The organism is Caulobacter ginsengisoli (genome assembly GCF_030814835.1).
In the GTDB taxonomy this organism is placed as follows: Bacteria; Pseudomonadota; Alphaproteobacteria; order Caulobacterales; family Caulobacteraceae; genus Caulobacter; species Caulobacter ginsengisoli.
This window is the reverse complement of record NZ_JAUSVS010000011.1, coordinates 1-54,538: the sequence shown is the minus strand read 5'-3', so window position 1 is coordinate 54,538 and position 54,538 is coordinate 1. Positions and strand designations below refer to the sequence as shown.

General features: G+C 68.4%; 56 protein-coding genes (1 of these 56 cut by a window edge). 28 read left to right on the top strand and 28 right to left on the bottom strand.

Annotation, left to right across the window (positions count from 1 at the left end):
- The 3 genes in view from QO010_RS20790 to QO010_RS20780 are tightly spaced (each overlapping or abutting the next) and all read right to left on the bottom strand, a layout consistent with a single transcriptional unit that may run on beyond the window.
- On the bottom strand, positions 1–494 hold the 5' end (the start) of the coding sequence (locus QO010_RS20790) for a DSD1 family PLP-dependent enzyme (protein ID WP_307352431.1). Its footprint begins 676 nt before the window's first position; 494 of the gene's 1,170 nt are visible here — the first part of the coding sequence; the start codon lies at positions 492–494; the stop codon falls past the left edge of the window.
- On the bottom strand, positions 494–1,465 hold the full coding sequence (locus QO010_RS20785; RefSeq protein ID WP_307352429.1) for a threonine ammonia-lyase: 972 nt from the start codon (positions 1,463–1,465) through the stop codon (positions 494–496). Before QO010_RS20785 ends, QO010_RS20790 begins: the two co-directional genes overlap by 1 nt.
- Positions 1,462–1,878 (bottom strand): VOC family protein, encoded by a 417-nt coding sequence (locus QO010_RS20780; RefSeq protein ID WP_307352428.1) that lies wholly within the window; start codon positions 1,876–1,878, stop codon positions 1,462–1,464. The genes QO010_RS20785 and QO010_RS20780 overlap by 4 nt, the downstream gene beginning before the upstream one ends.
- A 294-nt stretch (positions 1,879–2,172) precedes the next feature.
- Here QO010_RS20780 and QO010_RS20775 point away from each other — a divergent pair, with 294 nt between their 5' ends.
- From QO010_RS20775 to QO010_RS20755, 5 genes are all read left to right on the top strand, one after another.
- Positions 2,173–3,390 (top strand): M20 metallopeptidase family protein, encoded by a 1,218-nt coding sequence (locus QO010_RS20775; RefSeq protein WP_307352427.1) that lies wholly within the window; start codon positions 2,173–2,175, stop codon positions 3,388–3,390.
- 74 nt (positions 3,391–3,464) lie between these two features.
- Positions 3,465–5,036 (top strand): gamma-glutamyltransferase family protein, encoded by a 1,572-nt coding sequence (locus tag QO010_RS20770; RefSeq protein WP_307352426.1) that lies wholly within the window; start codon positions 3,465–3,467, stop codon positions 5,034–5,036.
- Between the two features lie 308 nt (positions 5,037–5,344).
- Entirely contained in the window at positions 5,345–6,631 is a 1,287-nt protein-coding gene (locus tag QO010_RS20765) for an adenylosuccinate synthase (protein ID WP_307352425.1), read from the top strand.
- A gap of 376 nt (positions 6,632–7,007) precedes the next feature.
- Complete coding sequence (locus QO010_RS20760; protein ID WP_307352423.1) at positions 7,008–8,144, top strand: hypothetical protein; 1,137 nt, start codon at positions 7,008–7,010, stop codon at positions 8,142–8,144.
- 108 nt (positions 8,145–8,252) lie between these two features.
- A complete protein-coding gene (locus tag QO010_RS20755) occupies positions 8,253–9,026 on the top strand; it encodes a response regulator (RefSeq protein WP_307352421.1) in 774 nt (257 codons plus the stop codon).
- A gap of 63 nt (positions 9,027–9,089) precedes the next feature.
- Here the strand turns inward: QO010_RS20755 and rpoH are convergent, their stop codons facing one another.
- From rpoH to QO010_RS20735, 4 genes are all read right to left on the bottom strand, one after another.
- The gene (gene rpoH, locus QO010_RS20750; RefSeq protein WP_307352419.1) at positions 9,090–9,977 is read right to left on the bottom strand and encodes an RNA polymerase sigma factor RpoH; all 888 of its coding nucleotides are present in this window, start codon (positions 9,975–9,977) and stop codon (positions 9,090–9,092) included.
- 158 nt (positions 9,978–10,135) lie between these two features.
- Positions 10,136–10,813 (bottom strand): M74 family metallopeptidase, encoded by a 678-nt coding sequence (locus QO010_RS20745; protein ID WP_307352417.1) that lies wholly within the window; start codon positions 10,811–10,813, stop codon positions 10,136–10,138.
- Positions 10,810–11,778, bottom strand: coding sequence for an RluA family pseudouridine synthase (locus QO010_RS20740; protein ID WP_307352415.1), 969 nt, complete (start codon positions 11,776–11,778; stop codon positions 10,810–10,812). The genes QO010_RS20745 and QO010_RS20740 overlap by 4 nt, the downstream gene beginning before the upstream one ends.
- Positions 11,775–12,677 carry a helix-turn-helix domain-containing protein gene (locus QO010_RS20735; protein WP_307352413.1) on the bottom strand — a complete coding sequence of 301 codons (903 nt, stop codon included), beginning with the start codon at positions 12,675–12,677 and terminating at the stop codon, positions 11,775–11,777. Before QO010_RS20735 ends, QO010_RS20740 begins: the two co-directional genes overlap by 4 nt.
- A 161-nt stretch (positions 12,678–12,838) precedes the next feature.
- On the opposite strand from QO010_RS20735, the gene QO010_RS20730 reads away from it, so the two are divergent.
- The 4 genes from QO010_RS20730 (at position 12,839) to QO010_RS20715 (ending at position 15,892) form a co-directional block, all read left to right on the top strand.
- Positions 12,839–13,141: a hypothetical protein gene (locus QO010_RS20730; protein ID WP_307352411.1), complete on the top strand. Its 303-nt coding sequence runs from the start codon at positions 12,839–12,841 to the stop codon at positions 13,139–13,141.
- Positions 13,142–13,212: 71 nt separating this feature from the next.
- Positions 13,213–14,004: an ADYC domain-containing protein gene (locus tag QO010_RS20725; protein ID WP_307352409.1), complete on the top strand. Its 792-nt coding sequence runs from the start codon at positions 13,213–13,215 to the stop codon at positions 14,002–14,004.
- Between the two features lie 12 nt (positions 14,005–14,016).
- Complete coding sequence (locus tag QO010_RS20720; RefSeq protein WP_307352407.1) at positions 14,017–14,742, top strand: DoxX-related protein; 726 nt, start codon at positions 14,017–14,019, stop codon at positions 14,740–14,742.
- A gap of 316 nt (positions 14,743–15,058) precedes the next feature.
- Positions 15,059–15,892, top strand: coding sequence for a DUF4274 domain-containing protein (locus QO010_RS20715; RefSeq protein ID WP_307352404.1), 834 nt, complete (start codon positions 15,059–15,061; stop codon positions 15,890–15,892).
- Between the two features lie 179 nt (positions 15,893–16,071).
- Here QO010_RS20715 and QO010_RS20710 read toward each other — a convergent pair whose 3' ends face one another.
- Positions 16,072–17,016, bottom strand: coding sequence for a helix-turn-helix domain-containing protein (locus QO010_RS20710; RefSeq protein WP_307352402.1), 945 nt, complete (start codon positions 17,014–17,016; stop codon positions 16,072–16,074).
- Positions 17,017–17,594: 578 nt separating this feature from the next.
- Here QO010_RS20710 and QO010_RS20705 point away from each other — a divergent pair.
- Positions 17,595–18,065, top strand: a complete 471-nt coding sequence (locus QO010_RS20705) for a globin domain-containing protein (RefSeq protein ID WP_307352400.1) — start codon at positions 17,595–17,597, stop codon at positions 18,063–18,065.
- Between the two features lie 42 nt (positions 18,066–18,107).
- Here the strand turns inward: QO010_RS20705 and QO010_RS20700 are convergent, their stop codons facing one another.
- Complete coding sequence (locus QO010_RS20700) at positions 18,108–18,605, bottom strand: DUF805 domain-containing protein (protein ID WP_307352398.1); 498 nt, start codon at positions 18,603–18,605, stop codon at positions 18,108–18,110.
- A 179-nt stretch (positions 18,606–18,784) separates the two neighbouring features.
- On the opposite strand from QO010_RS20700, the gene QO010_RS20695 reads away from it, so the two are divergent.
- A complete protein-coding gene (locus tag QO010_RS20695; RefSeq protein WP_307352395.1) occupies positions 18,785–19,078 on the top strand; it encodes an autorepressor SdpR family transcription factor in 294 nt (97 codons plus the stop codon).
- Complete coding sequence (locus tag QO010_RS20690) at positions 19,075–19,494, top strand: hypothetical protein (protein ID WP_307352393.1); 420 nt, start codon at positions 19,075–19,077, stop codon at positions 19,492–19,494. The genes QO010_RS20695 and QO010_RS20690 overlap by 4 nt, the downstream gene beginning before the upstream one ends.
- Positions 19,495–19,676: 182 nt before the next feature.
- Here the strand turns inward: QO010_RS20690 and QO010_RS20685 are convergent, their stop codons facing one another.
- From QO010_RS20685 to QO010_RS20675, 3 genes are read right to left on the bottom strand one after another with little or no spacing between them, the layout of a single operon-like run.
- On the bottom strand, positions 19,677–19,955 hold the full coding sequence (locus QO010_RS20685; protein WP_307352391.1) for a DUF5985 family protein: 279 nt from the start codon (positions 19,953–19,955) through the stop codon (positions 19,677–19,679).
- Positions 19,952–20,215, bottom strand: coding sequence for a DUF5985 family protein (locus QO010_RS20680; RefSeq protein WP_307352389.1), 264 nt, complete (start codon positions 20,213–20,215; stop codon positions 19,952–19,954). The genes QO010_RS20685 and QO010_RS20680 overlap by 4 nt, the downstream gene beginning before the upstream one ends.
- Positions 20,212–20,586 (bottom strand): hypothetical protein, encoded by a 375-nt coding sequence (locus QO010_RS20675; RefSeq protein ID WP_307352387.1) that lies wholly within the window; start codon positions 20,584–20,586, stop codon positions 20,212–20,214. The genes QO010_RS20680 and QO010_RS20675 overlap by 4 nt, the downstream gene beginning before the upstream one ends.
- Before the next feature lie 197 nt (positions 20,587–20,783).
- On the opposite strand from QO010_RS20675, the gene QO010_RS20670 reads away from it, so the two are divergent.
- Positions 20,784–21,272, top strand: a complete 489-nt coding sequence (locus tag QO010_RS20670; protein WP_307352385.1) for a Rossmann-fold NAD(P)-binding domain-containing protein — start codon at positions 20,784–20,786, stop codon at positions 21,270–21,272.
- A 3-nt stretch (positions 21,273–21,275) separates the two neighbouring features.
- Here QO010_RS20670 and QO010_RS20665 read toward each other — a convergent pair whose 3' ends face one another.
- A complete protein-coding gene (locus QO010_RS20665) occupies positions 21,276–21,662 on the bottom strand; it encodes a VOC family protein (RefSeq protein WP_307352384.1) in 387 nt (128 codons plus the stop codon).
- A gap of 34 nt (positions 21,663–21,696) precedes the next feature.
- Entirely contained in the window at positions 21,697–22,062 is a 366-nt protein-coding gene (locus tag QO010_RS20660; RefSeq protein WP_307352383.1) for an ArsR/SmtB family transcription factor, read from the bottom strand.
- A 140-nt stretch (positions 22,063–22,202) separates the two neighbouring features.
- Here QO010_RS20660 and QO010_RS20655 point away from each other — a divergent pair, with 140 nt between their 5' ends.
- The 3 genes from QO010_RS20655 to QO010_RS20645 all read left to right on the top strand — a co-directional run bounded on the left by QO010_RS20655 (position 22,203) and on the right by QO010_RS20645 (position 26,461).
- Positions 22,203–22,985 carry a glucose 1-dehydrogenase gene (locus QO010_RS20655; protein ID WP_307352381.1) on the top strand — a complete coding sequence of 261 codons (783 nt, stop codon included), beginning with the start codon at positions 22,203–22,205 and terminating at the stop codon, positions 22,983–22,985.
- A gap of 111 nt (positions 22,986–23,096) precedes the next feature.
- The gene (locus tag QO010_RS20650) at positions 23,097–24,749 is read left to right on the top strand and encodes an alkaline phosphatase D family protein (protein WP_307352379.1); all 1,653 of its coding nucleotides are present in this window, start codon (positions 23,097–23,099) and stop codon (positions 24,747–24,749) included.
- 56 nt (positions 24,750–24,805) lie between these two features.
- Positions 24,806–26,461, top strand: a complete 1,656-nt coding sequence (locus QO010_RS20645) for an alkaline phosphatase D family protein (protein WP_307352377.1) — start codon at positions 24,806–24,808, stop codon at positions 26,459–26,461.
- 9 nt (positions 26,462–26,470) lie between these two features.
- Here QO010_RS20645 and QO010_RS20640 read toward each other — a convergent pair whose 3' ends face one another.
- Both QO010_RS20640 and hisI read right to left on the bottom strand, forming a co-directional pair.
- The gene (locus tag QO010_RS20640; protein WP_307352375.1) at positions 26,471–27,121 is read right to left on the bottom strand and encodes a LysE family translocator; all 651 of its coding nucleotides are present in this window, start codon (positions 27,119–27,121) and stop codon (positions 26,471–26,473) included.
- A complete protein-coding gene (gene hisI / locus QO010_RS20635; RefSeq protein WP_307352373.1) occupies positions 27,118–27,513 on the bottom strand; it encodes a phosphoribosyl-AMP cyclohydrolase in 396 nt (131 codons plus the stop codon). The genes QO010_RS20640 and hisI overlap by 4 nt, the downstream gene beginning before the upstream one ends.
- A 52-nt stretch (positions 27,514–27,565) precedes the next feature.
- Between hisI and QO010_RS20630 the strand changes: the two genes are divergently transcribed.
- From QO010_RS20630 to QO010_RS20615, 4 genes are all read left to right on the top strand, one after another.
- Positions 27,566–28,447: a DUF817 domain-containing protein gene (locus QO010_RS20630; RefSeq protein WP_307352573.1), complete on the top strand. Its 882-nt coding sequence runs from the start codon at positions 27,566–27,568 to the stop codon at positions 28,445–28,447.
- A gap of 274 nt (positions 28,448–28,721) precedes the next feature.
- Complete coding sequence (locus QO010_RS20625) at positions 28,722–30,512, top strand: ABC transporter ATP-binding protein (RefSeq protein WP_307352371.1); 1,791 nt, start codon at positions 28,722–28,724, stop codon at positions 30,510–30,512.
- A 70-nt stretch (positions 30,513–30,582) separates the two neighbouring features.
- On the top strand, positions 30,583–31,641 hold the full coding sequence (rsgA, locus tag QO010_RS20620) for a ribosome small subunit-dependent GTPase A (protein WP_307352370.1): 1,059 nt from the start codon (positions 30,583–30,585) through the stop codon (positions 31,639–31,641).
- 80 nt (positions 31,642–31,721) lie between these two features.
- Positions 31,722–32,042 carry a hypothetical protein gene (locus tag QO010_RS20615; protein ID WP_307352369.1) on the top strand — a complete coding sequence of 107 codons (321 nt, stop codon included), beginning with the start codon at positions 31,722–31,724 and terminating at the stop codon, positions 32,040–32,042.
- Positions 32,043–32,305: 263 nt separating this feature from the next.
- Here QO010_RS20615 and QO010_RS20610 read toward each other — a convergent pair whose 3' ends face one another.
- Positions 32,306–32,791, bottom strand: coding sequence for a DinB family protein (locus tag QO010_RS20610; protein WP_307352367.1), 486 nt, complete (start codon positions 32,789–32,791; stop codon positions 32,306–32,308).
- Between the two features lie 84 nt (positions 32,792–32,875).
- Here QO010_RS20610 and QO010_RS20605 point away from each other — a divergent pair, with 84 nt between their 5' ends.
- The gene (locus QO010_RS20605) at positions 32,876–33,499 is read left to right on the top strand and encodes a TetR family transcriptional regulator (RefSeq protein ID WP_307352365.1); all 624 of its coding nucleotides are present in this window, start codon (positions 32,876–32,878) and stop codon (positions 33,497–33,499) included.
- 31 nt (positions 33,500–33,530) lie between these two features.
- On the opposite strand, the gene QO010_RS20600 is transcribed toward QO010_RS20605, so the two are convergent.
- Genes QO010_RS20600 through QO010_RS20590 form a run of 3 tightly spaced genes read right to left on the bottom strand, consistent with a single transcriptional unit; the run spans position 33,531 to position 36,438 of the window.
- Positions 33,531–35,303, bottom strand: a complete 1,773-nt coding sequence (locus tag QO010_RS20600) for an ABC-three component system protein (RefSeq protein ID WP_307352363.1) — start codon at positions 35,301–35,303, stop codon at positions 33,531–33,533.
- Entirely contained in the window at positions 35,300–35,548 is a 249-nt protein-coding gene (locus QO010_RS20595; protein WP_307352361.1) for an ABC-three component system middle component 6, read from the bottom strand. The genes QO010_RS20600 and QO010_RS20595 overlap by 4 nt, the downstream gene beginning before the upstream one ends.
- The gene (locus QO010_RS20590; RefSeq protein WP_307352359.1) at positions 35,545–36,438 is read right to left on the bottom strand and encodes an ABC-three component system protein; all 894 of its coding nucleotides are present in this window, start codon (positions 36,436–36,438) and stop codon (positions 35,545–35,547) included. The genes QO010_RS20595 and QO010_RS20590 overlap by 4 nt, the downstream gene beginning before the upstream one ends.
- Before the next feature lie 422 nt (positions 36,439–36,860).
- Here QO010_RS20590 and QO010_RS20585 point away from each other — a divergent pair, with 422 nt between their 5' ends.
- Together QO010_RS20585 and QO010_RS20580 are read left to right on the top strand one after the other, a co-directional pair.
- Complete coding sequence (locus QO010_RS20585) at positions 36,861–37,958, top strand: alkene reductase (RefSeq protein ID WP_307352357.1); 1,098 nt, start codon at positions 36,861–36,863, stop codon at positions 37,956–37,958.
- Positions 37,959–38,023: 65 nt separating this feature from the next.
- Positions 38,024–38,668 (top strand): glutathione S-transferase family protein, encoded by a 645-nt coding sequence (locus tag QO010_RS20580; RefSeq protein ID WP_307352356.1) that lies wholly within the window; start codon positions 38,024–38,026, stop codon positions 38,666–38,668.
- Between the two features lie 199 nt (positions 38,669–38,867).
- Here the strand turns inward: QO010_RS20580 and folE are convergent, their stop codons facing one another.
- A complete protein-coding gene (gene folE / locus QO010_RS20575; protein ID WP_307352354.1) occupies positions 38,868–39,500 on the bottom strand; it encodes a GTP cyclohydrolase I FolE in 633 nt (210 codons plus the stop codon).
- 168 nt (positions 39,501–39,668) lie between these two features.
- Between folE and cysS the strand changes: the two genes are divergently transcribed.
- A complete protein-coding gene (gene cysS / locus QO010_RS20570) occupies positions 39,669–41,045 on the top strand; it encodes a cysteine--tRNA ligase (RefSeq protein ID WP_307352352.1) in 1,377 nt (458 codons plus the stop codon).
- On the opposite strand, the gene QO010_RS20565 is transcribed toward cysS, so the two are convergent.
- Complete coding sequence (locus QO010_RS20565) at positions 41,042–42,694, bottom strand: amidohydrolase (RefSeq protein WP_307352350.1); 1,653 nt, start codon at positions 42,692–42,694, stop codon at positions 41,042–41,044. The two genes, cysS and QO010_RS20565, sit on opposite strands and share 4 nt — an antisense overlap.
- Before the next feature lie 489 nt (positions 42,695–43,183).
- On the opposite strand from QO010_RS20565, the gene rpmB reads away from it, so the two are divergent.
- The gene (gene rpmB, locus QO010_RS20560) at positions 43,184–43,480 is read left to right on the top strand and encodes a 50S ribosomal protein L28 (protein WP_307352348.1); all 297 of its coding nucleotides are present in this window, start codon (positions 43,184–43,186) and stop codon (positions 43,478–43,480) included.
- Between the two features lie 222 nt (positions 43,481–43,702).
- Here the strand turns inward: rpmB and QO010_RS20555 are convergent, their stop codons facing one another.
- From QO010_RS20555 to cobT, 3 genes are read right to left on the bottom strand one after another with little or no spacing between them, the layout of a single operon-like run.
- Positions 43,703–44,842: an L-lactate dehydrogenase gene (locus QO010_RS20555; protein WP_307352345.1), complete on the bottom strand. Its 1,140-nt coding sequence runs from the start codon at positions 44,840–44,842 to the stop codon at positions 43,703–43,705.
- Complete coding sequence (locus tag QO010_RS20550) at positions 44,839–45,810, bottom strand: esterase-like activity of phytase family protein (protein ID WP_307352343.1); 972 nt, start codon at positions 45,808–45,810, stop codon at positions 44,839–44,841. Before QO010_RS20550 ends, QO010_RS20555 begins: the two co-directional genes overlap by 4 nt.
- 11 nt (positions 45,811–45,821) lie before the next feature.
- On the bottom strand, positions 45,822–47,762 hold the full coding sequence (cobT, locus tag QO010_RS20545) for a cobaltochelatase subunit CobT (RefSeq protein ID WP_307352341.1): 1,941 nt from the start codon (positions 47,760–47,762) through the stop codon (positions 45,822–45,824).
- Positions 47,763–47,866: 104 nt separating this feature from the next.
- Here cobT and QO010_RS20540 point away from each other — a divergent pair, with 104 nt between their 5' ends.
- Positions 47,867–48,046, top strand: a complete 180-nt coding sequence (locus QO010_RS20540) for a DUF1328 domain-containing protein (protein ID WP_307352340.1) — start codon at positions 47,867–47,869, stop codon at positions 48,044–48,046.
- Between the two features lie 50 nt (positions 48,047–48,096).
- Here QO010_RS20540 and QO010_RS20535 read toward each other — a convergent pair whose 3' ends face one another.
- Together QO010_RS20535 and QO010_RS20530 are read right to left on the bottom strand one after the other, a co-directional pair.
- Positions 48,097–49,572, bottom strand: a complete 1,476-nt coding sequence (locus QO010_RS20535; protein WP_307352338.1) for a hypothetical protein — start codon at positions 49,570–49,572, stop codon at positions 48,097–48,099.
- Between the two features lie 84 nt (positions 49,573–49,656).
- The gene (locus QO010_RS20530) at positions 49,657–50,823 is read right to left on the bottom strand and encodes a DUF3089 domain-containing protein (protein WP_307352336.1); all 1,167 of its coding nucleotides are present in this window, start codon (positions 50,821–50,823) and stop codon (positions 49,657–49,659) included.
- 195 nt (positions 50,824–51,018) lie between these two features.
- On the opposite strand from QO010_RS20530, the gene QO010_RS20525 reads away from it, so the two are divergent.
- Positions 51,019–51,972, top strand: coding sequence for an alpha/beta fold hydrolase (locus tag QO010_RS20525; protein ID WP_307352335.1), 954 nt, complete (start codon positions 51,019–51,021; stop codon positions 51,970–51,972).
- Here the strand turns inward: QO010_RS20525 and QO010_RS20520 are convergent.
- Positions 51,969–53,651 carry a sensor histidine kinase gene (locus QO010_RS20520; protein ID WP_307352333.1) on the bottom strand — a complete coding sequence of 561 codons (1,683 nt, stop codon included), beginning with the start codon at positions 53,649–53,651 and terminating at the stop codon, positions 51,969–51,971. The genes QO010_RS20525 and QO010_RS20520 overlap by 4 nt on opposite strands.
- 108 nt (positions 53,652–53,759) lie before the next feature.
- On the opposite strand from QO010_RS20520, the gene QO010_RS20515 reads away from it, so the two are divergent.
- Complete coding sequence (locus tag QO010_RS20515) at positions 53,760–54,440, top strand: TorF family putative porin (protein ID WP_307352332.1); 681 nt, start codon at positions 53,760–53,762, stop codon at positions 54,438–54,440.
- The last annotated feature ends 98 nt before the right edge of the window (positions 54,441–54,538 follow it).

Here is a 54,538-nt window from a genome sequence, read left to right as displayed (position 1 = left end):
CCCATGTAGTTCAGGCCCTCGGTGGAGGCGGCCAGCCGCGCCAGAGCGACGGCGTCGTCGGGATGGCAGCCGGTGCGGTGGGTGCCGGGATCGATGTCGACCACCAGATCCAGCGTGACACCGGCCGCCCGGGCCGCCGCGCCCAGCCGCTCGATCTGCTCGGCGCTGTCGGCCACCGAGCCGACCCGCGCCGTCCTGGCCAGGGCGGCCAGCCGGACCGCGCCCCACGGCGGCGGCGGGGCGGTGACCAGCACGTCGGTGACGCCGCCCTTCACGAAGGCCTCGGCCTCGCCCACCGTCTGGGCGCAGAGCCCGACCGCCCCCCCGGCCTGCTGCAGCCGGCCGAGCGTCGAGCATTTGTGGGTCTTGCCGTGGGACCGCAGGCGGACCCCGTGGCTGTCGCAGAGGTCCTGCATGGTCTTGAGATTGCGCGTCAGGGCGGCGCGGTCGACCGCCAGCAGCGGCGTCTGGGGCGGGGTGAAGCCTTCGAACATCAGAACTCTCCCGCCAACACCCGGGCATAGAGGCCCGGATCGACATTGCCGCCCGAGCAGACGATGCCCGTTGTCTTGCCCTTCAGATCCAGCTTGCCCGCCAGCGCCGCCGCCAGGGCCACGCAGCCGCCCGGCTCGATGACCAGCTTCAGGGTGGTGAAGGCATAGCGCATGGCCTCGGCGACCTCGGCGTCGGTGACGGTCAGGCCGCCGGCCAGGTTGGCCTGGTTGATCGGGAAGGTCAGGGCGCCGGGGCTGGGCGACAGCAGGGCGTCGCAGAAGGACCGGGAATTGGGATCGATCGATTCGCGTTTTCCGGAGGCCAGCGAGCGCTTGGTGTCGTCGAAATCGGCCGGCTCGACGCCATAGACCAGGGTGTCGGGCGACCGCGCCTTCACCGCCGTCGAGGTCCCGGCGATCAGCCCGCCGCCGCCGACCGGGCAAAGCACCACGTCCAGGTCTGGCGCCTGCTCGGCCAGCTCCAGGCCCAAAGTGCCCTGGCCGGCGATGATGTAGGGGTCGTCGTAGCTGGGCACGACCACGCAGCCGCGCTCGGCGGCGATCTCGGCGGCGATGGCCTCGCGGTCCTCGGTGAAGCGGTCGTAGAAGCGGATCTCGGCCCCGAAGCCGCGTGTGCCGGCCACCTTCACCGCCGGGGCGTCGGCGGGCATGACGATCAGGGCCGGGGTCCCGACCAGGGCGGCGGCCAGGGCCACGCCCTGAGCGTGGTTGCCGCTGCTGAAGGCGACGACGCCGCGCTTCTTCTCCTCGTCGCTGAGGCGGCTGATGCGGTTGTAGGCGCCCCGGAACTTGAACGAGCCGCTGCGTTGCAGGGTCTCGGGCTTGATCAACACCCGCCCGCCCAGTCGCTCGTTGAGCTGGGGATTTTCGGTCAGCGGCGTGCGGATGGCCTGGCCTTCCAGCCGGCGGGCGGCGTCCTCGATATCGGCGAAAGAGATGGCGAAGCTCACCGCGCGAACACCAGGGCGTCGTCGGCGAAGGCCTTGAACTCCAGGGCGTTGCCGCTGGGGTCGAGGAAGAACATCGTCGACTGCTCGCCCACCTCGCCCTTGAAGCGGGTGTGGGGGGCGATGATGAACTCGGTCCCGGCGGCGGTCAGTCTGTCGGCCAGGGCCTGCCAGTCGGCGGGTTCGAGCAGCACGCCGAAATGGCGGACCGGCACCTGCTTGCCGTCGACCGGATTGGTCGGGGTGTCGGCCTCCATCTGGGCCAGATGCGCCACGATCTGGTGGCCCATCAGGTTGAAGTCCACCCAATGGTCCGAACACCGCCCCTCCGGACAACCCAGCAGGCCGCCATAGAAGGCCCGGGCCTCATCGAGGTCGCGGACGGGAAAGGCGAGGTGAAAGCGCGGATGTCCCATGGCTGGGTATTAGCGCCATTGTTGAGCTTCGGGCAGAGGCGATTCCATCTTGTTTCTCCCTTCCTCCTCGATGGAGGAAGGGCGGGGATGGTGGTGGTGGCAGTGCGTTTCCGGAAGCGCTCAGGGAGGCGTGGGCGCCCCCCCGAGCCCGTCGCCCATATCCCGAGCACACACCACCAACCCTGCCCTTCCTCCATCGAGGAGGAAGGGTTCTAAGTTTTCGCGCTTCGAGTTCTGGACTCCGCTCCGGTCCCGCGCCCAAACTGCCCGGAACCTGTCGGAGACCTTCCCCTCATGGACCTAGCCATCGACCGCGACGCCTGGACCAGCGCCGGCGACGCCCTGCTGGACGACGCCATCGCCCTGCGCCGCGCCATCCATATGGAGCCGGAGCTGGGCCTGGACCTGCCCAAGACCACGGCCAAGGTGCTGAAGGCCCTGGAAGGCCTGCCGCTGGAGATTCGCCAGGGGCCGTCGACGACCGGGGTGCTGGCCATCCTGCGGGGCGGCGGCAATGGCCGCACGGTGCTGCTGCGCGGCGACATGGACGCCCTGCCGCTGACCGAGGACACCGGGCTGGACTTCTCGTCCCGGACCCAGGGGGCGATGCACGCCTGCGGTCACGACACCCATGTGGCCATGCTGGCCGGGGCGGCCAGGGCGCTGTGCGCGCGGCGCGATACGCTGGCCGGGACGGTGATGTTCATGTTCCAGCCGGGCGAGGAGGGCCATCACGGGGCCCGCCACATGCTCAATGACGGGCTGATCGACCCGATTCCCGACGCCGCCTTCGCCCTGCATATCTCGCCCAACATGCCGACCGGCGTGTTCGCCAGCCGCACCGGCCCGCTGCTGGCCAGCTCCGACAAGCTGCGCATCCGGGTCGTCGGGTCCGGCGGCCACGCCTCCATGCCGCATGACGCCCTGGACCCCATCCCGGTGGCCTGCGAGATCGTCACCGCCCTGCAGGCCTTCGTCACCCGCGGCATCTCGGTGTTCGACCCGGCGGTGATCACCATCGCCCGCATCGAGGGCGGCACCACCGACAACATCATCCCCGAGGACGCCCGGCTGTGGGGCACCCTGCGGACCCTCTCCGAACGCACCCGCGCCACGGCGCATGAGGGCATCCGGCGCATCGCCGAGCACATCGCCCTGGCCCATGGCGCCACCGCCGAGGTGACCATCGAGGGCGGCTTCCCGGTCACCGTCTGCGATGGCCGCGCCGTGGACCTGGCCGAGCGCACCGCCAAGACCCTCTATGGCGAGGGCGCCTGGATCACCATGCAGAACCCGATGATGGGGGCCGAGGACTTCAGCTACATCCTGCAGAAGGCCCCCGGCGCCATGGCCTTCCTGGGCGCGGCGCCGACCGGGGTGGGCGGCGATTTCCGCTCCTGCTGCGCCCTGCACTCCAACCGCATGACCCTGGACGAGACGGTGATGGCGCGCGGTATCGCCATGCACTGCGCTTTCGCCGAGGCGGTGCTGGCCGGCGAGATGGCGCTCTGAGCTTAGGGTTTCCCACCGGCGCGAAAGCCGCCTGGCCGCGCCATCGGCTCAGCCCGGTCCTGGCGCGAAACGGCATGGTCGCGGCGGCGCATCCGCTGATCGTCCATGCCGGGCTGGAGGTGCTGGGCCAGGGCGGCAACGCCGTGGACGCCGCCATCGCCAGCGCCCTGGTCGCCGCGGTGGTCATGCCCGAGATGTGCGGCCTGGGCGGCGACCTCTTCGCCATCGTCCATCAGCCCGGCCAGGCCCCGGCCGCCTTCCTGGGCAGCGGCGCCGCGCCGTTGGCCGCGACCCTCGAGCAGATGCGCCGGCACGGCGACCAGACCCCGAACGGCCTGCGCATGCCCCTGCGCGGCCCGCTATCGGTCGGCGTCCCCGGCCTGCCGGACGCCATCGACGCCCTGATGAGCCGCTACGCCACGCGGCCGTTGGATCGCCTCGCCAAGCACGCCCTGGGCTATGCCCGGGACGGCTTTGCCCTGACCCCGTTCGGGGCGGCGGCCATCGCCATGTGCGAGCCCTTCCTGAAGAAGGACCCGGCCGCCGCCGCCGTCTATCTGCCGGACGGCGGGCCGCCCGCCGCCGGGACCGTGCTGCGCCAGCCCGATCTGGCCGACACCCTGAACCGGCTGGCGGTGGCCGGGCCCCGCTGCTTCTACGAGGGCGCCCTGGCCCGGCGCCTGGCCGAAGGGCTGGGCGGGGCGATGACCCCCGACGATCTGGCCCCCCACACCACGCCCGTCGAGGCCCCGATCCGCATCCGCTATCGCGATGTCGATGTCTGGCAGACCGGCCTGCCGACCAACGGCCTGATCCAGCTCGAGGCCATGAACATCGTCCAGCAGGGCGGCAGGCTTGATCCCGGCGGCCCGGAGGGCGTTCACCGTCAGGCCGAGGCCTTGAAGCTGGCTATCGCCGACCGCCTGGCCCAGGCCAGGGACCCGGCCTTCGGGCCGACACCGGTCGCGACCCTGTTGTCCGATGACTGGGCCGCCCGCCGCTTCGCCGCCATCGGTCCGGATAGCGCCGCCGACGAGGTCGCCGGCGAGCTGGCCGACGGGGACACCACCTATCTCTGCACCGCAGACGGCGAGGGGATGATGGTCTCGCTGATCCTGTCGGTTTCCAGCGCCTTCGGCAGCGGGGTTATGGCGCCCGGGACCGGGGTGCTGTTCAACAATCGGGTCGGGCGGGGTTTTTCTCTGGAGGATGGCCACCCCAACCTCTTCGCGCCCGGCAAGAAGACCATGCACACGCTGAACTGCTATCTGGTCACGGCCCCGGATGGGACGGGTCTGATCGCCGGCGGCAGTCCCGGGGGCGACGGCCAGCCGCAGTGGAACCTACAGGTCCTCAGTCATCTGATCGACGGCGGCCTTGACGTGCAGGCGGCCATCGAGGCGCCGCGCTGGACGGTGTGGCCCGGCACGGATCCCCACGACCTGCCCAATCCCTACGAACTGCGCGTCGAGACCCGGCTGGGCGAGGCCGCCATCGAAGGCCTGCGGGCTCGCGGCCACCGCGTTGTCACCACCGGCGGCTGGGGCGGCAGCGGCGCGGCCCAGGCCATCGCCCGCGATCCGGCCACCGGCGTCCTGGCCGGCGGCTCCGATCCGCGTGTCGAGGGGCTGGCGCTCGGCTTTTAGTGCTCAAATTCCTCGCCCGTTGGGCGAGGGGGACCACGAAGTGGTGGAGTGGGCTCTTGGGCGCACACGGCGTTTCAAGCACGCCCACTCCGGTGGTGCTCGATCCGGAAACCCCGTGTGTTCCACGGCCCACTCCGTCGGCTTCGCCGCCACCTCGCCCAAGGGGCGAGGAATTGGGCGAGGAATATCTCCTAGCCCCTCGCCCCTAACCCCTGCTATAGCGCCGCCGCGGCTTAGACCCGCATCGCGGCGCCGAGTCCTGTCGAAGGGCGCCCGCGATCTCCCCGGCAGGGGAAGGACCGCATCCAATGGCCAATGTGACCGTGGTCGGCGCCCAGTGGGGCGACGAGGGCAAGGGCAAGATCGTCGACTGGCTGTCGAACCGCGCCGATGTGGTGGTGCGCTTCCAGGGCGGCCATAACGCGGGGCACACCCTGGTCGTGGGCGACAACGTCTACAAGCTCTCGCTGCTGCCCTCGGGCGTGGTGCAGGGCAAGCTCTCGGTCATCGGCAACGGGGTGGTGGTCGATCCCTGGCACCTGCTGGAGGAGATCGAGAAGCTGGGCGGCCAGGGTGTGAAGATCACCCCCGACCTGCTGGTCCTGGCCGATAACGCCTGCCTGATCCTGCCGCTGCACAAGGACCTGGACCAGGCCCGCGAGAGCGCCTCGACCCAGAAGATCGGCACCACCGGCCGCGGCATCGGTCCGGCCTATGAGGACAAGGTCGGCCGCCGGGCCATCCGGGTCGCCGACCTGGCCGACCCCGAGGCCCTGGCCCCCAAGATCGAGCGGCTGCTGGCCCACCACGGCGCCCTGCGGCGGGGCTTGGGCCTGCCCGACGCCGACGGCGCGGCGCTGTTCGACCAGCTGATGGAAATGGCCCCCAAGATCCTGCCCTACGCCCAGCCGGCCTGGCGGCTGCTGGACCAGGCCTGGAAGGCCGGCCGGCGCATCCTGTTCGAGGGGGCGCAGGGGGCGCTGCTCGACGTCGACCACGGCACCTATCCCTTCGTCACCTCGTCCAACACCGTGGCCGGCCAGGCGTCGGCGGGGTCGGGCATGGGGCCGCGCGGGCCGGGCTATGTGCTGGGCATCGTCAAGGCCTACACTACCCGGGTGGGCGAGGGGCCCTTCGCCGCCGAACTGAACGACGAGGTCGGCAAGCACCTGTCGACGGTCGGCCGCGAGGTCGGGGTCAATACCGGCCGGCCGCGCCGCTGCGGCTGGTTCGACGCGGTGCTGGTACGCCAGTCGGTGGCCATCAACGGTATCGACGGCATCGCGCTCACCAAGCTCGACGTGCTGGATGGCCTTCAGACCCTGAAGATCTGCGTCGGCTACCAGGTCGGCGACAAGGTCCTCGACTACCTGCCGGCCGGCATGCGCGACCAGGCCGCCGCCGTCCCGGTCTACGAGGAGATGGAGGGCTGGAGCGAGAGCACCCAGGGCGTGCGCAGCTTCCGCGACCTCAACGCCAACGCCATCAAATACGTCCGCCGCATCGAGGAACTGATCGGCGCCCCCGTGGCCCTGCTGTCGACCAGCCCGCAGCGGGACGACACCATCCTGATGCGGGATCCGTTCCAGGGCTAGCTGGGTTCTGGAACCCTTCCTCCTCGATGGAGGAAGGGCAGGGTTGGTGGTGTGCGCTCGGAGCCTGGGCGACTGGCTCAGGGTGGCGACCACGCCTCCCCGCGCTCTTCCGGAAACGCGCTGCCACCACCACCATCCCCGCCCTTCCTCCATCGAGGAGGAAGGGAGAAGAAGGCCCGCGACCCCACCCATAATGGGTGGCCTCGCCCGCAATTTGTGATCGCGGTTAGCGCCGTCTTTACGTCCAGCGGGCAAACGCTGTTCGGGGGAGCGTGTTAGGCGAAAGTGTTGGCGGTTTCGCCGCCCGAACACGCTCCCAACGTTTTGAACCAAGCTCCGGCGAAGCCGGAGCTTGGGGGGACTAAAGGGGACCGGCGTGGCTCTGGCGGCGCGAAGACAACTGACCAGCCGCGCGGACCGCAGTCTGCGCAGCCTGGGCGCCCTTCAGAAGTCGGGCTCGACCAGCCGCGTCCTCAACCTGCTGGCCATCGCCAACCGGGCGGGCAATGGCGACGAGGATTTTGTCACCAAGCCCTTCTTCCTCAACCCGGTCCTCAACGCCTGCGTCATCGTCAAGCATCGCCTGCGGGCCGACGAGGCCTATCTGTTCGACGGCTGGCAGGGCGTGGCCACCAAGGTCATCATCCCCTTCGAGCGCAGCGACCTGCGCATGGGCGGCCGCTCGGTGTTCGTCGGCCAGCGCGGCTGGCGGGCCAGCCTGAGCGAGGCCTGCAGCGAAGGTCCCGATTTCGAGCGCGACGTGCATGTGCTGGAACTGGTCGACGGCCTGCCCTCGCTCGACCCCTTCCTGCTGCGCGAGCACCTGCGCCGCAACGGCTACGATGTCGGACGCTGCTATTTCGCCCTCAGCGAAGGCGACCTGGCGCGCATGCGGGCCTTCGTCAGTCAGCAGATTTCCCGCCTGGTGGCCATCGCCTTCCAGGCCGCGGGCGCGGACGGGATCAATACCGGCCGGCTGGTCGGGGCCCTGCTCTCCACCGAGATCGACGAGCGGCTCGAACCCCTGCGCCTGACCCTGATGCTGGAGGGCGACACCTTCCGCGACGGCGTGTTCAGCTGGAAGGGCTTCCTCTACTACAAATGGTCGCTGTCGGGCCTGTGGGGCGACCTCGACCAGGTCATCCCGGCCATCCAGCGCCTGCGGGCCATCGGTCCGTCCGACATGGAGACCAAGGCCTATATCTCCGGCGCCAAGGGCCGCCTGGCCGACGCCATCGTCGCCTGCCGCGTCGACGTGGCCAAGACGCTCAAGGTCTATGACGACGCCTTCCGCGACCTGACCCAGAACGGCAAGCCGGCCGCCTTCCGCGACTTCCTGCTCAAGGCGCCCGACATGTTCGTCTCGCTGGGCGAGAGGCTGGGGGCCATCGCCCATATCGCCAGCTTCTGGCGCTACCGCTTCCCGGATGGCCAGGCGCCGGCCGCGGGGGTGGACGAAGTGGTCGACCTGCTGCAGGAATTCGAGGCCAGCCTGAACATCAAGGTTGCCTGACAAGAACCCATTCTCGTCAAGGCGATCTTTACCGGCGTCGTGATTAATAGGGGGTCAGAGTAGGTCCCTTAGGTTGAAGCGCGCGTGTTCAACGCTGAACCCCGACTGTTGCAGAGGATCGCCCCGCACATCCAGCGGGTGCTGATTCTCGATCCCAATCCGCAGGCCGTCCGCCTGCTGAGCGACGTGCTGCGCGCCATCACCCTGTGCCAGGTGCAGTCGGCGGCCACCAACAGCCGGGGCCTGCAGATCGCCCGCAGCTTCGATCCGCAGATCATCTTCACCGAATTCAGCGGCCCCGGCCTGGACGGCCTGGCCTTTACCATGGCCCTGCGCCGCAGCGACGCCTCCTGCCGCACCGCCCCGGTGGTCATGGCCACGGCCGAGGCCACGGCCCAGGCCATCCTGGCCGCCCGCGACGCCGGGGTGCACGAGTTCATCCGCAAGCCCTTCACCACCAAGGACATCGTCCGCCGGCTCGAGGCGGTGACCCTCAGGCATCGCGACTGGGTCGAGGCGGTGCAGTATGTCGGCCCCGACCGGCGGCGGTTCAATTCCGGCGACTATGCCGGCCCGCGCAAGCGGCGCAGCGACAACGGCGCCCCGCCGACCGACCAGGATCGGCTGCTGCAGTGCCTGAAGATCATCCGCGCCGCCGGCAACGCGCTGGACAGCGACTGGTCCCAGGCCCGTCGGGCGCTGATGGCCCAGGCGCTGGGCCTGCAGAAGCTGGGCATGAATTCCGAAGAGCACCGCCTGCTGGACGCCGGCGCGGCGCTGCAGCGCGCCGTCCTGCCCGAGGGGCCGCCTGACAAGCCGCTGATCACCGCCGCCATCCGCAGCGCGATGAGCTTCATGCCCAAGGAAGAGAAGGCGGCGTAAGAAAAAGGGGACTGGCTTTGCGCCAATCCCCCTTCAGTTCGCATTGGATCGAGATCGTAGAGTTTAGGCGTCGACCAGGTTCCGCTCGCGGGCGGCGGCCTTCATGGTCTTTTGCAGCTTTTCGAAAGCCCGCACCTCGATCTGGCGGACCCGCTCGCGGCTGACGCCGTACTGGGCGGCCAGGTCTTCCAGGGTGGTGGGGTTATCCTGCAGCCGGCGCTCGGTCAGGATGTGACGCTCGCGGTCGGTCAGCTCGGTCATGGCTTCCTCAAGCAGGCCCATGCGCAGGGACTTCTCCTCCGCCTCGGCAACCTGGGTCTCTTGCGAAACCTGGTTGTCGTCGGCCAGCCAGTCCTGCCATTCGCCGTCGCCGTCCACCCGCAGCGGGGCGTTCAGCGAGGCGTCCGGCCCGGAGAGCCGGCGGTTCATCGAGATGACTTCCTCGTTCAGCACGCCCAACTTGGTGGCGATCTGGCTGACATGGTCGGGGTGCAGGTCGCCTTCCTCCAGGGCCGAGATCTCGCTCTTGGCCTTGCGGAGGTTGAAGAACAGCTTCTTCTGGGCGGCGGTGGTGCCCATCTTCACCAGGCTCCAGGACCGCAGGATGTATTCCTGGATCGAGGCGCGGATCCACCACATGGCGTAGGTGGCCAGGCGGAAACCCTTGTCCGGTTCGAACTTCTTGACCGCCTGCATCAGGCCGACATTGCCCTCGGAGATCACTTCCCCGATCGGCAGGCCATAGCCGCGATAACCCATGGCGATCTTGGCGACCAGGCGCAGGTGGCTGGTGACCATCCGATGCGCGGCCTCGGGGTCTTCGTGTTCCTTCCAGCGCTTGGCCAGCATGAACTCTTCGTCCTTGGCCAGCATTGGAAACTTGCGGATCTCGGTGAGATACCGTGAAAGGCCGCCTTCCGGCGACATGGCGATGAGAGCGCCCGCGGCCATGTTGTTATCCCCTGCGTACTGTTCTGGAGCGCGCGCAACCGCGCATCGCCCCCCTGTTAATGGCCTAGATAGGAAGCCGTTGCGGCCACTGTAAGGCCATGACGCATTTGTAATCCCCCACCCGCCAGCTTGGGTATCCAGAAGCTATGGGTGGGTTGTCAGAAAAAATCCACATGGATGTGGTCGTCATGCCGCGCGGCCTGACAGCCGGCGAAGCGGACCTTGCCATAGGTGGTCAAACCCAGCCGGGTCTTCAAGTGCGGCTCGATGAAGATCCGCCGCACGCGGGGGTCGGCCGCCAGGACTTTGACCAGGGCGGCGGTGCGCGCCTCGTCCAGCCGCCAGGCGCGGTCCCTGGGCGGATCGGGCCGGTCGTTCTTGCCCCGCCTGCCGCCGGCGCAGGCCCGTTCGGCCTCGCGGCGAGGCGGTTCGAACGCCTCATAACCCCAGGACCTGGGCGGCTTCGCCAGCGGTTTGCCGGCCCGGTCGACATAGTAGAAGGCCAAGTCCACTTCCCGACCGTCGCCATGCGACAGGTGCGGCGGCATCGGGCGTTTGCCCAGCGGCCAGGAGGCTTCGAGATAGAGAACCCGGGCGCCTGGGAACTTCGCCTGCATGGCAGTGGTCGCGTCCTGCAGCACGGCGAGCCCCTTGGCCGCCACATAGTTGCGCTGCAGCCGGCAGTATCCGGTGTTGGCCGGCGCCAGCGCGCCGCTGCCCGCGCAGGGGAGGGCGACGAGGCCCTTGGCGGGCCTGTCGGCGGCCGGCGGCCTGGCGCCTGGCGCATGACAGCCCGCCAGCGCCAGCAGCGCCAGGGTCACCGCCAGGCGTTTCACAACGCCTCCAGCAGCGCCTCGAGCACCCGCATGTCGGCCGGCGGCGGGGTCTCGAAGCGCAAGGCCTCACCGGTAATCGGATGGACGAAGCCCAGCAGCGCCGCATGCAGCGCCTGCCGCGCCAGCCCCGCCTCAGCCATCGCCGCCTTGACCGGGGCGGCGGGCGAGCCGGAGCCGTAGGCGGGGTCGCCCAGGCAGGGCGCGCCGCGGCTGGCCAGGTGGACGCGGATCTGGTGGGTGCGGCCGGTCTCCAGGCGGCAGGCGACGCGGGCGGCGAGGGGCCGGGCGGCGGGGCCGTAGGTCTTCTCGACGACGTAGTGAGTCACCGCATGGCGCCCGCCGCTCTTCAGCACCGCCATCTTCTTACGGTCGGCGGAGGAGCGGCCGATATTGCCCTCGATGCTTCCCCGGGCCGGCGAGGGCGCGCCCCGGGTCAGGGCCAGATACATGCGGTCGATGTCGTGGCGCTCGAACAGGGCGGCCAGGCCCTGGTGGGCGGCGTCGGTCTTGGCGGCAACCATCACCCCGCTGGTCTCCTTGTCCAGCCGGTGGACGATCCCCGGCCGCGCCACCCCGCCGATCCCCGACAGTGTGTCGCCGCAATGGGCCAGCAGGGCGTTGACCAGGGTGCCGTCGGGCGTGCCGGGGGCCGGGTGCACGGCCATGCCGGCCGGCTTGTCGACCACGATGAGGTAGGCATCCTCGTAGAGCACGCTCAGGGGAATGGCCTGGGGCGCCGGCTCGGCCGCGACGGGCGGTGGGACGGCGATCTCGTAGGGTCCGGCCTTGGCCTTGGCCGAGCCGTCGCGCACCGCCACTCCGTCGAAACTGACCCGCCCTTCGCCGATCAGGGCCTGCAGCCTGGCCCGCGACAGGGCAGGCAAGGCCAGAGCCAGGGCCTTGTCCAGCCGCCCGCTTCCCGCTTCGAGCGTGACTTCGAGGATGTCGTCTTCCTCGTCGCTCAAGACCAGCCGCCGCCCGGGGCGCCCTTCGACATCGACCGCAGCAGGGGCGCGCGCAACAGCATGTCGCCGCCGCCCCGGGCGACTTCCGGGCCGATATCGCGAAACAGGTGGGCGCGGATGTCGTCCGGCACGTCCTCGGCCACGCCGGCCGCCGCGCGCAGGCTCTCGTACCGCGCCTCGTCGGCGGCCGGATCGCCGGTGAGATCGCCGATCCGCTGCAGCAGGCAGGCGCCGGCCGTGGGCGTATTGGTGACGTCCTTGGCGTTGACCAGGATGAGGCCGTCCATGGCCTCGACCCGGGGCATCGACACCCCGTTGAGGATGCAGAACAGGATGGAGTCGTCGGCGTCGTCGGCCATCATGCCGTAGAGCTGGCCCATCACCGGCATCAGCCAGCCGCTGCACCGCCAGCCCGCGCCACCCCAGCAGATACGCAGCAGGCCGTCCTGCCGGCGGATGAAGGCCTGGCTGGCCAACAGTGTTCCCTGCTGGGTCACCGCCGGCTGCAGGGCCCGCCAGAAACCTTCATAGGCCTCGCCCCGTCGCTCGGTTTCGCGGCGCGCCGTGGCGGCGCTGGCGAAACGGATGGTCGCGGGGTCGTCCGCGCCCCGGGCGGCGGTAGGCCGGGTCACGATCGGATCGACACCGAACACAGCCGCCAGGTCGGCGAGCGATCGATCCCAGTCGGCCAGGGTGAAGCCCGTCCGCCGCCCGGCGATCAACGCCGTCAGCCGCGCCAGGTTGTGGCCTGAGGGGATGTAGGCCCCCGACACCCAGCGCCCGACCAGCGACTTGTCGACCCCCAGGTCGGCCGCCAGCCGGCCGCGGCTCATGTTCAAAGCTTTTAGGACCAGTTCCAGCTTGGCGGAAAGGGGGGCGTCGTGGGCGGCGTCCGGCATGGGGAGAGCATCCCACGCCGCCGGCAAAACGCAACGGTTGTGCGCAACGTTGTGCGCCTCGATGCGCGCGCCGTCGCAACTGAACGCACACCGTTCGGCCAATCATAAGACCGCCAACGCAACTCGGGGCGCCGACACGCCCCACTTTTTAGGAAACGACCATGACCAAGACGATCGCCCGCATCGCCCTCGCCGCCGCCCTGCTCGCCGCCCCGGCCCTGATCGCCACCCCGGCGGCGGCTGGCGTCACGCTGAACGGCCTCCCCTTCAACGGCGTCAGCCTGAACGGCATCCCGTTCAACGGCGTCAGCCTGAACGGCATCCCGTTCAACGGCGTCCAGCCCAACGGCCTGCAGCTCAACGGCTCCAAGGTGAACGGCGCGGCCCGCACCGGCGCGCCGGTCGTGGCGCCCAAGGTCACCGCCGTGCGGCTGGCCGACGGCAAGGCCCTCGCCGTCCGCTAGACAACACCGGTTTTTCAGGCTCCTGTCCCGGGCGGGCAACCGTCCGGGACTTTCTGTTTGGGGGATCATCCATGGCCCGACTCTTCCTGGCCCTGACGCTCGCGGGCCTGGCCCTGATCGTGGGCGGCCCCGCCCGGGCCGCGGATGCCGTCCTCAGCGTCGAGGGCACGACCTTCGTCCTGGTCACCCCCGACGCCCGCCTGACCTCCAGGGACCTGGTCGGGGCCGAGTTCGACATGGAGATCGACGGCCTTCCCTCCACCGTCCGCATCGATTCGGTCACCCCCTCCAAGGAACAGCCGGACGTCCTGCTGCACGCCTTCTCGATCAAGGACCCCGAGACCGGCCAGTACAGCCCGCTCTGCGACAGCGACGCCTATGGCCGCGAGGCGGGCTTCCCGGTCGCGGGCGCCTGGGACGACAAGGGGCAGTTCGTCAAGAATCCCAAGGCCTGGTTTTTGACCTGCACCTCCGGTTCGCAGGGCAAATGCATCCTCTGGGGCTACAATCCCTGGAAGGAAGGCCCCAAGGGCGAGGACCTGCTGCCTTATTACGAGGCCTGCCAGCACACGGTCCGCGCCGACTATGACGGCCGCGGCCAGGCCTTCACCAAGAACGGCACCACCATCGACGTCTTCGACGATATCGGCATCCAGAGATCGGAGACGGGCGAGGACGTCAAATTCGCCTTCGAGGCCGGCTGGGGCCCGACCGGCGCGGTCTGCGCCGACCGCACCCGCTGGCCCGACCTGCTGAGCCTGGAGGACCTGCGCAAGCGGGGCTCGCGATTCCAGGGCGGCTGCGACCTCGAACGGGCCAGGAAGCGCGGGGCCCTGATCTACACGCGCGTGGAGAAGCGCTGAACGGGGAGTTCCATGAGCAACGGCGGACGGTTTTTTGGTCTTAGCGCCATCGCCCTGGGGGTGATGGGGTTGCTGTATCCGCAACTGGCGGTCGGGCAGCGTCTCCCGGCCGGCTTTCCGCTCCACGACATCGTCCTCTACGCGACGGCCGCCCTCCTGATCCTGGGCGGGGCGGCGATGAACCTGCCGCGGGCGGCGAGCCTGGGCGCCATGGCCCTGACCGGCCTGCTGGCCTTCTGGGTGGCGGCCGTGAACGCCCCGCAACTGCTGGCCAGGCCCGCCGTATTCGTCAGTTGGGAGAGCTTTTGCGAGCTGGTCGGCATGATGGCCGGCGCGGCGGCGGCCTGGGCGATGGCCGGCGGCCCGGGCGGCCTGGCCCGGGTCTCCCGACTGGCGTTTGGCCTCTGCCTGCTGGTCTTCGGCGCCGCCCATTTCGTCTACGCCAAGTTCAGCGCGCCCTTCGTCCCGGCCTGGCTGCCGCCAAGCCAGCTGTTCTGGGTCTATGCGACGGGCGTGGCGCAGGCCGCGGCCGGCCTGGCCCTGCTGTCCGGCGTTCGCGCGCGGCTGGCGATGGTCCTGCTGGGGGCGATGTACGCTCTGTTCGCCCTGTTGGCCCACGGGCCGCACATCCTGGCCGATCCCCGGGCGGGCGAGAACTGGTCGGAGCTGTGCGTGACCCTGGTGCTGCTGGGGACGGCCTGGATCATGGCCGACTCGCTCGGAAGAGCGGACGCCTAGGATCGATCGACATTCAGGTGTGATAGCTCCAAACCACCCTTCAACCGTCATCGCCGGGCTTGTCCCGGCGACCCATAAACACCGGCAATGACGGTTAGCGGCGGCGCTGTCCGAGAGCGGCTTGACGCACCGAGTCTATGGGTGGCCGGCCCTTCGGCCGGCCATGACGGAATTTAGGTGGGAGTGTGAATCTCAGAGATCGATGAATGTCGATCGGCCCTAGTGTCCCGATTTCGAAGTTCGCCACATCTCGTGGCAGGCTCCGACGAACTTCGGAAGCGAAGAGCACGCCAGCTTGGCCGCAAAGGAGGCAAGGATGGACCGCAGACAGCTCACTCTGGACCGGACCATTGCCTGGCTGGCGGCGCGGGGCCCACGCGACTGGCATGGTGTCGCCGTCTCCTGGAACTGGGACCAGGGCGACGACGTCCCTCTCTGGATTGTTCGCCAGGACGCCTGCGACGCCGGCACCGCCGCCACCCTCTTCTGGCGCTCGGCGCCCGAGGATCTCCTGGATCGCAACGATGACGACCCGCCCCCGCATCCCTATCTGGCCAACCGGGCGGCCCTGATAGCCGAGGTGCTGGGCCGCTGGCCGGGGGGCTACCCTACACGCCACTTTGCCTCCGAGGGCGCCGATCACGTCTACCCCGCCGTCCCTCCCGACCTTGCCGCCCCCTTTCCAGGCGATCGTGACGATGAGGTGGTCGCCCATGCCGAGGGCGTTCCGTTGGAGGTCGAACTGGAGATCTTCGGCCTGCTTGGGGAGACTCCCTCGGACGGCTTCCTCAAGAGCCACCACCTGCGCCGCGAGGGCGGCGGCTATGTCCGGGTCGAGCCTGTCCGCTCACCCCTGGATCATTTTCGAGCCGGCGACCTGACCGCCGAGGAGCTTGAGCGCCTGCTGCGCGATCCGACCGCCTTCGCCGACGCCAAGGACCACCAGTTCTTCGTCTGGAATGTCGTCTTCACCCGCCTGCTCGCGGAGGAGCAGCGCCGCCGCAAGGCCGGGGAGCCGTTCGACGCACCGATGACCCTGCAGGCCCGCATGGCGAGCGGCCAGGAAGCCGACTGGCTGGCGGAATGGGATCGGCTGATCGCGCCGCCCCGGCCTCGCGGCGTCCTCGGCCGGTTGTTCGGCCGCCCCTAGGGCGTTCGACATTCGGCGGCGACCCGTTCTTTTGACCGCTCATCCCGGCGAATGCCGGGATCCAGATGCATCCGCCGCATTGGGGATAGACCGCCAGACCGAGCCTTATGATCTGGGCCCCGGCATTCGCCGGGGTGAGCGGGTTTTAGGAGGTTTCAAAGCCTGAATGTCGATTGGTTCTAGCCGTGCAGGTGCCCGCCGGCGCTGACCCCGCGGGTCAGGGATCCGGTCGCGGGGGCCAGCAGCAGCAGCGGCCCGCCCTTGGCGGCCGCCTCGGGGCCGATGTCGCGCAGCAGGTGGCGCCTGATGTTGTCCGGCAGGCCGTCGACCGGGGCGCGGGTGTCCTGGTTCAGCAGTTCCTGGCAGCGGGCGTCGTCCGCCGCCTTGTCGCCGGTCAGGTCGCCGATTCGCTCCAGGATGATCGGATAGCTGGACGGGGTGCGGGCGGCGTCCAGGGCGGCGGCGGTGACGATGCCGTCCAGCAGTTCGGCCTTGGGCAGGGGCACGCCATTGAAGATCAGGAACACCGGGGTCAGGCCCACGGTGTCGTAGAGGATGACGAACAGTTGGCCCTCGGCCGGCAGCATCCAGCCTTCCCACAGCAAGCCCGAGCCGCCCATCTGGAAGTCCAGCATGCCGCTGGAGCCGCGGCGGATCATGCCGAAGTCGTGGAAGAACAGGCCCGGCATCATCACCGACGGCCGGGTGGTGCGCCAGAAGCCCTCATAGGCCTTGCCGCGCCGCTCGGTGGCCATCCGCGCCTGGTCCAGCAGCGGGGCCAGCAGGGTCAGGTCCTCGGTGCGGGGCTGGGGCGCATGGCCGTTCAGGGCTGGGGCGTGGCCGTTGACCGCCGGGGGACTGACCCCGAACTGCGCCGCCAGGCTTTCCAGGTCGCGGTCCCAGTCGTGCATCGTGAAGCCCGGCCGCTTGGACGCCAGCAGCTGGGTCAGGTTCGAGAGATTGTGCTGCGAGGGCGTCACCGTCCCTGAGGCCCAGCGCCCGACCAGGGACTTGTCGACCCCCAGGTCCGCCGCCAGCCGGCCACGACTCATCGACAACGCCTTGAGCACCAGCTCCAGCTTTGCCGAAAACGCCCCGTTTTCCGTCGTCGCCGCCATCGTCATGCCCGGAAGAATTCCATCAACCTGCACGGAAATGCAACCCGTTGCATGCAACAAATGCAACGGTTGCATGTCCGGTGCGCGATCCATCTGCAACCGTTGCGCATGTCGCCGACCGCCGATGCATCTGACCTCATCCGGCCTGCCCCCCTAGAACGGGGACAACGAGAGCGGCTCAGCCGCCTTCAGGAAACGAAGCCGGAAGTCAAGACCATGAAGCTCATTCCCCTAGCTATCGCCGCCGCCTCGCTGGTTGTGGTCGTGGTCATGGCCCTCTCCGTACCGGCCCAATCGTCCCTGATGGCTGTCGCAGGCTAAGCCGCTCTCTCCCCGTCGTCCTCGCCGCCGCCCCCCCGACAGGTAGCGTTAGGTGAGGTCGAGCAAGGGTCTTCCCCCGAGGGCCCTTTCCATTGGCCCCGGGCAGCGCAAGCTGTCCGGGGTTTTTTTATCCGCCCCCTTCGGGGGCGGATGGCCGGCCGAGGCGCGCTACAAGCGCGCCCGCAGCCAGCCCGGTGGGGGCTTCATCCACGGTTCCCACCGATGCGACAGCCCCGTAAGCTGCCGGGGCAGGGGAGATGGCCATGGGCTACAGCTACGCCGCCGGCGTCGAGGCCAGTCTCGAGGCGGTCGCCGAGCGCGACATCGACCTGACGGGCAGGGTCTATGAGCTGATGTTCGCGGCCTTTCCCGACACCCAGGCCTATTTCTGGCGGGACCAGGACGGGGCCATCAAGGGCGAGATGCTGGCCCGGGTGTTCGAGGCCATCCTCGATTTCATCGGCGAGCGCCGCTACGCCGACCACATGCTGCGCACCGAGATGGTCACCCACGAGGGTTATGACGTGCCGCGCGAAGTGTTCGTGACCTTCTTCGGCTTTGTCGCCCGGGCGACGCGCGAAGCGCTGGGCCAGGCCTGGACCGGGGAGATGGATGCGGCCTGGCCCGGCATGCTGGCCGACATCCAGAGCTATGCCGGCGCGGCGCCGCGCAACGACGTGGCGTTTCCGGATTTCGCGCGCTTCAAGCCAGGCGGCATCGCTGTGACGCGGTAAGGCCGGGCGCTCGTTCCAGCCAGACCTTGGACGGCGCAAAGGCTATGGGGCGGGCGTGGGCTGCGGTGAATCCGCCAGTCGAAGGGGGTCAGGACCGTATCTGTTGGCGCCCTTGACGCCCCGCAGAAGGAAAACCTCCACCATCCCCCACACCAGGAACGGCGCGACCAGGAAGATTCCCACAATCAGAACAATGGTCATGAGCTGCTGCTCGGTCGCGGGAATCTGCGAGAGCCCGCTCGCCAGCGCCATGTGCGGACCGAAGAAAACCAGCAGCCACCATCCGCTTCTGTCGCGGTCGTGAAGGCGCCGAACGAGGGCGCCGAGAAAGAACACCGCAACCATGGCCCCCAGGGCGAACAGGATGAGACTGACAAGCCACACAAGGGGCGGGCTCGGAACCGCCAACTGCAACAGCAACAGTGGAATGGTCAGAAAACCGGCCAGGTACACAAGCCCGATAGAGAGGTACAGGGTCGTGCGAGGCGCTCGGCCCTGCCAACTGAGATTTTGCCGGACCAGCCGCGTCAGCTTTCGCATCGGCCCAGACAAGCACGAGTTCCGCGCGTTCACCATGGTCGATTGAACGGTCCGGGAGGCCCGGCTCAGCCGACTGCCCGTCGCGAGGGGCGCGCGCGGTCTGCCGTCGCCGCGACTCTCAGCATTCGGTCTCGAAGAGGCGCTTGACAATCATTTCGATATTTAGCTAAATACCAATCATGAACCGCGTCTTCAAAGCCCTGTCGGACCCCACGCGCCGCCGCGTGCTGGAACTGCTGCGCCAGCGGCCGATGACGGCGGGCGAGCTCAGCGACCAGTTCACCGTCTCCAAGCCCACCATGTCGGCCCATTTCGCCGTGCTGCGCGAGGCCGACCTGGTCGACGCCGACAAGCAGGGCGCCACCATCACCTACCGCCTCAAGCTCTCGGTCCTCGAGGACGCCATCCTGGGCTTCTCCTCGGCTTTCGGCATCGGGACCGAGCCAACCCTCCGCAAGGAAACCCAGTCATGATGACCAACCGCCTGATCGGCGCTCTCACCGTCGGCGCCCTGATTATCGCCGTGGCCTTTGGCCTGAAAGCCGCCACCGCCGCCGGGGTCATCGACCAGGACCAGGCCCGCCAGATCACACAGATCCTCATCGGCCTGGGCCTTGCCGCCTACGCCAACCTGATGCCCAAGCAGCTGGGCCCGATGCGCCGCTCGCCGGTCGTCCAGGCCCGCACCCAGGCGGCCCTGCGCGTGGGCGGCTGGGCCTTCACCCTGGCCGGCTTAGCGCAAGCCGGCCTCTGGGCCTTCGCCCCGCTGGCCATAGCCGACACCGGCTCGATGGCGGCGGTCGCCGGGGCCATGGCAGTCACCCTGGGCTATGCGGCTTGGAGCTACGCCGCCTGCCGCGCCGCGGGGCGGGTCGCCGCCGGCCGCTAGGTCCGGACTCAATTGAGATCGAGATAATTCAAGAACTTAGTATCCGCTCATCCCCGCGAAAGCGGGGACCCAGGTGTTTTTCGTAGCGGACTTACAGCCGCCCCGACCTGTCAGAATCGCCCTCAACAGCAAAAAGCCTGGGTCCCCGCTTTCGCGGGGATGAGCGGTATTGAGTACGGACCCTAGGGCGCGCGGCCGCCGGACTTGCCCAGCACCGCCAGGATGATCAGCGAAAAGGCCGCCAGCCGGAGCAGATAGGCGCCGCCCGTCTCGGCATGGGCGGCGCGCGAAAAGCCGGCGACCGCCTGGTTGAGCGCCATCAGCCAGAAGGCCACCGCGAAGGCGGCGAACAGCCGGTCGCGCGTCTTGACCCAGAAGCGCAGGAAGAACAGGCCCGCAATGGCGAAGCCGGCGCTCATGGCGCCGGACACGAACAGCACGACGCCGGGCGAGGCGGTCATCGCATTTCCCAGACGAAGCCGAACAGCAGCACGCCCAGGCCCATCCCGCCGGCGGCCTGGCGCCAGACCCACAGATCCACCGAGGGAAGGACCAGCATGTCCACGGCCAGGATCAGGTTGTTGAGGGCGAAGAAACAGAAGCTGACGGCGGTCCACAGCAGCAGACGGGTGCGGGTTCGCAGATAGGCCCGGCCGAGCAGGGCGGCGCAGGCGGCGCTGGCGACGACGCACAGGCCATAGATCAGCGCCTGCAGGCTCACCGCCTCGGCCAGGCGAGCCGGAAGGCGTCCGCGAGCGCCTCCAGTTGGCTCTGGTTGGAAACGATGGCGTTGATGACCGCCACCGGCCGTTCCGCATAGGCCTGGGCCAGCGCATCGGTCAGCTCTTCCAGCGCCGCCGCGACGGGGGCGAAGCGGAACCGGCCGTCCTCGCCCTCGGCCACCAGGCCTTCGCTCTGCAGGCCGGCCAGGGCGCCCATCACCACCGCGTCGCTGGCCCGCAGCTCGCCGACCAGCTCGCCGGCCGACCAGCTGCGCGCCGGCGCCTGACGCACCAGCAGCAGCACATCCATCGCCCAGACAGAGGGGATGCTGCGTCGGATGAAGGCCAGCAGGTCCAGGTTCGCCACCATCGATCGGTCCCGCCAGGGGTCCCGCCCTGGCTCCTTACGCCCCGCGCCGCGAAGTCGCCCGAGCAGGTTTAGCACCGCCCGGGGCGCGGCCGTCAATTCCCATCGCGCCGGCCGCTAGCCCATTGCAAGGCCCCCAGCCTCGCCCCACCCTGACCCCAGGGACCCGAAATTCCCCACAGGGGCCCATAAGGGAGCGGATGGCGGCGCGAGGTTCCAGTCTGGTCATCGGCGGGACCGGCATGCTGGCCCAGGCCACGCGCTGGCTCGCCGACCGGTCGACGGCCACCCTGCTGGTGGCGCGCCGTGCGAGCGGCTTTGCGCCGGGGGACCGCCGGTTTGCGCCACTCGACTCGGATTGGACCGGCCCGACCTTTCGCGACGACCTGGTCGGCGCGTTGAGCCGGACGCCCAGGGTGGATCGCGCGCTCCTGTGGCTGCACGAGCCGGAGCCGATCCTGGCCTGGCTCCTGCCTCTGCTGCCTCAGGCGCGGGTCGTGCTCGTGCTCGGCAGCCTGGACGGCCAGCCCCAGGCGCCGGCCGGCTCATTCATCAGCGTCCGCCTGGGCAGCCAGCCCACGACCGGCGGCGGCTGGCGCTGGCTCACCGACCAGGAGATCAGCCAGGGCGCCATCGCCGCCCTCACCTCCGGCCGGTCGGGGATCGTCGGCGAACTCCGACGGGTCTAAACCTTACCCCGCCGCCGTATGGCAAACCGCCTCGATATTGTGCCCATCGGGGTCCAGCACAAACGCCCCGTAATAGTCCGGATGATAGTGCGGCCTGACCCCCGGCCCACCGTTGTCCCGGCCGCCCGCCGCCATCGCCGCCGCGTAGAAGGCGTCCACGTCCGCCCGTGATTTGGCCTGGAGGGCGATGTGCAGCTTGCCTGTCGTCGCGTCCTGTTCGGCGATCCAGAACCACGGCCTGGTGTCGCCGTAGCCGGTGACGCTGATCCCGCCGGTGTGCTCGGGCGGGACGTCGAACAGGCGCTTCACGCCCAGCGGGGCCAGGGCCTTGTCGTAGAAGGCCGTCGAGCGGGCGAAGCTGGTGATGCCGAAGGTGATGTGGTCAAGCATGGCGGCGATCCTCGTCTGGACGCCGTCCACACCATCATTTCGCGGCCAGGCCTTCAATCCCCTCGGTCCGGCCCGCCGCCTCGACCTCGTGCGCCTTGACGATCGCGGCCACCAGTCCCGGAAACCGTCCCTCCATCTCGGCGCAGCGCGCGGTGTTGTGCATCTCCACCCCCTGGCGCTCGGAGCGGATCAGGCCCGCTTCGCGCAGCACCTTGAAATGCTGGGAGAGCGAGGACTTGGGGATCTGGCGGTCGTTGACGCTGGCGAAGGCCGAGCAGGTCCTGGCGCAGTCGGCGCCGGCGATGTCGGCGAAGATGGCCACCCGCACCGGGTCCGACAGCGCGTGGAGGACGGCCTCCAGGCGGACAGCCTCGATGGGGGGGTGAAACAGCGGCCTCATGATTTTTCTAATTAGGGCGCCTTGAAGATTGGTTCAATAGTTCCAATTTCCCGAACTATGGGACTTAAGGCTCGGCGCCATCCCGGTCGCGCCTCCAGGTCCCTATCGAGTCCCCATCGTTCTTGGAAGGAACCTCTGTCATGTCCACGCTCACAGCCCGCGCCACCGCGAAACTCTCCGGCAAGCTCACCGGCCGCGTCGCCGTCGTCACCGGCGCCTCGAAAGGCATCGGCGCCGCCATCGCCAAGGCGCTGGCCGCCGAGGGCGCCTCGGTGGTCGTCAACTATGCCTCCAGCCAGGCCGGGGCCGATGCCGTCGTCGCGGCCATTACCGAGGTGGGCGGCAAGGCGCTGGCCGCCCAGGGCGATGTCTCCAAGGCCGCCGACGCTCAGCGGGTCATCGACGCCGCCATCGCGGCCTATGGCCGTCTCGACATCCTGGTCAACAACGCCGGCGTCTATGAGTTCTCGGCCCTGGCCGACATCACCGAGGACCGGTTCCACTGGATGTTCAACGTCAACGTCCTGGGCCCGCTGCTGGCCACCCAGGCGGCGGCCAAACACCTGGGCGAGGGGGCCAGCATCATCAATATCGGCTCGGGGGTGACCACCGTGCTGCCGCCGGAGTCGGCCGTCTACACCGGGACCAAGGGCGCGCTGGACGCCATCACCGGCGTGCTGGCCGTCGAGCTGGGCGCCCGCAAGATCCGGGTCAACTCCATCAATCCCGGCATGGTCGAGACCGAGGGCACGCTCAGCCAGGGCTTCATCGGCTCGGCGCTCGAGACGGCCCTGGTCGCCCAGACCCCGCTGGGCCGGGTCGGCCAGCCGGACGACATCGCCGACGTCGCCGTCTTCCTGGCCTCCGATGACTCCCGCTGGCTCACCGGCGAGAAGCTGACGGCCGGCGGCGGCCTGCGCTAGTCGCTCTGCCGGCGGGCCGCCCTGACCGGCGGGCCCGCCGGCAAACTCCCGCTTCCCTTCCGCGCCAAACCGGCGATGATCCCCGAAAACCATAAGGTTCGGGGAAGGAGCATGACTCTCAATCGCAGACAGGCCTTTGCCCTGGCCGGCGCGGCGGCGGTGGCGGGGACGGGCCAGGCGCAAGCCCAGGGCCCAGCCGTCTTCGCTCATGGCGTCGCCAGCGGCGATCCGCTGACCGACCGCGTCATCCTGTGGACCCGGGTGGCGGGCGATCGGGCCCTGACCTGGCAGATCGCCGAGGACGCCGCCTTCGCCAAGGTGGCCAAGCAGGGCGTCGCCACCTCGGACGCCGCCCGCGACGGCTGCGTGAAGATCGACGTCCCGGGCCTCAAGCCTGGCCGCGACTACTGGTACCGTTTCGAGTGCGGGGGGACGATCTCGCCGACGGGGCGCTCCCGCACCCTGCCCAAGGGCAAGACCGATGAGGCGGTCCTGGCGGTCGCCACCTGCGCCCTCTATCCGGGCGGCTACTACACCGCCTACCGGGCCATCGCCGATCTGGCGCGGGTCGACGCGGTGGTGCACCTGGGCGACTACATCTACGAGTATGGCGACGACGGGTTCGGCGGCGAGATCGGGACCAAGCTCGGCCGGGTGGTGCAGCCGACCCACGAATGCCTGACCCTGGCCGACTATCGCGTCCGCCACGCCCAGGCCAAGTCCGACCCCGACCTGCAGGCAGCCCACGCCCGCGCCCCCTTCATCGTGGTCTGGGACGATCACGAGGTGTGCAACGACACCTGGCATGGCGGCGGCGAGAACCATCAGCCGGAGACAGAAGGCGCGTTCGCCGACCGCAAGGCCGCGGCCCTGCGCGCCTATTACGAATGGATGCCGATCCGCGAGCCGTCCTCCGGCGACCTGGTCACCGGCATCGAGCGCAGTTTCCGGTTCGGCGACCTGGCCGAACTGATCATGGTCGAGACCCGACTGGGCGCGCGCGACATCCCGCCCGACTACGGGACCGACCTGATGGTCGCCGGCAAGCCCGACCGCGCCGCCTTCGTCGCCAAATGGAACGACCCGGCCCGGCAGATGCTGGGCCCCAGGCAGGAGGCCTGGCTGGGCCGCCAGTTGAAGGACTCGGTCAAGGCCGGGGTGACCTGGCAGCTGCTCGGCAACCAGGTGGTCATGGCCCATGTGAAGATGCCCGACCTGCAGGCCGCCATGACCCCGGCGGCCTGGAAGGCCATGCTCGACCGGCTGCCCAAGGACATCGCGCCCCAGGTCGCCCAGGCCACGCCCATCGCCCGGCTGAAGCTGCCCTACAACCTGGATGCCTGGGACGGTTATCCGGCCGCCCGCCAGCGGGTCTATGACCTGTTCAAGGCCAGCAAGGCCCGGCCCATCGTCCTGGCCGGCGACAGCCACGCCCACTGGGCCAACGACCTGCTGGACGGCGTCACCGGCGAGCGGGTGGGGGCCGAGTTCGGCGCGACGGGGATCACCAGCCCCGGCTTCACCGACGTGCTGGGCGCCGACGTTCCAGTCAACCAGAGCTTCGTCGAGCAGAACGACGGCGTCGTCTACACCGACCATGGCGCCAAGGGCTTCGTGGTCCTGACCCTGACCCACAGCCAGGCGCGGGCCGAGATGATGGGGGTTTCGACCATCCTCAAGCCCGAGGCTGAGGCGGCGGTGCTCAAGACTTTCACGGTGGCGCCCGGAGAGAAGGGCGGCGTGGGGCCGGTCACCCTGGCCTGATACGCCACTGTCATCAAGGCCGACCAGAGTGTCGGCCTGATCGGAGGAGTCACATCATGCGTCTGGACCGTCGCCAGGCCCTGGCCCTGCTCGGAGCCGCCGCCGCGCCGGGCGCCGCCTGCGCCGCGCCGCCCGCCGTCACCTTCAGCCATGGCGTGGCCAGCGGCGATCCGCTCTCCGACCGGGTGATGCTCTGGACCCGGATCACCCCGGCCGGCGAGGAGGCCGTGAAGGGCGATTGGCAGGTGGCCGCCGACGCCGGTTTCGGAAAGATCGTCCGCAAGGGAAGCTTCACCACCGACGCCGGCCGCGACTGGACGGTCAAGGTCGACGCCACGGACCTCAAGCCCGGTCAGGCCTATTGGTACCGGTTCCGGGTCGGCGGGGTCGCCTCGCCCATCGGCCGCGCCCGCACCCTGCCGGCCGGCCCCACCAAGGACGTGGTGCTGGCCGTGGCCAGCTGCTCACTCTGGCAGGGCGGCCATTTCAACGCCTACCAGGCCATCGCCGACCTGAAACGGGTGGACGCGGTACTGCACCTGGGCGACTACATCTACGAATACGGCAAGGACGGTTATGGCGCCGAGCAGGGCCAGAAGCTGAACCGCTTCGTCGACCCGCCGCACGAGATTCTGACCCTGGCCGACTATCGCCGCCGCCACGCCCAGGCCAAGTCGGATCCCAAGCTGCAGGCCGCCCACGCCCGCGCCCCCTGGATCGTGGTCTGGGACGACCACGAGAGCGCCAACGACACCTGGCAGGGCGGGGCCGAGAACCATCAGCCCGACAAGGAAGGCGACTGGGCCACCCGCAAGGCCGCCGCCATCCGGGCCTATTTCGAGTGGATGCCCATCCGCGAGCCGGCGCCGGGGAAGATGAGCGATTCCATCTGGCGCGGCTTCCAGTTCGGCGACCTGGTCAGCCTGCTGATGGTCGAGACCCGGATCAGCGCCCGCTCCAGGCAGCTGACCTATGCGGCCGACCTGCCGGGCCTGGGCGACAAGCCCGATGTCGCCGCCTTCAAGGCCAGACTGACCGACCCGGCCCGGCGGCTGATGAGCCCCGACCAGGAGGCCTGGCTGACCGGCGAGCTCAAGAGTTCCGTTGCCGGCGGCAAGGCCTGGCAGGTGATCGGCAACCAGGTGGTCATGGCCCGGGCCACAGCGCCCGACCTGGTCAAGACCATGGGCAGGGACGCCTTCGAGGCCCTGCTGGCCAAGCAGGCGGGCAACGCCAAAAAGCGGCTGGCGCGGGTCAGCGACCTGGCGGCCCTGGGCCTGCCCTACAATCTCGACAGCTGGGACGGCTATCCGGCCGATCGCGAGCGGGTCTATGCCGCCTTCACCGCCGCCAAGGCCCGGCCGATCGTGCTGTCGGGCGACAGCCACGCCTTCTGGGCCAACCAGCTGGCCGACGCCTCAGGCCGACGCGTGGCGGCCGAGTTCGGGGCCACGGGGATCACCAGCCCCGGCTTCAGCGACGCGGTGCCGGACGCCCCGATCGGCCAGGCCTTCGCCGACGCCAGCGAGGAGGTGGTGTTCAACGACTCCGGGGCCAAGGGGTTCGTGCTGCTGACCCTGACCCGCGAACAGGCGCGGGCCGATATGGTGGCGGTGTCGACCATCATGGAGCCCGCCTTCGAGACCCGCACGTTGGCCAGCTTCACCGTGGCCGCCGAGGCTGGAGGCGTGGGGCCGGTGGTGAAAGTCTAGCGGCGGGCCCTAGCGACGCGCCAGCGCTAGCTTGACCGCGAACCCGATCAGCACCCCGCCGGTGATCCGATCCAGCCAGGTCACCACGCCCGGGCGGTGCAGCAGCCCGGCCAGGGGCAGGGTGGCGGCGACCAGCACCACGAACCAGACCGCCCCCATGGCCGCGTGCAGTCCGGCCAGGCCGAACATCCACGGCCCCGCCGCCACGCCGTCCGGGACGAACTGCGGCAGGAAGCTGACATAGAAGACGCCCACCTTGGGATTGAGCAGGTTGGTCATCAGGCCGCGGTTGAAGCCGCCGACCTCGCCGGCGCGCAGGGGGTAGGGCGAGCCGCCCGGCGGCCGGCTGGCGGGAACCGGGTCGTAGGTCCGGCGGGGCTTGAGGATCATCCCCGCCCCCATCCAGACCAGATAGGCCGCGCCGGCCCATTTCAGCAGGGTGAAGGCCATTTCCGAGGCGGTCAGCAGCGCGCCCAGACCGATGGCCACGGCCGCTCCCCAAACCAGGCAGCCGGTCAGGATGCCGGCCCCCGTGGCCGCCGCGCGCTTGGGCCCCTCGACGGCGGCGGTGCGCAGCATCAGGGCGGTGTCCAGGCCCGGCGTCAGGGTCAGCAGGCCGGCGGCGATGGAAAAGGCGATCAGGCTCTCGGCTATGGTCATGGGCGCTCCACCAGTTTTCCGTCCTCGACGACGCGATAGAAACAGGAGCGGAAGCCGACATGGCAGGCCCCGCCGTCGCCCTGGGGATCGACCTTCAGCCAGACGGCGTCCTGGTCGCAGTCGACGCGCAGTTCCACCACCTTCTGAACCTGGCCGGAGGTCTCGCCCTTCTTCCACAGGGCCTGGCGCGAGCGGCTGAAATAATGGGCCTCACCGGTGTCCAGGGTCGCCTGCAGCGCCTCGGCGTTCATCCAGGCCAGCATCAGCACCTCGCCGGTCGCCGCGTGGGTGGCCACCGCCGCGATCAGGCCATTGGCGTCGAAGCTGGGGGCGAGGACGGCGCCGCGCTCCAGGGCGTGGCTGTCCGGGGCTGTGGGGAAAGTGGCGGTCATGGGCGGATCATGCCGTCTGGCCACCCCGCCGCGCCAGTGACATTCGATGACCATGAGTTTCAACGACCAGATCAAGAGCCGGGTCATCGCCCTGGACGCTGCGATGCGGCCCTGGGCCGAGCGCTCGCCGCTGCGGGCGGGCCTCTACGAGTTCCTGCTGTTCGGCCTCAAGCAGGCCTGGGCCTGCCTGTTTGCCGCCATCATGCTGGCCCTGCTGGTCGGCAGCCATCTGTTCTGGCCGGACCACGCCCCCATCGCCCGCTACGATTTTCTGGTGATCGCCGCCGTCCTGGTCCAGGTCGCGCTTCTCGCGATGAAGCTGGAGCACTGGAACGAGGCCCTGGTCATCCTGGTCTTCCACGTCGTCGGCACGGCGATGGAGGTCTTCAAGACCGCCCACGGCAGCTGGATCTATCCCGAGCCCAGCCTGCTGCGGCTGGGCGACGTGCCCCTGTTCTCAGGCTTCATGTACGCCTGCATCGGCAGCTACATCGCTCGCATCTGGCGGCTGTTCGACATCCGCTTCATCCGCTTCCCGCCGCTGTGGGTCAGCTGGGCCCTGGCGGTCGGGTCCTATGTCAACTTCTTCAGCCACCACTACATCCTGGACATGCGCTGGGCCCTCTTCGCCCTCACGGCCCTGGCCTACGCCCAGACCTGGTTCGTCTTCACCCCGGACCTCAAGCCCCGCCGCATGCCCATGCTGCTGGGCCTGATCCTGGTCAGCTTCTTCATCTGGCTGGCCGAGAACCTCGGCACCTTCGCCAGCGCCTGGGTCTACCCCTCGCAGCGCGACGGCTGGCACATGGTCTCGGTGAGCAAGATGGGCAGCTGGTACCTGCTGATCCTGCTCAGCTTCGTGCTGGTGACGCTGGTACACCGGCCACGGTCGCCGGACGAGGAGGCGAAGACGGTGACGCCGGGGCTGGACTGACCGCCGCAAGGTTTGTCCACGAACCACACGAACCACACGAACGGGCCGCGCAATTCCGAGCTCGACCCGAAGGGTCTGTTTGATCATAGGCCTTCGGCCGTCAGAGCGTTCAGCGCTTCCTGTTCGTGTGGTTCGTGTGGTTCGTGGACCTAATCTTCCTCTCTTGCAGAACCCACGAACCCCACGGATAGTCCCCCCAACGCTGAAGGAGGGCGCCCTATGAAACCTCTCATGTCCGACCACAACGCCCCCTTCCATCCGGACATGAGAACGCATGACTTCCACCGAACTCGGGAGGCGCGACGCCGCCCCTGATGCCGCCCCGGCCCTGACCCGGGCCCGCCTGAAGACCTTTCTTTCCTTCTACCGGCCGCACATCCCGCTGCTGCTCGCCGACCTCGCCTGCGCGGTCGTCGTGTCGTTGACGGCGGTGGTCCTGCCGCTCTGCGCCAACTTCGTCACCAAGCATCTGGTCCCCGAGGCGTCCCAGTCGCTGGACCGCATCTGGCAGATGGGCGCGGTCATGCTGGCCCTGCTGGTCGCCCAGGCCCTCTCGACCCTGTTCGTCGACTACCAGGGCCATGTGATGGGGGCGAAGATGGAGAGCGCCCTGCGCCGCGCCGTCTTCGAGCACTGCCAGAAGCTCAGCTTCCGCTTCTACGACAACAAGCGGGTCGGCCAGCTGATGAGCCGGATCACCAACGACCTCTTCAACCTGGGCGAACTCTACCACCACGGCCCCGAGGACCTGGCCATCGCCGCGCTCAAGACGGTCGGCGTGGTCCTCGTCCTCTCCAGCCTGGACCCCATGCTGACCCTGATCGTCGCCGGCCTGCTGCCCTTCGCCCTGGCCTGGGCGCTGTATTTCGGCCGGCGGATGAACCGGGCCCTGGCGATGGGCCGCCGGCAGATCGGGGCGATCAACGAGCGGGTCGAGGACAGTCTGGCCGGCATCCGCGTGGTGCAGGCCTTCGTCGGCGAAACCGAAGAGAACCGGCGCTTCGAGGCCGAGAACCAGAAGTTCCTGGAGAGCCGCCGCACCGGCTACCGCAGCGAGGCCTTCTTCTCGCTGGGCGCCGAGGGCTTCCCGGAGCTGCTGACCGTGCTGGTCATCGTGCTGGGGGCGGTCCGGGTGGTGCAGGCCAGCTTAAGCGTCGCCGACATGCTGACCTTCCTGCTCTGCGTGGCGGTGCTGGTCGACCCGGTCCGGCGGCTGGCCAACTTCACCCGCCTCTGGCAGGCCGGTTACACCGGCTTTGCCCGGGTGATGGAGATCCTGGAGACCGAGCCGGACATCCGCGACCGTCCCGGCGCGGTTGCTGTCCCCAGGCCGCGCGGCGCCATCCGCTTCGAGAATGTCGGCTTCCGCTACCAGGAGGACGGCCCCCACGTCCTGCGGGGCCTCAACCTCGACATCCAGCCGGGCGAGTTCGTCGCCCTGGTCGGCGCCTCGGGGGTGGGCAAGAGCACCCTCTGCGCCCTGATCCCCCGCTTCTATGAGGCCAACGAGGGGGTCATCCGGCTGGACGGAACCGACATCCGCGACATCCGGCTGGACTCCCTGCGCCGTCATATCGGGGTGGTGCAGCAGGACGTCTACCTGTTCGCCGGCACGGTGGCCGACAACCTGCGCTATGGCCGCCCGGACGCCACCCGCGCCGAGATCGAAGCCGCCGCCCGGGCCGCCAACGCCCACGACTTCATCGTGGCCCTGCCCGGCGGCTACGGCGCCGACATCGGCCAGCGCGGGGTGAAGCTCAGCGGCGGCCAGAAGCAGCGGCTGACCATCGCCCGGGCCTTCCTGAAGGACCCGGCCGTGCTGATCTTCGACGAGGCCACCAGCGCCCTGGACACCGAGAGCGAACGGGCCGTCCAGGCGGCCCTGGCCGACCTGGCCCAAGGCCGCACCACCCTGGTCATCGCCCACCGCCTCTCCACGGTGCGTCACGCCGACCGCATCCTGGTGCTGACCGAGCAGGGCATCGCCGAGGAGGGGACGCACGAGGCGCTGCTGGCGCGCGGCGGGGTCTATGCCGGGCTGGTGGTAGGGCAGGGGCGGCTTTGAGCGCTAGCCGCCGGGGCCCCGCCGCTTTAGAGGTGGGGCCCCGGCGCGCCGGCCAATGGGACGTTCACGCTTGATCGAGCAATACGGCTGGTCCGATCTGCTGGCGCAGGCCTTCGCGCCGCATGCCCGCGCGGGCCTCACCCCCGGGCGGGTCGTCGTCCAGCAGCGCAACGGCTATCGGGTGCTCGCCGACCAGGGCGAGCTGCGGGCCAAGGCGGCCGGGCGGCTGATGCACGAGGCCGGGGAGGCCGGCCATCCGGTGGTCGGCGACTGGGTCGCCCTGTCGCTGGAACCGGGCCAGCGCTCGGCCACCATCCACGCCATCCTGCCGCGCCGCACCGCCTTCGTGCGCCGGGCCGCCCACAGCGTCCAGGACGTCCAGGTCATCGCCGCCAATATCGACGTGGCTTTCGTCGTCACCTCGCTGAACGCCGACCTCAATCCGCGCCGGATCGAGCGCTTCCTGGCCGCCGCCTGGCAGAGCGGCGCGCGGCCCGTACTGGTGCTGACCAAGGCCGACCTCAGCCCCGATCTGGACGCCCAGCGCGCCGAGATGCAGGCCCTGGCCGCCGACTGCCCGGTCGTCGTCGTCTCGGCGCGGCAGGGCCAGGGCCTGGACGGCCTGCTGGCCCATCTGGCGCCCGGCGAGACCTGCGTGCTGATCGGCTCGTCGGGCGTCGGCAAGTCCACCCTGGTCAACGCCCTGCTGGGCGAGGACCGCATGGCGACCGAGGCCATCCGCGAGTCCGACGACCAGGGCCGCCACACCACCAGCCACCGCCAACTGGTCCGGCTGCCCGGCGGCGGCCTGATCATCGACTCCCCCGGCATCCGTGAGGTGGGGCTGATCGACGCCGAGGAGGGAGTCAGCGCGGTGTTCGACGACATCGAGGCCCTGGTCGCCGCCTGCCGCTTCAGCGACTGCAGCCACGGCGGCGAGCCGGGCTGCGCCGTGCAGGCCGCGCTGAAGAGCGGGGCGCTGGCCCCGGCGAGATGGGCCAGCTTCCAGAAGCTGGGGGCCGAGCTGGCGGCGGTGGAGGACAAGGCGGCCCGCCTGGCCAAGGACGCCAAGCGCCGGGGTCAGAAGTCCTACCGCTCCGCCAAGAAGGCCGACCGCGACGCCGGCTGAGGCAGGTTTTTTGCCGATTCTGGCCCGCTCCGGCCCCGGAACAGGGTAGGGATGGGCTTCCTCCCCCCAGAGACATCATCATGCCCGCCTACACCATCGTCACGACGACCGCGATCCAGGACGCCGAGGGCGCCGAGGTCAGCACCCTGTCCGACGACTTCGTCAACGAGAGCGAGGCCCTCGGCTACTCGCGCCGGATGGCCGAGGAGATGGTGGGCTTCACCCACCAGCTCTCCCTGGACCTGGATTACAGCAGCGTCGGCCTCTACGACGGCGACCTGATCGACGAGGAGGTCGACCCGGCCCACCCCGCCCTCATCGGCGTCTGGGTCCTGGACGACGACGGCGCCGCCTTCGTCCCGGCGGCCGAATTCCGTGAGAACGCGGTCGAGGCGCCGTAAGCGTCAGGCGTGGGTTTACGGGTCGCTTCGCGACAGGAAGATAAGGGTAGAGAAGAAGAGGAAGGGGCCGTGGCTGCGGCCGACGCCCTGCGTATTGCCCTCCGGCAGGGTCTTGTTGAGGCGCTTCGCGCCTCGATAAATATCAACGGCCGGCAACAGAGGGCCCTGGTCCGGCGCCGTCCCTTACCCTTCTTCCCTCCCTTATCTTCCTGTCGCGAAGCGACCCGTAATCCCACCTCCATGCCGCCCGCCGACAGCAGGGGCTAGGCCGCCGCCTCCAGGAAGTCGGTGATCGCGTCCGGGCTGGGGACCAGGCCGCGCAGCTGCAGCAGCGCCCCGGCGTTGCCGCGGTGATAGGTCCCGTGCAGGCAGACATGCAGCAGGATCTGGCCGCGCGTCATGCGGGCCGGCTTGCCGCTGGTGAAGACGAAGTCGACGGGCTCGTCGAACGCCGCCGCCGCCAGGCCGCCGACATAGGCGCCGTACCAGTCGTCCACCGCCGCGGCGCCCTCCGCCAGCGCCGCCAGCGCCGGCATCGTCTCCGACCGCGCCGCCGCAAAGCCGTGGGGCAGGCCCCGCAGGTGATGCTGGAAGATCCGGTCGACCGTGTGGATGTGGTCCAGCACGCGCAGCAGGATGAACTGGTCCTCCGGGCTCAGGGCCGAGAAATTGCGGGCCACCGCCTCATACAGGCCGCGGTCGGCCCACCGCTTGATGTCGATCAGCTGGGCATAGGGGAGGGGCGTCATGGGAACTCCGTTGATCGCTGGCGCATTCCCTGTAAAATGTGAGCGATAGCTCCCATTTTCTACTCGCTTTCAGGAGGGCGGCCCGTGGCGCGCAAACCGCTCACACGCCCAAGGAAAACCGCCTCCCAGGACCGCTCGCGCGCCACGGTCGACGCCCTGATCGAGGCGACCGCTCGCATTCTGGTCCGCGAGGGTTTCGACCAGGCCAGCACCAACCGCATCGCCCGCGAGGCGGGCGTCAGCATCGGCTCGCTCTACCAATACTACCCCAGCAAGGAGGCCCTGGTCGCCGCCGTCATCGACCGCCACAACCGGGACCTGATGGCCATCGTCCGCCGGGCCCTGGCCGACGCCGAGGCCCAGCCCCTGGAAACCGGCGCCAGACGCCTCATCGCCGCCGCCATCGAAGCCCACCGCTTAGACCCCAAACTCCACCGCGTCCTGGCCGAACAGACCCCGCGCACCGGCGCCCTGGTCAACGTCGAGGCCTTCAACAGCGAAACCTACGGCCTGTTCCGCGGCTACCTGGAGGGCCGGCGGGCCGAGGTGAGGGCGGTCGACCTGGACCTAGCGGCCTTCGTCTGCGTGACGACGATCGAGGCCCTGACCCACACGGCGGTGCTGCACCGGGGGGAGGGGTTGGCGGAGGCGGGGGTCGAGGCGCTGGTGGAGGAGGCTACGCGGTTGGTGGTGGGGTATTTGCGGTAGGCGCTGACTGTGTCCCCCCACTCAAAAGGAACTAGTCGAACCTAAACCCAAACAGTCCACCTGTTTCCGTCTGGTCGGACAGGCGGGTGGGGAGAACGACCTTTTCTCTTTCTACGTCATCGGGCAGCGGCAGACGGTCAAAGACGTCCGAATTCATCGTGACGATGTACTGCAGACCCAAACCCGCTGTCGCTCGCTGACCAAGTTCGAACGCCGCAGCAATTTGGCGTTCATCAACGCCATCAAAAAGATGGCTGTCATGTATCAAGAATCCAGGCCCACCCAAATGCTTAGTGACCAGACCAAAAAGCATGAGATCGAAGCAGTAGACCTCCATGTTGGATATTCCACCCCCACGATCACCCTCAATGTGAATTCGGAACTCGGGCCCGTTTTCGGTGGCTTCGACAACCAGCCCCCCTGTCCGGTCGTCGTAGAGGTCGGAGATTGTCTCGGCCACGTGTACGACGGCTTCATCCAAGAGATCTTTGCGCGCGTGGTGGTCGGCCTGGAGCCTGAGCTTGATGTTGGTGCGATCAAGCTTCAGTTGGGTGGATTCTCCCTCTAGTAACTCGGCGGCTTTGAAGCGTTCCCCGAGGGAAGCTGCAATGGCTTCGAGTTCGGCCAGTTGACGCTGTAGAGTTAAGAAATCCTCCAAGGCCCCTTTTCCTTCAAGGGTTCTAAGAATCTCGCTCCGCTCGGCCGAGAATGCCGCAAGGCGGCTATCCGCTGACGCTAACGCACGACTTGTTTCGTCGATCTCCTGTTGAAGGTGAGCCTTTCTGTTTGAGACAACAGACGCATGGAAACGTTGCACCTCCTCAAATCGCCTCAAAGCTACGCCCGGTAATTCTATACCCACGGCAGCATACAGGCGCTCCAAGTCCGATTGCGCTGGCGGGGTCTCACCCGCAAGCGCTTCGAGCAAATGGTTCAAAGTTTCATAGCGGCTCACTATTTCCCGATTGATCGCTTGAATCTCAGTCTTTGCGCGTGCTGCTCTGCGAGACAGGTCACGATACGAGTCAAGAACTTCGAAACTCGCTAGTTGGTCCCGCAGCGACTGGGCTTTGCGTTGTGCGACTATTAGCTGGGGTCTCAGCTCGGCTACCGTACCAACGACATCTCCCAGGGCTCCCCCCTTCGCCGCTTTCCGGAGTTCATCGAGCATGCCCTCGCGTGCTCTAACCTTATTGAGATCGAAGGGGATATGCCAGTCCAAGCCAAGCATATAGGATACATTGACCTGCCAGTCCCAGCGCTGTTGTTGCTCAGCGGTGCGTTCGCAGTGGAGAATTGCCCCGGGTCCTCTGCGAGCAAAGTAAGAGATCATCGACCGGAAGGACGGAGTGAAGGACTCATCAAACTCAGTGCCCTTCACGTCTGAAGGGAGATCGAACATAGCGAACCCCAAGTAGGTCTTCCAATTGGTGTTCGAGGTGCATGGTAGGCCAAATTCTCTATCGACTTTCAGCGTCAAGCCGAGCCGGTCCTCTCCACCCTCCAGAATGAAAATTTGAGAAGGCGCCGCTCCACTTCGCCGAACTTTTATCAGCCGCCCGTCTACTCTAAATGAGCCTGTGAAGCTCTGATCGATAAGCGCCTTCGTACGAAACAACGAATCTGGTTTGCAATCCGCGCCCAGGAGAAAATGGATAATTTCAATAATGCTCGTTTTGCCCGCGCTATTTCGCGTCTGCTTGTTTGTTGATTGTGGAGATGTTTCCGCGAGCACTACATTCAAGCCTTCGCGAAAATGCACGGTCTTGAAGGAATCGATCGAGCTTTCAATTGTTAATATCATGGCGCGTTCGTCGCGGTGACTATGCCCCGGTGCAATTCAATGGCGGAGATTGCGAACAGGAAACTCAAGCCAAGTACGAACCAGTCGAATGACAGAGGAGCCGATTGCGTATCGGAATTGCGGGCAGTTCGGACCTTCTCCCATAGTTCCGAGACGGTCGTTTCTTCGCCTAGGTGCGAGAGAACCTCAGCGCCGACGCCAAGAAGCGCCCTGTCCTCGCGTAGGTGCTTGCCAGGCAAAATCATGCAGTAGCCTCGGAGGGGGCATCTTCAAATATGTCGCAGCTCTCGAAAAGGTAAGCCAGGAGCGCCTGGGCGGCGACCTGTCTCTGGGGCGTCGACTCACCCGGCCCAGTCACCATGACGTAGAGCGCGTACATGATCGCAGCGGGCTCCAGGAGCTGCGCTTTCAGGTACTGGTATCGCCCTTGGAAAGCGCCGGCCAGCGTTTCTCCCAGCATCGGATTATGGTGCTTTGCGATATAGTCGCGAACGTGATGCGCATTCTGCCATCCGCCGGCAATCAGCGATCGCCAATGGCCGGGGAGCTTGTTCAATTCAAGCTTGTCCACCGGTACTGGCTTGATTGGCTTTGAACCCGCTGTGACAGCATCTGCAGCCGCAGCGACCGCCGCGACCAGATCGCGCAATTCGGGCAACTGCATGCTGACCGCATCCTGATTAGTGACGACGGGGCCGACGAAATTTTCGATGTCGTCCTTTGGAAGTTTGAAGAGCCGTTCGATAAATCCCTCGAAGCCGATAAAGCCAAATTTAAGATTTGGATTGGCCTTCTTGAGGGCTTCAAGCTTCTCGACGGCGTGAACAGGCAGCCCGTCCACTATATTGTGGACCATGTGCCATTCCTTCATAATATGCGGAAGCTTCTGCTTAGCTTTCTCAAAATCCTCATCCATTTTCTCGATGAGTGATTCTACCTTGCCTTTATCTCCGCCGAGGGCGCCGTAACATTGGAATACTTTTCCGTCAGAGATGAGATAACCGTCACAACCCTTGTCGCCTAAGCTCCCAAAGGGGCGGACGCGGACAAAATCGTCCCCGTGTAGTCTAGCCATAAGGCGGGAAAATAGGTCCTGAAAGGCGTCGCCGCTCGCTTGGCGAAGCTTGAGCTCCATTCCAATTCGCCACCAATAGTGTTCGTTCGAGTTCATCCGATCACGCGCATCTGACGGTCGAGTTTCCTCGACTACGAGATGTGTCCAGGTGCGCCCCTCTCCCCAGTTGTGAAACAGGTATCCTAATTTCGACAACCAGCACCAGAACAAATCAAGCCCCTCGGCTGGCGGCCCTAGACCGGAGGCAGAGCGCTGCGTTCGCTGCTGGACGAACCCACGCTTTTTTCGACCGCAAGCCAACGGCCGCTGCCCCTACTCCATCACAAAGCCCGGAAAATGCTGCCGCAACGCCCGGTCCGTCTTGAATGCTCCCAGAAAAGGCGCGGTGTTCGTCCTCAAGTCGCCGCTCCCTCCCCATCCCCTCTGGACTGACCCAACGTCCCCCCGCCCAACCTGCCTCCGCCACAGTCCGGAGCGCCCCGATGACCGACCTCTTCGATCCCTGCGAATTCAACGGCCTGCGCTTGCAGAACCGCATCGCCCTCTCGCCGCTCACCCGCACGCGGTCGAACGAGGCCGGGGAGGCTGGGGCGTTGCAGGCGCTCTACTATGCCCAGCGGGCGTCGGCGGGGCTGTTGATCACCGAGGCGACGCCGGTGGCGGCCGGGGGGCGGGGCGGGCCCAATATTCCGGGGCTGTGGAGCGACGACCAGGTCGCCGGCTGGCGGCAGGTGACCGACGCGGTGCATGAGCGGGGCGGGACGATTTTCTGCCAGCTCTGGCACGCCGGGCGGCTCAGCCACTCCTCGCTGGGGGGCGGGGCGGCGCCGATCGCGCCCTCGGCCATGACGCAGCCGGGGCAGTTCTTCACGCTGGCGGGGCCCGTGCCCTATGAGGAGGCGCGGGCGCTGCGGACCGACGAGATGCCGGATATCGTGGCGATGTTCGCGAGCGGCGCCCGGCGGGCCAAGGCGGCGGGGTTCGATGGGGTGGAGCTGCACGCCGCCCACAGCTATCTGATCGACGCCTTCCTGCGCGACATGACCAACAGGCGGACCGACGCCTATGGCGGCTCGGTCGAGAACCGGGCGCGGCTGCTGGTCGAGGTGCTGGAGGCCCTTGTCGCGGTGTGGGGCGGGGCGCGGACGGCGGTGCGGCTGGCGCCCATCGGCCATGCCTATGGGGCCTGGGACAGCGATCCCGAGCCGCTGTTCACCCATGTCGTCGAGCGGCTCAACGACCTGGGGGTCGGCTGGCTGGACCTGGTGGAGGGCGACACCGGCATCTCGCGCACCGCCGAGCCGGGGTTCGACCTGCGGAAACTGCGGCGGCTGTTCAAGGGGGTGACGATCGCCAATAACCTCTATGACCGCGAGCTGGCCATCGCGGCGCGGGCGGCGGACAGCGCCGACCTCATCGCCTTTGGCCGGCCGTTCATCGGCAATCCCGACCTGGTCGAGCGCCTGCGCCGCGGCGCGCCCCTGACCGTCGCCGACCCGCGCGGCTATTACGGCGGCGGGGCGCGGGGCTACACCGACTTCCCCACCCTGGAGGAAGAGGCGGCCGCCGCGGCCGGCTAAACCGGTTGCATTTACGTATCGGTTTGGGGAATGATGCGATCCGCGCTCAGGGAGGAGAGGCGGACATGATCACTTTATGGGGCGAAGGCCGGGGGTTCCGGGTCTCCTGGCTGCTGGAGGAGATGGGGCTGGCCTACCGGCTGCGGGACGTCGACCTGCTGGTCGGGGCCGAGAACGACCCCGAGTTCATGGCCATGAACCCCGCCGGCTTCATCCCGGTGCTGCAGGACGGCGAGGCCGTCATGGTCGAGTCGATCGCCATCATGGAATATCTGATGGCCAGGTATGGGCCCACGCCCCTGGCGGTGGACCCACGGGATCCGACCTTCCACCTCTACCAGCAGTTCCTGCACCTGGGTGAAGCGGGCCTGGCGGGCTTCATCTTCATCGCCGTGATGACCCGTATCGTCGCCCCGGAGGCCGACAAGGACAACTGGAGCACCCGCGAGTCTGTGAAGCTGTTCGAGGCCCGGCGGCGGCTGGTGACGCGCCAGCTGGCCCGCACGCCCTACATGGCGGGCGAGGCGTTCACGGCGGCGGATATCTCGGTGACCTATGCGCTGGAGTTCGCCAAGCGGAGCGGGTTCGCCACGCTGGGCGAGGCGGAGCAGGCCTATGTGGCGCGGACGACGGCGCGCGAGGGGTATCGGCGGGCGATGCAGACCTGTCACGCCACGCGGGGGTGGGTTGAGAGTTTGGCCAACCCCTAACTTCTCCCAAATCCTCACCCGGAGGGGGAGGGGGACCGCCCCGTAGGGGTGGTGGAGGGGGTTGCCGTGGTTTCCACGGTGGTGGGATCGCTCAGCCGATCCGCCGCGCCTCTTCCGGAACGGTGAAAGTCACACAGACCCCCTCCACCATGCTCCGCATGGTCCCCCTCCCCCTCCGGGTGAGGATTTTCTAGAGGGATTACCCCCGGTTCACGAAGTCCAGGAACCGCTGCTGCAGCGCCCGGTCGGTCTTGAAGACGCCGACGAACTGGGTGGTGATGGTGGTCACGTCGCGGTGGTGGACGCCGCGGGTGGTCATGCACTGGTGGGCCGCGTCGATCAGGACGGCGACGCCGGCGGGTTTGAGGCTGTCGCAGATGGCGTCGGCGATCTGCTGGGTCATGGTTTCCTGGGTCTGCAGGCGGCGGGCGAAGATTTCGACCACCCGGGCGATCTTGCTGATGCCGACCACGCGGTTGGTCGGCATGTAGGCCACGAAGGCCTTGCCCAGGAAGGGCGCCATGTGGTGCTCGCAGTGGCTCTCCACCTCGATGTTGCGCAGCATGACGATGTCGTCATAGCCCTGCACGTCCTCGAAGGTGCGGCTGAGTTCCTTGGCCGGGTCGGCGCTGTAGCCGTTGAACCATTCGCCATAGGCGTCGACGACCCGCTTGGGGGTGTCGAGCACGCCTTCGCGGCGGGGATCGTCGCCGGACCAGGCGATCAGGGTGCGCACGGCGGCCATGGCCTCCTCGCGCGTGGGGCGCTTGACGGGGTCAAGATCAAGATCGGCGCGGCCGACCAGGGTTCGCTCGCGGTTGATAGCGTCCATTGTCACGGAGGGGGTCTTTCCAGGGCTGAGTTGCGCCGGAACGCCTGTCGTTCCGGAATGACGCGTGCCACCCTTTCACTTTGCCCGGAGGGTGTTTCTTCCAGGGCAACCAACGCTATATGGGACCAACTCCGCTCCCGGCAACCTTTCCCGTAACGTCACCCACCCATGAATCTTCGACTCTATGACACCATGGCCCGCGAGAAGCGGCCCTTCGTCCCCGCCAATCCGGACCGGGTGACGATGTATGTCTGCGGGCCGACGGTCTATGGCTTCGCCCATATCGGCAACGCCCGGCCGGTGGTGGCGTTCGACGTGCTGTTCCGTTTGCTGCGCCACATCTATGGCGCCGAGCATGTGATCTACGCCCGCAACGTCACCGACGTGGACGACAAGATCAACGCCAAGGCCGCCGCCGAGGGTGCGCCGATCCGCACCATCACCGACCGCTACCTGGCCGCCTATCACGCCGACATGGACGGCCTGCTGGCCCTGCGCCCCAGCCTCGAGCCGCGCGCCACCGACTTCGTGGCCCAGATGGTGGCGATGATGGAGGACCTGATCCATCGGAACGGCGCCTACGTGGCCGAGGGCCATGTGCTGTTCGACACCCAGGCGGCCGTGGACTACGGCGCGCTGTCGGGCCGCTCGCTGGACGACATGATCGCCGGCGCCCGGGTCGAGGTCGCCCCCTACAAGCGCCACCCCGCCGATTTCGTGCTGTGGAAGCCCTCGAAGGAGGGCGAGCCCGCCTGGCCGTCCCCCTGGGGGGATGGCCGGCCCGGCTGGCACAGCGAGTGCTCGACCATGATCGAGGAGGTCCTGGGCCTGCCGATCGACATCCACGGCGGCGGCATCGATCTGGTGTTTCCCCACCACGAGAACGAGCTGGCCCAGGCCAGATGCGGCCATCCGGGCCAGGAGTTCGCCCGGTTCTGGATGCACAACGGCTTCCTCGACATGGCCGGGGAGAAGATGTCGAAGTCGCTGGGCAACGTCATCATCCCGCATGACCTGCTCAAGGTCTATCCGGGCGAGGTGCTGCGCTGGGCCCTGCTGTCGGCCCATTACCGCCAGCCGCTGGACTGGACCGAGGAACTGATCGACCAGAGCCGCAAGGCGCTGGACCGGCTCTACGGCGTGCTGCGCCGGGTGATGGATGTGCAGGCCAACGACGTCGGGCCGCCGAACGCCTTCCTCGAGGCGCTGAGCGATGACCTCAACAGCCCCAAGGCCATCGCTGAGCTGTTTGCGTTGGGCAAGGCGCTTGAAACGGCGGACGAGGCCGACCGGCCGCGCCTGAAAGGCGAACTGCTGGCCGCCGCGAACCTGATGGGCTTCCTGGCCGCCGATCCCGACGCCTGGTTCGAAGGCGGCGACGCCGGCCTGAAGACCCAGGTCGAGGCCCTGCTGGCCCGCCGCGTCGAAGCCCGCACCGCCAAGGACTGGCCCGCCGCCGACGCCATCCGCGCCGAGCTGGACGCGCTGGGCGTGGTGGTCATGGACTCCGCCACCGGGGCGACCTGGCGGATGAAGGACGTCTAGCGTCTGTAGACCACCCGCCCGTCGACAATCGTCAGCACCGCCCGGGCCTTGAGGATGTCGGCCTCGGGGACGGTCATGATGTCCTTGGAGAACGCGGTGACGTCGGCCCGCTTGCCGACCTCCAGCGTGCCCAGCTCATCGTCGCGGAACACCGCATAGGCCGGGGCCCAGGTCAGCATGCGCAGGGCCTGCTCGCGGCTGACCCGCTGGTTCAGGCCCCAGTCGGGGCCGGCGAAGCCCTTGAGGTCGCGCCTCGCCACGGCGGCGTAGAACTCGATCAGCGGGTCGCCCTTCTCCACCGGGGCGTCGGAGCCGGCGCAGATCACCGCCCCGCTATCCAGCAGGCTCTTCCAGGCATAGGCGCCGACCAGCCGATCGGGCCCCAGGCGGGCAGGGGCGAAGTAGAGGTCGCCGATGGCGTGGCTGGGCTGCATGGAGGCTATGACGCCCAGCTGGGCGAAGCGGGGGATGTCGGCGGGGTCGAGAATCTGGCTGTGCTCGATCCGCCAGCGGCGACTGGTGTCGCCGGCCAGGGCCTCCTGGTACCAGTCCAGGGTCAGGCGGTTGCCGCGGTCGCCGATGGCGTGCATGGCGACCTGGGCCTTCACGGCGATGGCCTGTTTGAGGATGGGCAGGGTCTTGTCGTGGTCCGAGAGCAGCAGGCCGGAGATGTCGGGCCGGTCGCTGTAGGGCTTGAGCAGGGCCGCGCCGCGCGAGCCCAGGGCGCCGTCCATGTAGAGCTTGATGCCGCGCACCCGCACCCGGCCGCTGGCGTCCTCGAACGGCCCGCGCTTGAGGACCTCGCCGGCGTCCTCCGGCTGCATGAAGTTGTCGGTGCGGATCGGCAGGGCGCCCTCGGCGGCCAGGCTGTTCAGGGACGCGATGTCGATGGCCGAGACGCTCACATTGTCGACGCCGGTCCAGCCACGCTCGGCATAGACCCTGGAGCCGACCGCCAGGGCCTGGCGGATGGAGGCGGGGGAGGGGGCCGGCAGCCTGGCGTCCATCAACCCCATGGCGTTGTCGATCAGCATGCCGGTCGGCTCGCCCTTGGCGTCGCGCTCGATGCGGCCGCCGGAGGGGTCGGGGGTGTCGCGGGTGACGCCCGCCAGCTTCAGGGCCGCCGAGTTGGCGACCAGGGCGTGGCCGTCGGCCCGATACAGCACCACCGCCCGGCCCGGGACCACGGCGTCGAGATCTTGGCGAGTGGGGAAGCGGTTTTCCGGCCAGTGGGTCTCGATCCAGCCCCGGCCCTGGATCGGCTCGGTCCCCGGATGGGTCTTGTCCCAGGCCTCCACCCTCTTGGCCAGGGCCGCCGCCGAGGGCGTCCCCTCTAGGTTCAGGGTCAGTTCCCGCAGGCCGATATAGGTCAGGTGAGCATGGGCGTCGACGAAGCCGGGGAAGGCCGCCGCGCCCTTCAGGTCGATGGTCTTGGCGCCGCCGGCCGCCGCCCGCGCGCCGGCCAGGTCGCCGACATAGGCGATGCGGCCGTCCTTGATCACTATCGCCTGGGCCAGAGGCGCGCCCGCTACGCCAGTGTGGATCGGCCCGCCATAGATCAGAAGGCCGCCGTCATTCTTGGGCAGGGGGGCGGCCGACAGGGTGACGGCGGCGCCCAGCGCGGCCAGCAGTTTCAGCGCGGACGACATGATCTTAACTCCGGGGAATCGGTCGGGCGGGGGCAGGTTAACGCCGCTGGCGAAAGCTGGCGAACAGGCACGAAACGAATCAGGACCGAATCAGTGACGTCGCCCGATTCAGCCTTTGTTCACCCCAACCTATTGTATCTTAACGTGGATTAACCACAATTGGCATTTCGGACGACGGGGGCGGCTTTGATCAGGCTGAGCAATGATACCAAGGGCTATGTGCTGACCGCCGTAGTTGTCGTGGGACTATTGGTCCTGCTCTGCGGCATGGTGTGGCTCTCGGCCCATCGGCCCAAGGAGCCGGCTTTCCCCCCGGAATTTCGCTGCGAACATATCGGCGACGCCGAGATCTGCCAGCGAGTCCGGCCGCCATCGCCGCCAACCCCGCCTCGCAAGCCTTGACGCCCCGACCCCCCTTGGCCTATATCGCCGCTCCCGCGCGGGAGTCCGACTGCCGCGTGTCCGAATTCTTTTTGAAGGTCGCCTGCTATGTCGCGCCGCTGCGAGCTCACTGGTGTTGGTCCGATGGTCGGCCACAACGTCAGCCACTCGAACATCAAGACCAAGCGCCGCTTCCTGCCGGCCCTGTCTCCCGCCACCCTGCAGTCCGACGCCCTGGGCCAGGCCTTCCGCCTGCGCATCAGCAACGCCGCCCTGCGCACCCTGGACTTCCGGGGCGGCCTGGACGCCTTCCTGACCAAGGCCAAGGACGAGGACCTCTCGCCCCGCGCCCTGAAGATCAAGAAGCAGGTCAAGGCCAAGCTGGCCGCGCAAGCCGCCGCCTAGGTCTGGCTGCATCGATGTTTTGAAAAGGCCGGCGGAAACGCCGGCCTTTTTTATTCCTCGCCCGTTGGGCGAGGGGGACCACGAAGTGGTGGAGTGGGCTCTGGGGAACACACGGCGTTTCAAGCACGCCCATTCCGGCAGCGCCTGATCCGGCAACACCGTGTGCTCCCAAGAGCCCACTCCGTCGGCTTCGCCGCCACCTCGCCCAAGGGGCGAGGAATTTTAAGCCAGCATCTCCCGCCCAGCGTTCCTGACGTCCGTGCACCCGGTCAACGCCATGGCCATCATCATCTCCTGGCGCATCACCGACAGCATGTGGGCCACCCCCGGCCCGCCGCGCGCCGCCAGGGCGAAGGCCCAGTTCCGGCCGAGGAAACAGCCCTTGGCCCCGCTGGCCAGCGCCTTGACCACGTCCAGGCCCGAGCGCACCCCGCCGTCCATCAGCACGGTCATGTCGTCGCCCACGGCCTCGGCGATGGCCGGGAGGGCGCCGATGCCGCTCATGACGCCGTCCAGCTGGCGGCCGCCGTGGTTGGAGACCACGATCCCATCGACGCCCCTCGCCCTGGCCTCGCGGGCGTCCTCGGCGTCGAGCACGCCCTTGAGGACCAGCGGGCCCTTCCAGTGCTCGCGCACCCATTCCAGGTCGTCCCAGGTCAGGGTGGGGTCGAAGTTCTTCACCACCCAGGGCCAGAACTCCATGATCCCCTTGGCCTCAGGGATGGCGGCGGCGACGTTGCCGAAGGTCAGCGGCCCGCCACGGACCATGACGTCGAGCAGCCAGTCGGGATGGGTGACGCCGTCCCAGGCGCGCTTGAGGCCTTTGAATGGCGAACTTCCGCCGAACAGGCCCGAACGAACGTCGCGATAGCGGGCCCCGGGCACGGGCAGGTCGACGGTCAGCACCAGCACGGGGCTGCCCACCGCCGCGACGCGGGCCAGCAGGGCCTCCATGTAGCCGCGATCCTTGATGACATAGAGCTGGTACCAGGGCGCCGCCCCGGCCGCCTTGGCCACCTCCTCGACGTCGCAGACCGACAGGGTCGAGAGGCACATCGGCACCCCCGCCCCCTGCGCCGCCCGCGCCGCCTGGGCCTCGCCCCGGCGGGCGTACATGCCGGCCATGCCGATAGGCGAGAGCACCACGGGCATGGAGAGGGGCTGACCGAACAGCTCGGTGGCCAGGTTGATCCGGGAGACGTCGCGCAGCACCCGCTGGCGCAGGGCCAGGGCCTCAAAGTCCTCGACATTGCGGCGAAGGGTGGTCTCGGCATAGCTGCCGCCGTCGACATAGTCGAACAGCACCTTGGGAATGCGCCGCCGCGCCAGCTCGCGATAGTCGCTGGCGCAGGCGGGGGTCATGGGTTCGGCGTCCAGTCGAAGGCCATCATCAGCGTCCGCTCCCGCGCATCGAAATTGTCGTCGGCGAGGATGAAGATGCGGATGCCGCCGGCCGCGTTGCTCACCACCGCCGCGCCCTCGAAATTGTCGCGGGTGTAGGGGGCGGCCAGGGTGAAGCTGTCGATCACCCGGGGCTTGGTGCGGGGATCGACGATGATGGAGACGATGAGCCGGACGCCGCGCACCGCGTCGAAGGCCCGGTGCAGGATGACGATCGAGCCGTCCTGGAAGGGCGAGACGGCGGTCAGGCCGAACGCCTGGTCCTGTTGGCGCTCGGCGGGAATGGAAACGCAGGCGCCGGCCAGGCGGCAGACCCACATCTCGCCCTCCTCGCCGCCGACGATATAGGCGTCCGGCGCGAAGCTGGGATACTGGCTCAGCGCCTCCATGCCCTCGTTGGCCGAGAACAGGGTGGCGGGCTTGGGGACGGCGCGGGGCGGGCCGCCGGCGGCGGGATAGAGCCAGATGCGATGGTCCTGCTCGAAACTGACCAGCCGGTCGCCGTTGGGCATCACCGCCAGGCCCTCGGCGTCGCCCTGCTCCTTGCCCTGCAGCGGCTTGCCGTCGAGGCCGGTGAGGGGCTCGAGCTTGCCGTCGGTCAGGCCGGTGAAGCGGCCGGCGGCGTCGACCTGAAGCTTGGCCTGGAAGAAGTCGCCCTCGTCGCTGATGGCCATGACCGTGCCGTCGGGCAGGATCTTCAGGTCAGACAGGCCGTGCAGGCGGCTGGTCTGGTCGCTGGTCAGCGCCACGCCGCCGGCATAGACGAACCGGCCGATACGGTCCTGGTCCGGCTTGTCGGGATTGAGCGGAACCGGCGTCGAAACCAGGCTGATCCCGTTGCCGGCCGGAACCGGCGCGGGCGGCGTCGCCGGCGGGCTGGCGCAGGCGGCCAGCGCGAAGGCGAGGACCAGTCCCGCGAAACGCCTCATCCCCCAATACGTCATCCCATCGCCTCGGCGACCTTGCGGGGGCTGGTGGCGCGCAGGCCGCCGGCCGGTCCGCCCTGCACGGTAGGCGGCGGGGCCAGCAGGCCGCGCACCTTGGCGGCGCGCTTGGGGTCTTCATCGAACATGGCGGCCAGCTGCTCGACCAGCACCCCGCCCAGCTGCTCGACATCGACGATGGTCACCGCGCGGCGATAATAGCGGGTGACATCGTGGCCGATGCCGATGGCCAGCAGCTCGACCGAGCTACGGTTCTCGATGTCGGAGATGACGCTGCGCAGGTGGCGCTCCAGATAGTGGCCGCTGTTGACCGACAGGGTGGAGTCGTCGACCGGGGCGCCGTCGGAGATGACCATCATGATCCGCCGCTGCTCGGGCCGGCCCGCCAGCCGCTGGTGGGCCCACATCAGGGCCTCGCCGTCGATGTTTTCCTTCAGCAGGCCCTCGCGCATCATCAGGCCCAGGTTCTTGCGGGCCCGTCGCCAGGGGGCGTCGGCGGCCTTGTAGACGATGTGGCGCAGGTCGTTGAGCCGGCCGGGGGCGCTGGGCTTGCCGGCTTTGATCCAGTCGTCGCGGCTGAGGCCGCCCTTCCAGGCTCTTGTGGTGAAGCCCAGGATCTCGGTCTTGACCGCGCAGCGTTCCAGGGTGCGGGCCAGGATGTCGGCGCAGACGGCGGCGACCATGATCGGCCGGCCGCGCATCGAGCCGGAATTGTCGATCAGGATGGTGACCACCGTGTCGCGGAACTCGGTGTCCTGCTCTTCCTTGAAGGAGAGGGGGGCGGTCGGATCGACGATGACCCGGGTCAGGCGGGCGACGTCGAGGATGCCCTCCTCCAGATCGAAGCTCCAGGCGCGGTTCTGCTGGGCCAGCAGGCGCCGCTGCAGCTTGTTGGCCAGGCGGGAGACGACGCTGGAGAGGCTGGCCAGCTGCTGGTCGAGATAGGCTCTGAGGCGCGTCAGCTCCTCGGGATCGCACAGCTCCTCGGCCGAGACGATCTCGTCATGGGCGGCGGTGAACACCTTGTAGGGCGGCTCGGGGGCGCCGCTGTCCTTGGGGTCGGGCCGGGCGGGCTTGGAGCCGTCGCCCATCTCGGGCGCCTCGTCGCTCATCTCCGCTTCGTCGTCGTCCTGGACCTCGGTGGTCTGTTCCTCGCCGTCCTCGCTGTCGCGGTCGGAGGCTTCGGTGTCCTGCATGGACGAGCCCTCGGGGGAGTCCCCTTCGCCCTCGCCCTCGTCGTCCTGGCCCTCGCTCTGCTCCTGGTCGTCGCTGTCGTCCTCGGAGTCCTCGGTGGCGTCGGCGTTGTCGTCGCCCATGTCCAGGTCGCGCAGGATGGCGCGGGTCACCTTGGCGAAGGCGGCCTGGTTGTCGAGGTTGGCGCTGAGGCGGTCCAGGTCCGCGCCGGCCTTGGCCTCGACCTCGTCGCGGAAACTGTCGACCAGGGAGCGGGCGATCTCGGGCGGCTTGTCGCCGGTCAGCCGCTCGCGGACCATCAGGGCCAGGACGTCGGCCATCGAGGCGTTGGTGCGGTCGGCGGTGCGGGCCAGGCCCTTGCGCTCCAGCGCCTGTTCCAGGACGGCGGTCAGGTTCTTGCGCACCCCGCCCAGATTGTTGGCGCCGATGGCCTCGATCCGCGCCTGTTCCAGCGCCTCATAGACCGCCTGGCCCTGCGGCGAGGCGGGGCGGGCGCGGTTATGGGCGGCCGGGTCGTGGTGCGACAGGCGCAGGGCCATCTGGTCGGCCAGGCCGCGGATGCGGGCCGCCTCGGCCGGTGACATGTCGCGCGAAGGATGGGGCAGCACGGCCCGCTTGCCCGACAGCGAGGGCCCATCGCCCGAGAACACGACCTCCAGGTCCGGCGTTTCGGCCAGGGAGCGCGCGGCGTGGGCCAGGGCGCGCTTGAAGGGTTCGATGGGGCTCTCGGGCTTGTTGGCCATGGCAATTCCTTAGCCCGCCCGGCCAAGGGATTCCACCGCTTCGGAACACAGGACGCTCCAGTCGCGTTGCTTGGACAGGAATTCACATCCGGAAGGATCGTCAGATGCTGAAATGGGCCCTGATCTTCGCGATCGTCGCCATCGTGGCCGGCCTGCTTGGCTTCACCGGCATCGCCGGCGCGGCCGCCGGGATCGCCAAGATCCTGTTCTTCCTGTTCGTGGTCGGCTTCCTGATCTTCCTGGCGCTGGGCACGTTCGCCGCCAAGAAAATCAGCGGCAACTAGCTTCGCCGCAGGAGACGATGAGGCCGGGCCCAGCGCCCGGCCTTTTTCGTTCAGCTGACGACATACAGGTCCTTGTCGAGGTCCACCGGATCGACGGCCTTGACCAGCGCGGTTTTCAGCCAGGGCTGCGGCTTGTAGTCCTTGCCGTCCTTTTTCGCATAGGCGCCGACATAGGGCATCATCAGGGTGGTGTCGGTGACCTTCGGCGTCCATCCGTCCGGCGCCAGGAACACCGTGGTTCCGCGCTTTTCGCTGTAGGGCGAGGCGCCCAGCGTGCCGATGTTCCAGACCGTGGCGTTGGCCGTGCCCAGGTCGTCCATGTGGCGGTCGCCCCCGGTCAGGCCCTGCTGCTGCCAGCCTTCCGACTGCAGGAAGGTGTTGTAGTCGCCCAGGGTGACCCCGCCGTCGCCATCGATCACCGTGGCGCTGACCATGAAGGCGTCGAGCAGCCCGGTCGGCATCGTCGGCCCGTCCGGCGTGGCGACGACCTGGCCCGGCATCAACTCGCCATCGATATTGAGATAGTACCAGCCGGCGTTGTTCCAGCCGCCGTCGACGTAGTGGGAGCTGCCCAGATCGTTGCCGCGCACGATCGGCTCCTTGACGAAATAGTCGAAGAAGTCCGCAGCGGCGGTGTAGCTCTTGTGGATCGCCTCCATATCCTGCCGGGCGCAGATCTGCACGATATGGGCGCCGGAGGCGATCAGGGTGAGGAAGCGCTCGACGGTGCTCTCGCTCCAGTCGCCGCCGCTCTTGTAGAAGCCCAGCCGCACATAGCCTTTCAGGTTGAAGACCTGGGGCGGCCCATCGGCGTGGACGCTGAGCACCGGCAGCCAGAGACTGGGCTTCTGCTTCTGGATGAAGGTTCGCAGGGTGTTGATCAGCACCTGGTCCGCCCCCGGACAGGCGGCCGGGCCGTTGTTCAGCCAGTAGTCCTTGAACAGGCCGACGATCCGGCTGAACTGGCCGCCGGTGAAGTCGGCATAGAAGGCCGGGGGCGCGTCGTCGGCGTCCCAGTGGTTGGTGACGCCCTTGCCCGCCGCCGCGACGACCGCAGCCGAGCGGACCCTGGGGTCGAACATCGCGTTGATGAAGTCGGCGAAGACGTAGGGATAGGTGTCGGCGTAGTGCATCGGCTTGCTGGTCAGGTCGATCGCATAGCCATGCGCCGCCTGGTCCACCGTCAGGCCCGGATAGGCGGTCGCGGTGATGTTCACCAAGCCGCCCGGCGCCGGGTTCGTGTGATATCCGAGCACGTAGTTGTCGGGCGCGGACGGATAGATGAAGGGTCTCATCGTCTTGCCCTCCTGCTTGAGGGCTATCCTGATCTCGAACGGCGTGCCGTTCCTGCCGCTGTTGAAGTAGAGCGACACCACGCCCGGGCTCGACATCGGCAGCACCGTGCCGCTGAAGACCGCCAACTGACCCGGCCCGATCGAACCGGACGACGCGCGCAGCACCGACGTCGAGCCGACATAGAGTGTCTTGCTGGTCGCATTGACCAGCGTCAGGGTCACTGGATCCATGGCGCTCAACCCCCCCCAGGCTACACGCGGGAGGCTAAGTCATCGGAGAAACCACCGCAACGCTATCGGTCGGCGCGGGCGCCGTTATTTCGACGTCCAGGCCTTGGCCTGCTGGCCGGCGATGTCGATCTGGTCGCCCATCCCCAGGTTGCTGTCGATGAGGTGCAGGCCCCAGTCCTTCTGGATGACGCCCATGACCACCACATCGCCGGCTATGGTGTCGGTGCGGGCGTCGGCCGGGTCGCCGTGGACAGTGACCGCCAGGTAGCTGAAGCCGTCCTTGTTGACGCATTCAGCCGAGACCAGGCCCGGCGTGGAGACGAAGACGGTGTCGATGGTCTTGCCCTTGGCCCAGACCGTCTCGGCGTTGCCGGCGCCAGAGCTGGCCCGATTGGTGAAGTAGGGTCGCAGCAGGCCTTTGCCCCCGGCCAGGGCGCCGGGATTCACACAGGCGGCGCTGGAGTCGGCGCTATCGACCTTGCCGAACCGGCTGGAGGCCGGCGGCGGGCTGTCGGCGCGGAACGACACATAGGAGATCAGGCAGCCGGTCTGGCTGGCGCTGTTGCACAGCGGGATGGAGCCCCACATCCCGGTCCTGTTGCTGACCGGCACATTGGTCCCCAGCAGGATGGCCGAGACCATCAGCTTCTGGGCCGGCTTGCCGTCGATCTCGTTTTCGATGAGCGCGCGCAGCACGCCCGAGCCCTGGCTGTGGCCGATCAGGATGACGCCCCGGCCCTTGTTCTCGTTGGCCAGGTACCAGTTCCAGGCGTCGCGCACGTCGTTGTAGCCCAGGAAGCGGTCGGCCGGGATCGGCTTGCCGGTCATGAAGCCACGCAGGGCGGTCAAGGTGAACTGCCGGTACAGCGGCGCGAACGGCCGGCAGACGGCCCGGAACCGGGCGAACTGCACATAGGCGGCGGCCAGTTCCTCGCGATTGGCCGTCATGTCGCTGTTGCCGCCGGGGTCGTTGGAGACGGTCGGGTAGACGTAGAAGCAGTCGACCAGCGGCTTGTCCGCCGCCTTGAAAGGCTCCTTGGCCACGGCGCCGTCGGCCTGGACTACCGTGGCGGTCAGGTCCTGCGCGCAGGCGTCGTCGCGGCCCGGCAGGCAGAGCCAGGTCTTGGGGTCGGCATAGTCGTTCTTGGCAGGCGAGGTTGGGGCCGGCGTGGCCGGGGGTGTCTGCGTCCAGGCCGCCCCGGCCGCCAGCAGTCCAAGCCCCACTAGGGCGCCCGCGATCCAGGTGCGCATCATCGTCTCCCGCCATACCGTTTGTTCTGAAACGCCAGTGTGACGCCGCTCCGGCGGTCCGTCCAGAACATGAACCGTGGCCAACGGGCCGCTCGGCGAAGGTTAAGTGTTTTCAATGTTCAATGACCGCAACGCCCAACCGCTTGCGGCGTTGGTCAAGGGAACACACATCAGGGCTGTTCAAGGAGACGGAACGTGGCGAGGCGTAGACCCAAAGGGGTTCTGGAACTGGGATGGGCGGTGATCGAGAGCGCCGCGACCGGCCGCGCCGAGCACGTCCCGACGGACCAGATCTATCCCGAAGACGTCGTCCGCCGTATCGCCTTCCAGGCCGGCGGCGGCCATGGCTGGCGGATTTCCGCCCTCTCCACCCCGCGCGCCAAGGCGCCGCCGTGGAAGATCGTGGTGATCACCGGCGCGCCGTCCTGGGCCGAATACTGGGCCCCGGCCCTGGCCGCCCTGCCACAGGACCGCGAGATGATCGTCGTCGATCGTCCGGGCTTCGCCGGCAGCGAGCCGGTGGAATATGTCGGCGATATCCGGGTCCAGGCCCAGGCGCTGATGCCGCTGCTGGAAACCGCTCCGAACCAAAAGCTGCTGCTGGTCGGCCAGTCCTATGGCGCGGCCATCGCCGCCCTGATGGCCGCCAACCGTCCGGCCCGGCTGCAGGGCCTGGTGCTGCTGTCCGGCTTCTTCGGCGAGACCGGGCCCACCGGCCGCTGGCTGGTGGGGCTGGGCTCGAAACTGCTGAAATGGGCGCCCCGGCTGGTGCCGCGCGACCTGAAGAACGCCGTGCGCGAAGTGCGCGACCAGCATACCCAGCTCGACCACCTGCACGAGGCTCTGGCCCGGCTGCGGGTCCCGGTCCATGTCGTGCATGGCGACGCCGACGACTTCGCCCCCATCGAGACCGCCGAGCAGCTGGTCGCCGAGACCCGCACCCGCCGGCCGATGGCCTTCCGCAAGGTCGAGGGCGCCAATCACTTCTTCAACGACGGACCGGCCGAGATGGTGCTGGAGCTGATCGAGGACTGCCTGCCCAAGCCCGTCGACTGGAAGGGCCTGGGCGCGGCGACCTGGGCGGTGGTCAAGGCGCGGCTGCCCAGATTCTCGCGCGCCCGCGCCAAGCCCGCGGCCGCGACGGTCTAGGCGGCTTCGCGGGTCCGGACGGGTTGGGCCGGCAGGCTGAGGGTGAAGCAGGACCCTTCGCCCGGCCGGCTCTCCACCGTGATATCGCCGCCCAGCAGGACAGCCAGTTCGCGGGAAATGGCCAGGCCCAGGCCGCTGCCGCCCGCCTGGCGGGTGGCCGAGCCGTCGATCTGATTGAATTTGCCGAACAGTTCGCCCAGACGCTCGGGCGGGATGCCGACCCCGGTGTCGCGCACCTGGATTCGCAGGCCTTCGCCGTTGGCGGCGACGCTGACGGCCACCTCGCCCCGCGGGGTGAACTTGATGGCGTTGGAGATCAGGTTGCTCAGAATCTGCCGCAGCCGACCGGCGTCGGTGCGCCAGAGGCCATTGGCGGGCGGGTCGATCCGACAGCGGATCGCCAGCGCCTTGGCGGCGGCCATGCCCTCGAAGGCGGCGCAGGCGCCGCCGGCGACCGCGGCGACATCGACATCGTCCAGCGCGACCTCGAGCTTCCCGGCCTCGATCTTGGCCAGGTCGAGGACGTCGTTGAGCAGGGCCAGCAGGCTCTCGCCGGACTCGCGGACGATGCGCAGGTTGTCGCGCTGGCCTTCCGACAGCTCGCCCATGGCCATGACCTGGGCCATGCCCAGCACGCCGTTCATCGGGGTTCGGATCTCGTGGCTGATGTTGGCCAGGAATTGCGATTTGGCGACGCTGGCCGCCTCGGCGCGATCGCGGGCCTGGGTCAGGTCTTCCAGGGTTTGCGACAGGGCGGCCTGGTTGTTGGTGAGGGCGCGCAGCACCTTGGCGACGCGCAGCGCCAAGCCCGCCGCCGCCAGCAGGAAAATCGCCAGCACGCCCAGGATCGGCAGGGCCGCGGTCTGCAGCACTCCTGTGCCCGGCTGTTTGGGCCGCCAGGTCAGGGCAGCCAGCGGCGTGGACCCGTCCGGGCCGAGAATCTGCGCCTTGGTTCCCTGGTCGGGGCCGGCGCCGGGGATCAGTCGCATCCCGGAAATGCCGAGGTCCTGTTCGAGGCGGGCCAGGAAGGCCGGTCCGACGATCTGGGCCGAAACCACGACGGGGGTCGGCCCCGTCGGGCCCGGCGCGCCATCCTCCGGCACCACGGTGGAGGCGGTCGTCAGATAGAAGGCGTCGCCGGAACGGAGAACCGCTGTCGCGGTGGAAACGGAGTCGAAGCCGCCCTTCACCCGCCGCCCGCCGCTCAGCTTGTCGGCCTGGTCGCGGCGGACCCGCGCCACCAGAGGGGCGACGTCGCGGGCGAAATCGGCGCTGGCCTGGGTCGGCGCCTGCTTGCCGTCCTGCGAGGCGTAGATCAGCCGATCGGCCGGGTCGAAGAGGATGGTGCGGTCGTGATGCTGGTACTGGGCGTAATAGACCCCGAAATTGACGTCGATCCAGGGGAGGTCGAGTTTGGGTCCCGTGGCCTTGACCGCGTCGTTCCAGATCGAGGCGGAGGTGACGTCCTCGGTCACCCGGTCCAGGCGGCGAGCCAGGGTCCGCTGAACCAGGGCCTGTTCCTGCCGGGCCTGCACGGTGTCGATGGCGCCGGCGGAGAACAGCACCATGCCGGCCCCGGAGACCAGCACCACAGCCACCACCACGATCGCCCAGGCCAGGATTCGGGCCAGGGCGTGATGGGCGCTTTCGGAAGCGGGGGGGCTGGGGCGCTCGCGCATGGCGCCAGACTAGGCAGGTAAAGCTAACGGCTTTTGAAAACATCTGTGGACGGATTGCCGCACCTTTTTGAGTAACTTTCGTAACCCCGGCGAGGCCACAAAGGCGCCATGCGTCACCTTCTTCTCGCCCTGGCCTTCGCCGCGACTCCCGCCCTCGCTGTCTGTGAGGAAGCGGAATCGCCCTTCAGCGGCTCCATCGCCGTCGTCAGCGACTACCGCTATCGCGGCTATTCGCTGAGCGATGAACAGCCGGCTCTGCAGGCGGAACTGACCGTGACCTCGCCGGGCGGCTGGTATGCCGACGCCTGGACCTCGACCATCGACGAATATGCCGGGCCGGGCGACGCCCACGGCGCGACGGTGGAACTGGATTTCTCGTTCGGGCGCGGGTTCTCGGCCCTGGGCCTGGATTGGGACGCGGCCGCGGCGGTCTACACCTATCCCGGCGCATCGGGGCTCAGCTTCTGGGAGCTGCCGGTCTCGGCTTCGAAGATCTGGGGCGAGCTGACCGGCACGGCGGGCTTCGAATACGCCCCCGCCCAGTCCGCCCTGGGCGACGAGGACAACCGCTATGTCTACCTGGCCGCCGACTGGGCCCCGGAAAGCTGGCCGGTCAGCCTCAGCGCCGCCATCGGCCTGGAAGACGGCGCCTTCGCCGACAACAAGCTCGACTGGGCCCTGGGCGTCGCCCGCGACATCGGCCCGGTCAGCCTGCAGCTGCAGTATGTCGACGCCGACGCGCCCGGGATCGACGGCGCCGTGGTCGCCAGCCTGACCAAGGCGTTCTGACGCGCCCTAGGTCGTATCGACATTCAGGGATTCCCCTTTTGTGGGATGCCTGATTCATAGGGCTCCGTTCGATGGACGGAGCCCTTTCGATGTCGGTC

Bases quoted from the DNA above. Each gene is read 5' to 3' on its own strand.
- QO010_RS20675 (WP_307352387.1), bottom strand. From the start codon at position 20,586: ATGGTGGCGAACCTGGACCTGCTGGCCTTCATCCGACGCAGCATCCCC.
- QO010_RS20640 (WP_307352375.1), bottom strand. From the start codon at position 27,121: ATGACCATAGCCGAGAGCCTGATCGCCTTTTCCATCGCCGCCGGCCTG.
- QO010_RS20735 (WP_307352413.1), bottom strand. From the start codon at position 12,677: ATGCCGGACGCCGCCCACGACGCCCCCCTTTCCGCCAAGCTGGAACTG.
- QO010_RS20555 (WP_307352345.1), bottom strand. From the start codon at position 44,842: ATGACCCCCGCCTGCGCCAGCGACTATCGCGAGCTGGCGCGGCGGCGC.
- hisI (WP_307352373.1), bottom strand. From the start codon at position 27,513: ATGACCGCCACTTTCCCCACAGCCCCGGACAGCCACGCCCTGGAGCGC.
- QO010_RS20705 (WP_307352400.1), top strand. From the start codon at position 17,595: ATGGGCTACAGCTACGCCGCCGGCGTCGAGGCCAGTCTCGAGGCGGTC.
- QO010_RS20580 (WP_307352356.1), top strand. From the start codon at position 38,024: ATGATCACTTTATGGGGCGAAGGCCGGGGGTTCCGGGTCTCCTGGCTG.
- cobT (WP_307352341.1), bottom strand. From the start codon at position 47,762: ATGGCCAACAAGCCCGAGAGCCCCATCGAACCCTTCAAGCGCGCCCTG.
- QO010_RS20610 (WP_307352367.1), bottom strand. From the start codon at position 32,791: ATGACGCCCCTCCCCTATGCCCAGCTGATCGACATCAAGCGGTGGGCC.
- QO010_RS20585 (WP_307352357.1), top strand. From the start codon at position 36,861: ATGACCGACCTCTTCGATCCCTGCGAATTCAACGGCCTGCGCTTGCAG.
- QO010_RS20710 (WP_307352402.1), bottom strand. From the start codon at position 17,016: ATGACGATGGCGGCGACGACGGAAAACGGGGCGTTTTCGGCAAAGCTG.
- rpoH (WP_307352419.1), bottom strand. From the start codon at position 9,977: ATGGCCGCGGGCGCTCTCATCGCCATGTCGCCGGAAGGCGGCCTTTCA.
- QO010_RS20565 (WP_307352350.1), bottom strand. From the start codon at position 42,694: ATGTCGTCCGCGCTGAAACTGCTGGCCGCGCTGGGCGCCGCCGTCACC.
- QO010_RS20535 (WP_307352338.1), bottom strand. From the start codon at position 49,572: ATGGATCCAGTGACCCTGACGCTGGTCAATGCGACCAGCAAGACACTC.
- QO010_RS20765 (WP_307352425.1), top strand. From the start codon at position 5,345: ATGGCCAATGTGACCGTGGTCGGCGCCCAGTGGGGCGACGAGGGCAAG.
- QO010_RS20715 (WP_307352404.1), top strand. From the start codon at position 15,059: ATGGACCGCAGACAGCTCACTCTGGACCGGACCATTGCCTGGCTGGCG.
- QO010_RS20725 (WP_307352409.1), top strand. From the start codon at position 13,213: ATGGCCCGACTCTTCCTGGCCCTGACGCTCGCGGGCCTGGCCCTGATC.
- QO010_RS20520 (WP_307352333.1), bottom strand. From the start codon at position 53,651: ATGCGCGAGCGCCCCAGCCCCCCCGCTTCCGAAAGCGCCCATCACGCC.
- QO010_RS20655 (WP_307352381.1), top strand. From the start codon at position 22,203: ATGTCCACGCTCACAGCCCGCGCCACCGCGAAACTCTCCGGCAAGCTC.
- QO010_RS20665 (WP_307352384.1), bottom strand. From the start codon at position 21,662: ATGCTTGACCACATCACCTTCGGCATCACCAGCTTCGCCCGCTCGACG.
- QO010_RS20595 (WP_307352361.1), bottom strand. From the start codon at position 35,548: ATGATTTTGCCTGGCAAGCACCTACGCGAGGACAGGGCGCTTCTTGGC.
- QO010_RS20540 (WP_307352340.1), top strand. From the start codon at position 47,867: ATGCTGAAATGGGCCCTGATCTTCGCGATCGTCGCCATCGTGGCCGGC.
- QO010_RS20550 (WP_307352343.1), bottom strand. From the start codon at position 45,810: ATGAGGCGTTTCGCGGGACTGGTCCTCGCCTTCGCGCTGGCCGCCTGC.
- QO010_RS20530 (WP_307352336.1), bottom strand. From the start codon at position 50,823: ATGCGCACCTGGATCGCGGGCGCCCTAGTGGGGCTTGGACTGCTGGCG.
- folE (WP_307352354.1), bottom strand. From the start codon at position 39,500: ATGGACGCTATCAACCGCGAGCGAACCCTGGTCGGCCGCGCCGATCTT.
- QO010_RS20700 (WP_307352398.1), bottom strand. From the start codon at position 18,605: ATGCGAAAGCTGACGCGGCTGGTCCGGCAAAATCTCAGTTGGCAGGGC.
- QO010_RS20695 (WP_307352395.1), top strand. From the start codon at position 18,785: ATGAACCGCGTCTTCAAAGCCCTGTCGGACCCCACGCGCCGCCGCGTG.
- QO010_RS20775 (WP_307352427.1), top strand. From the start codon at position 2,173: ATGGACCTAGCCATCGACCGCGACGCCTGGACCAGCGCCGGCGACGCC.
- QO010_RS20590 (WP_307352359.1), bottom strand. From the start codon at position 36,438: ATGGAGCTCAAGCTTCGCCAAGCGAGCGGCGACGCCTTTCAGGACCTA.
- QO010_RS20770 (WP_307352426.1), top strand. From the start codon at position 3,465: ATGGTCGCGGCGGCGCATCCGCTGATCGTCCATGCCGGGCTGGAGGTG.
- QO010_RS20780 (WP_307352428.1), bottom strand. From the start codon at position 1,878: ATGGGACATCCGCGCTTTCACCTCGCCTTTCCCGTCCGCGACCTCGAT.
- QO010_RS20630 (WP_307352573.1), top strand. From the start codon at position 27,566: ATGAGTTTCAACGACCAGATCAAGAGCCGGGTCATCGCCCTGGACGCT.
- QO010_RS20645 (WP_307352377.1), top strand. From the start codon at position 24,806: ATGCGTCTGGACCGTCGCCAGGCCCTGGCCCTGCTCGGAGCCGCCGCC.
- QO010_RS20625 (WP_307352371.1), top strand. From the start codon at position 28,722: ATGACTTCCACCGAACTCGGGAGGCGCGACGCCGCCCCTGATGCCGCC.
- QO010_RS20515 (WP_307352332.1), top strand. From the start codon at position 53,760: ATGCGTCACCTTCTTCTCGCCCTGGCCTTCGCCGCGACTCCCGCCCTC.
- QO010_RS20730 (WP_307352411.1), top strand. From the start codon at position 12,839: ATGACCAAGACGATCGCCCGCATCGCCCTCGCCGCCGCCCTGCTCGCC.
- QO010_RS20685 (WP_307352391.1), bottom strand. From the start codon at position 19,955: ATGACCGCCTCGCCCGGCGTCGTGCTGTTCGTGTCCGGCGCCATGAGC.
- QO010_RS20670 (WP_307352385.1), top strand. From the start codon at position 20,784: ATGGCGGCGCGAGGTTCCAGTCTGGTCATCGGCGGGACCGGCATGCTG.
- QO010_RS20660 (WP_307352383.1), bottom strand. From the start codon at position 22,062: ATGAGGCCGCTGTTTCACCCCCCCATCGAGGCTGTCCGCCTGGAGGCC.
- cysS (WP_307352352.1), top strand. From the start codon at position 39,669: ATGAATCTTCGACTCTATGACACCATGGCCCGCGAGAAGCGGCCCTTC.
- QO010_RS20650 (WP_307352379.1), top strand. From the start codon at position 23,097: ATGACTCTCAATCGCAGACAGGCCTTTGCCCTGGCCGGCGCGGCGGCG.
- QO010_RS20690 (WP_307352393.1), top strand. From the start codon at position 19,075: ATGATGACCAACCGCCTGATCGGCGCTCTCACCGTCGGCGCCCTGATT.
- QO010_RS20720 (WP_307352407.1), top strand. From the start codon at position 14,017: ATGAGCAACGGCGGACGGTTTTTTGGTCTTAGCGCCATCGCCCTGGGG.
- rpmB (WP_307352348.1), top strand. From the start codon at position 43,184: ATGTCGCGCCGCTGCGAGCTCACTGGTGTTGGTCCGATGGTCGGCCAC.
- QO010_RS20615 (WP_307352369.1), top strand. From the start codon at position 31,722: ATGCCCGCCTACACCATCGTCACGACGACCGCGATCCAGGACGCCGAG.
- QO010_RS20600 (WP_307352363.1), bottom strand. From the start codon at position 35,303: ATGATATTAACAATTGAAAGCTCGATCGATTCCTTCAAGACCGTGCAT.